The 57,671-nt window shown below is 41.5% G+C and carries 65 protein-coding genes and 2 pseudogenes (1 of these 67 running past the window's edge); 37 read left to right on the forward strand and 30 right to left on the reverse strand.

The features are described from left to right. From Q3223_RS16915 to Q3223_RS17020, 22 genes are all read right to left on the reverse strand, one after another. Nucleotides 1-684: phage tail protein (locus Q3223_RS16915; protein WP_407812237.1), on the reverse strand; the 684-nt coding region annotated here is incomplete at its 3' end. Beyond that, the gene (locus Q3223_RS16920) at nt 685-1,302 is read right to left on the reverse strand and encodes a putative phage tail protein (protein ID WP_407812238.1); all 618 of its coding nucleotides are present in this window, start codon (nt 1,300-1,302) and stop codon (nt 685-687) included. It abuts the gene before it with no gap. 1 nt (nt 1,303) lies between these two features. Then, complete coding sequence (locus tag Q3223_RS16925) at nt 1,304-2,356, reverse strand: baseplate J/gp47 family protein (protein ID WP_284182707.1); 1,053 nt, start codon at nt 2,354-2,356, stop codon at nt 1,304-1,306. After that, nucleotides 2,349-2,783, reverse strand: coding sequence for a DUF2634 domain-containing protein (locus Q3223_RS16930; RefSeq protein ID WP_407812239.1), 435 nt, complete (start codon nt 2,781-2,783; stop codon nt 2,349-2,351). Before Q3223_RS16930 ends, Q3223_RS16925 begins: the two co-directional genes overlap by 8 nt. Then, the gene (locus Q3223_RS16935; RefSeq protein WP_284182709.1) at nt 2,776-3,108 is read right to left on the reverse strand and encodes a DUF2577 family protein; all 333 of its coding nucleotides are present in this window, start codon (nt 3,106-3,108) and stop codon (nt 2,776-2,778) included. The genes Q3223_RS16930 and Q3223_RS16935 overlap by 8 nt, the downstream gene beginning before the upstream one ends. 14 nt (nt 3,109-3,122) lie before the next feature. Then, nucleotides 3,123-4,652, reverse strand: coding sequence for an NlpC/P60 family protein (locus tag Q3223_RS16940; RefSeq protein WP_407812240.1), 1,530 nt, complete (start codon nt 4,650-4,652; stop codon nt 3,123-3,125). 239 nt (nt 4,653-4,891) lie between these two features. Beyond that, the gene (locus tag Q3223_RS16945) at nt 4,892-5,524 is read right to left on the reverse strand and encodes a LysM peptidoglycan-binding domain-containing protein (RefSeq protein ID WP_284182711.1); all 633 of its coding nucleotides are present in this window, start codon (nt 5,522-5,524) and stop codon (nt 4,892-4,894) included. Nucleotides 5,525-5,534: 10 nt separating this feature from the next. Further along, nucleotides 5,535-8,924 (reverse strand): phage tail tape measure protein, encoded by a 3,390-nt coding sequence (locus Q3223_RS16950; RefSeq protein ID WP_407812241.1) that lies wholly within the window; start codon nt 8,922-8,924, stop codon nt 5,535-5,537. A gap of 3 nt (nt 8,925-8,927) precedes the next feature. Further along, the gene (locus Q3223_RS16955; RefSeq protein ID WP_284182714.1) at nt 8,928-9,077 is read right to left on the reverse strand and encodes a hypothetical protein; all 150 of its coding nucleotides are present in this window, start codon (nt 9,075-9,077) and stop codon (nt 8,928-8,930) included. A 26-nt stretch (nt 9,078-9,103) separates the two neighbouring features. Next, on the reverse strand, nt 9,104-9,520 hold the full coding sequence (locus tag Q3223_RS16960) for a phage tail assembly chaperone (protein ID WP_021382789.1): 417 nt from the start codon (nt 9,518-9,520) through the stop codon (nt 9,104-9,106). Between the two features lie 15 nt (nt 9,521-9,535). After that, entirely contained in the window at nt 9,536-9,976 is a 441-nt protein-coding gene (locus tag Q3223_RS16965) for a phage tail tube protein (protein ID WP_021382790.1), read from the reverse strand. A gap of 15 nt (nt 9,977-9,991) precedes the next feature. Continuing rightward, nucleotides 9,992-11,047 carry a phage tail sheath subtilisin-like domain-containing protein gene (locus Q3223_RS16970; RefSeq protein WP_284182715.1) on the reverse strand — a complete coding sequence of 352 codons (1,056 nt, stop codon included), beginning with the start codon at nt 11,045-11,047 and terminating at the stop codon, nt 9,992-9,994. After that, nucleotides 11,048-11,497: a DUF6838 family protein gene (locus Q3223_RS16975; protein WP_284182716.1), complete on the reverse strand. Its 450-nt coding sequence runs from the start codon at nt 11,495-11,497 to the stop codon at nt 11,048-11,050. 8 nt (nt 11,498-11,505) lie between these two features. Beyond that, entirely contained in the window at nt 11,506-11,862 is a 357-nt protein-coding gene (locus Q3223_RS16980) for an HK97 gp10 family phage protein (RefSeq protein ID WP_223195824.1), read from the reverse strand. Continuing rightward, on the reverse strand, nt 11,862-12,209 hold the full coding sequence (locus Q3223_RS16985; RefSeq protein WP_021382798.1) for a hypothetical protein: 348 nt from the start codon (nt 12,207-12,209) through the stop codon (nt 11,862-11,864). The genes Q3223_RS16980 and Q3223_RS16985 overlap by 1 nt, the downstream gene beginning before the upstream one ends. A gap of 11 nt (nt 12,210-12,220) precedes the next feature. Further along, entirely contained in the window at nt 12,221-12,592 is a 372-nt protein-coding gene (locus Q3223_RS16990; protein ID WP_407812242.1) for a phage head-tail connector protein, read from the reverse strand. Beyond that, nucleotides 12,585-12,866, reverse strand: a complete 282-nt coding sequence (locus Q3223_RS16995) for a Rho termination factor N-terminal domain-containing protein (protein WP_169470313.1) — start codon at nt 12,864-12,866, stop codon at nt 12,585-12,587. The genes Q3223_RS16990 and Q3223_RS16995 overlap by 8 nt, the downstream gene beginning before the upstream one ends. An 11-nt stretch (nt 12,867-12,877) precedes the next feature. Continuing rightward, nucleotides 12,878-13,801, reverse strand: a complete 924-nt coding sequence (locus Q3223_RS17000; protein ID WP_407812243.1) for a hypothetical protein — start codon at nt 13,799-13,801, stop codon at nt 12,878-12,880. Nucleotides 13,802-13,821: 20 nt separating this feature from the next. Continuing rightward, a complete protein-coding gene (locus Q3223_RS17005; RefSeq protein ID WP_021382802.1) occupies nt 13,822-14,424 on the reverse strand; it encodes a DUF4355 domain-containing protein in 603 nt (200 codons plus the stop codon). Between the two features lie 58 nt (nt 14,425-14,482). After that, the gene (locus Q3223_RS17010) at nt 14,483-15,238 is read right to left on the reverse strand and encodes a minor capsid protein (RefSeq protein ID WP_407812244.1); all 756 of its coding nucleotides are present in this window, start codon (nt 15,236-15,238) and stop codon (nt 14,483-14,485) included. Continuing rightward, a complete protein-coding gene (locus tag Q3223_RS17015) occupies nt 15,216-16,493 on the reverse strand; it encodes a phage portal protein (protein ID WP_407812245.1) in 1,278 nt (425 codons plus the stop codon). Before Q3223_RS17015 ends, Q3223_RS17010 begins: the two co-directional genes overlap by 23 nt. 22 nt (nt 16,494-16,515) lie before the next feature. After that, nucleotides 16,516-16,935, reverse strand: coding sequence for a hypothetical protein (locus Q3223_RS17020; protein ID WP_407812246.1), 420 nt, complete (start codon nt 16,933-16,935; stop codon nt 16,516-16,518). Nucleotides 16,936-17,255: 320 nt separating this feature from the next. On the opposite strand from Q3223_RS17020, the gene Q3223_RS17025 reads away from it, so the two are divergent. The 9 genes and pseudogenes from Q3223_RS17025 (at nt 17,256) to Q3223_RS17065 (ending at nt 23,097) form a co-directional block, all read left to right on the forward strand. Next, complete coding sequence (locus Q3223_RS17025) at nt 17,256-18,215, forward strand: DUF6017 domain-containing protein (RefSeq protein WP_302115441.1); 960 nt, start codon at nt 17,256-17,258, stop codon at nt 18,213-18,215. 24 nt (nt 18,216-18,239) lie between these two features. Next, nucleotides 18,240-18,458, forward strand: a complete 219-nt coding sequence (locus Q3223_RS17030) for a DUF5348 domain-containing protein (RefSeq protein WP_004611927.1) — start codon at nt 18,240-18,242, stop codon at nt 18,456-18,458. Nucleotides 18,459-18,551: 93 nt separating this feature from the next. Then, nucleotides 18,552-19,034 carry a PcfB family protein gene (locus tag Q3223_RS17035; RefSeq protein ID WP_044477106.1) on the forward strand — a complete coding sequence of 161 codons (483 nt, stop codon included), beginning with the start codon at nt 18,552-18,554 and terminating at the stop codon, nt 19,032-19,034. Continuing rightward, nucleotides 19,031-20,821 carry a VirD4-like conjugal transfer protein, CD1115 family gene (locus Q3223_RS17040; protein ID WP_302115445.1) on the forward strand — a complete coding sequence of 597 codons (1,791 nt, stop codon included), beginning with the start codon at nt 19,031-19,033 and terminating at the stop codon, nt 20,819-20,821. The genes Q3223_RS17035 and Q3223_RS17040 overlap by 4 nt, the downstream gene beginning before the upstream one ends. Then, nucleotides 20,814-20,984, forward strand: a complete 171-nt coding sequence (locus tag Q3223_RS17045; protein ID WP_005932507.1) for a hypothetical protein — start codon at nt 20,814-20,816, stop codon at nt 20,982-20,984. Before Q3223_RS17040 ends, Q3223_RS17045 begins: the two co-directional genes overlap by 8 nt. Before the next feature lie 195 nt (nt 20,985-21,179). Further along, nucleotides 21,180-21,332, forward strand: a pseudogene (locus tag Q3223_RS17050) (Maff2 family mobile element protein); the annotation flags it as partial. 163 nt (nt 21,333-21,495) lie between these two features. Further along, the gene (locus Q3223_RS17055; protein WP_002593556.1) at nt 21,496-21,768 is read left to right on the forward strand and encodes a helix-turn-helix transcriptional regulator; all 273 of its coding nucleotides are present in this window, start codon (nt 21,496-21,498) and stop codon (nt 21,766-21,768) included. Then, complete coding sequence (locus Q3223_RS17060) at nt 21,728-22,105, forward strand: TnpV protein (RefSeq protein ID WP_005927690.1); 378 nt, start codon at nt 21,728-21,730, stop codon at nt 22,103-22,105. Before Q3223_RS17055 ends, Q3223_RS17060 begins: the two co-directional genes overlap by 41 nt. Nucleotides 22,106-22,134: 29 nt before the next feature. After that, nucleotides 22,135-23,097 (forward strand): DUF3658 domain-containing protein, encoded by a 963-nt coding sequence (locus Q3223_RS17065; protein WP_005927687.1) that lies wholly within the window; start codon nt 22,135-22,137, stop codon nt 23,095-23,097. Nucleotides 23,098-23,158: 61 nt separating this feature from the next. Here the strand turns inward: Q3223_RS17065 and Q3223_RS17070 are convergent, their stop codons facing one another. Next, a complete protein-coding gene (locus tag Q3223_RS17070) occupies nt 23,159-23,965 on the reverse strand; it encodes a helix-turn-helix domain-containing protein (RefSeq protein ID WP_005924756.1) in 807 nt (268 codons plus the stop codon). 483 nt (nt 23,966-24,448) lie between these two features. Here Q3223_RS17070 and Q3223_RS17075 point away from each other — a divergent pair, with 483 nt between their 5' ends. The 22 genes and pseudogenes from Q3223_RS17075 to Q3223_RS17180 all read left to right on the forward strand — a co-directional run bounded on the left by Q3223_RS17075 (nt 24,449) and on the right by Q3223_RS17180 (nt 47,203). Further along, nucleotides 24,449-24,637: a hypothetical protein gene (locus tag Q3223_RS17075; protein ID WP_117536679.1), complete on the forward strand. Its 189-nt coding sequence runs from the start codon at nt 24,449-24,451 to the stop codon at nt 24,635-24,637. Then, the gene (locus tag Q3223_RS17080; RefSeq protein WP_173815595.1) at nt 24,634-24,975 is read left to right on the forward strand and encodes a DeoR family transcriptional regulator; all 342 of its coding nucleotides are present in this window, start codon (nt 24,634-24,636) and stop codon (nt 24,973-24,975) included. Before Q3223_RS17075 ends, Q3223_RS17080 begins: the two co-directional genes overlap by 4 nt. Beyond that, complete coding sequence (locus Q3223_RS17085) at nt 24,968-25,264, forward strand: DUF3847 domain-containing protein (RefSeq protein ID WP_117628259.1); 297 nt, start codon at nt 24,968-24,970, stop codon at nt 25,262-25,264. Before Q3223_RS17080 ends, Q3223_RS17085 begins: the two co-directional genes overlap by 8 nt. A gap of 345 nt (nt 25,265-25,609) precedes the next feature. Further along, nucleotides 25,610-26,458 carry a MerR family transcriptional regulator gene (locus Q3223_RS17090; protein ID WP_025544158.1) on the forward strand — a complete coding sequence of 283 codons (849 nt, stop codon included), beginning with the start codon at nt 25,610-25,612 and terminating at the stop codon, nt 26,456-26,458. Between the two features lie 109 nt (nt 26,459-26,567). Next, nucleotides 26,568-28,142: a MobQ family relaxase gene (gene mobQ, locus Q3223_RS17095; protein ID WP_025544159.1), complete on the forward strand. Its 1,575-nt coding sequence runs from the start codon at nt 26,568-26,570 to the stop codon at nt 28,140-28,142. 66 nt (nt 28,143-28,208) lie between these two features. Beyond that, entirely contained in the window at nt 28,209-28,853 is a 645-nt protein-coding gene (locus tag Q3223_RS17100) for a CHC2 zinc finger domain-containing protein (RefSeq protein ID WP_025544160.1), read from the forward strand. Continuing rightward, nucleotides 28,822-30,159 (forward strand): virulence-associated E family protein, encoded by a 1,338-nt coding sequence (locus tag Q3223_RS17105; protein WP_008394605.1) that lies wholly within the window; start codon nt 28,822-28,824, stop codon nt 30,157-30,159. Before Q3223_RS17100 ends, Q3223_RS17105 begins: the two co-directional genes overlap by 32 nt. A 242-nt stretch (nt 30,160-30,401) precedes the next feature. After that, entirely contained in the window at nt 30,402-30,599 is a 198-nt protein-coding gene (locus Q3223_RS17110) for a hypothetical protein (RefSeq protein ID WP_002595176.1), read from the forward strand. Then, nucleotides 30,600-32,270: a recombinase family protein gene (locus Q3223_RS17115; RefSeq protein ID WP_008394601.1), complete on the forward strand. Its 1,671-nt coding sequence runs from the start codon at nt 30,600-30,602 to the stop codon at nt 32,268-32,270. It begins immediately after the preceding gene. Nucleotides 32,271-32,360: 90 nt separating this feature from the next. Next, nucleotides 32,361-32,444, forward strand: a pseudogene (locus Q3223_RS17120) (Maff2 family mobile element protein); the annotation flags it as partial. A gap of 18 nt (nt 32,445-32,462) precedes the next feature. Then, on the forward strand, nt 32,463-33,332 hold the full coding sequence (locus Q3223_RS17125; protein ID WP_044477105.1) for a VirB6/TrbL-like conjugal transfer protein, CD1112 family: 870 nt from the start codon (nt 32,463-32,465) through the stop codon (nt 33,330-33,332). 21 nt (nt 33,333-33,353) lie between these two features. Continuing rightward, nucleotides 33,354-33,758 (forward strand): PrgI family protein, encoded by a 405-nt coding sequence (locus Q3223_RS17130; RefSeq protein ID WP_044477104.1) that lies wholly within the window; start codon nt 33,354-33,356, stop codon nt 33,756-33,758. Beyond that, complete coding sequence (locus tag Q3223_RS17135; RefSeq protein WP_347087237.1) at nt 33,706-36,135, forward strand: VirB4-like conjugal transfer ATPase, CD1110 family; 2,430 nt, start codon at nt 33,706-33,708, stop codon at nt 36,133-36,135. The genes Q3223_RS17130 and Q3223_RS17135 overlap by 53 nt, the downstream gene beginning before the upstream one ends. Continuing rightward, entirely contained in the window at nt 36,132-37,091 is a 960-nt protein-coding gene (locus Q3223_RS17140) for a site-specific DNA-methyltransferase (protein ID WP_347087239.1), read from the forward strand. The genes Q3223_RS17135 and Q3223_RS17140 overlap by 4 nt, the downstream gene beginning before the upstream one ends. Then, nucleotides 37,079-39,058: a CD1108 family mobile element protein gene (locus Q3223_RS17145; protein WP_407812287.1), complete on the forward strand. Its 1,980-nt coding sequence runs from the start codon at nt 37,079-37,081 to the stop codon at nt 39,056-39,058. The genes Q3223_RS17140 and Q3223_RS17145 overlap by 13 nt, the downstream gene beginning before the upstream one ends. A gap of 31 nt (nt 39,059-39,089) precedes the next feature. Continuing rightward, the gene (locus Q3223_RS17150) at nt 39,090-39,347 is read left to right on the forward strand and encodes a DUF4315 family protein (RefSeq protein ID WP_009906239.1); all 258 of its coding nucleotides are present in this window, start codon (nt 39,090-39,092) and stop codon (nt 39,345-39,347) included. After that, on the forward strand, nt 39,337-40,065 hold the full coding sequence (locus Q3223_RS17155; RefSeq protein WP_347087244.1) for a DUF4366 domain-containing protein: 729 nt from the start codon (nt 39,337-39,339) through the stop codon (nt 40,063-40,065). Before Q3223_RS17150 ends, Q3223_RS17155 begins: the two co-directional genes overlap by 11 nt. Then, nucleotides 40,062-40,250: a hypothetical protein gene (locus Q3223_RS17160; protein WP_347087246.1), complete on the forward strand. Its 189-nt coding sequence runs from the start codon at nt 40,062-40,064 to the stop codon at nt 40,248-40,250. The genes Q3223_RS17155 and Q3223_RS17160 overlap by 4 nt, the downstream gene beginning before the upstream one ends. A gap of 15 nt (nt 40,251-40,265) precedes the next feature. Then, a complete protein-coding gene (locus Q3223_RS17165) occupies nt 40,266-42,365 on the forward strand; it encodes a DNA topoisomerase 3 (RefSeq protein WP_347087248.1) in 2,100 nt (699 codons plus the stop codon). 241 nt (nt 42,366-42,606) lie between these two features. Beyond that, complete coding sequence (locus Q3223_RS17170; RefSeq protein WP_347087250.1) at nt 42,607-46,632, forward strand: antirestriction protein ArdA; 4,026 nt, start codon at nt 42,607-42,609, stop codon at nt 46,630-46,632. A gap of 2 nt (nt 46,633-46,634) precedes the next feature. Continuing rightward, a complete protein-coding gene (locus Q3223_RS17175; protein WP_032509728.1) occupies nt 46,635-46,841 on the forward strand; it encodes a transposon-transfer assisting family protein in 207 nt (68 codons plus the stop codon). Then, entirely contained in the window at nt 46,838-47,203 is a 366-nt protein-coding gene (locus tag Q3223_RS17180) for a cysteine-rich VLP domain-containing protein (RefSeq protein ID WP_074091765.1), read from the forward strand. The genes Q3223_RS17175 and Q3223_RS17180 overlap by 4 nt, the downstream gene beginning before the upstream one ends. Nucleotides 47,204-47,377: 174 nt before the next feature. On the opposite strand, the gene Q3223_RS17185 is transcribed toward Q3223_RS17180, so the two are convergent. The 4 genes from Q3223_RS17185 to Q3223_RS17200 form a co-directional block, all read right to left on the reverse strand. Then, a complete protein-coding gene (locus tag Q3223_RS17185; protein WP_227248672.1) occupies nt 47,378-47,635 on the reverse strand; it encodes a hypothetical protein in 258 nt (85 codons plus the stop codon). 2 nt (nt 47,636-47,637) lie between these two features. After that, nucleotides 47,638-48,984: a relaxase/mobilization nuclease domain-containing protein gene (locus Q3223_RS17190; RefSeq protein ID WP_347087253.1), complete on the reverse strand. Its 1,347-nt coding sequence runs from the start codon at nt 48,982-48,984 to the stop codon at nt 47,638-47,640. Continuing rightward, complete coding sequence (locus Q3223_RS17195; protein WP_347087255.1) at nt 48,945-49,274, reverse strand: plasmid mobilization protein; 330 nt, start codon at nt 49,272-49,274, stop codon at nt 48,945-48,947. The genes Q3223_RS17190 and Q3223_RS17195 overlap by 40 nt, the downstream gene beginning before the upstream one ends. A gap of 252 nt (nt 49,275-49,526) precedes the next feature. Then, nucleotides 49,527-49,880 (reverse strand): helix-turn-helix transcriptional regulator, encoded by a 354-nt coding sequence (locus tag Q3223_RS17200; RefSeq protein ID WP_273377397.1) that lies wholly within the window; start codon nt 49,878-49,880, stop codon nt 49,527-49,529. A 381-nt stretch (nt 49,881-50,261) separates the two neighbouring features. Here Q3223_RS17200 and Q3223_RS17205 point away from each other — a divergent pair, with 381 nt between their 5' ends. The 6 genes from Q3223_RS17205 to Q3223_RS17230 all read left to right on the forward strand — a co-directional run bounded on the left by Q3223_RS17205 (nt 50,262) and on the right by Q3223_RS17230 (nt 54,568). After that, nucleotides 50,262-50,447, forward strand: a complete 186-nt coding sequence (locus Q3223_RS17205) for a cysteine-rich KTR domain-containing protein (RefSeq protein WP_004607970.1) — start codon at nt 50,262-50,264, stop codon at nt 50,445-50,447. Then, on the forward strand, nt 50,448-51,437 hold the full coding sequence (rlmN, locus tag Q3223_RS17210; protein WP_004607971.1) for a 23S rRNA (adenine(2503)-C(2))-methyltransferase RlmN: 990 nt from the start codon (nt 50,448-50,450) through the stop codon (nt 51,435-51,437). Nucleotides 51,438-51,973: 536 nt separating this feature from the next. Then, complete coding sequence (locus Q3223_RS17215; protein WP_009255547.1) at nt 51,974-52,405, forward strand: RNA polymerase sigma factor; 432 nt, start codon at nt 51,974-51,976, stop codon at nt 52,403-52,405. Further along, complete coding sequence (locus Q3223_RS17220) at nt 52,386-52,646, forward strand: helix-turn-helix domain-containing protein (RefSeq protein ID WP_002590583.1); 261 nt, start codon at nt 52,386-52,388, stop codon at nt 52,644-52,646. Before Q3223_RS17215 ends, Q3223_RS17220 begins: the two co-directional genes overlap by 20 nt. A 445-nt stretch (nt 52,647-53,091) precedes the next feature. Further along, nucleotides 53,092-53,295 carry an excisionase gene (locus tag Q3223_RS17225; protein WP_009905235.1) on the forward strand — a complete coding sequence of 68 codons (204 nt, stop codon included), beginning with the start codon at nt 53,092-53,094 and terminating at the stop codon, nt 53,293-53,295. A 79-nt stretch (nt 53,296-53,374) separates the two neighbouring features. After that, the gene (locus Q3223_RS17230) at nt 53,375-54,568 is read left to right on the forward strand and encodes a site-specific integrase (RefSeq protein ID WP_227248663.1); all 1,194 of its coding nucleotides are present in this window, start codon (nt 53,375-53,377) and stop codon (nt 54,566-54,568) included. A gap of 177 nt (nt 54,569-54,745) precedes the next feature. On the opposite strand, the gene Q3223_RS17235 is transcribed toward Q3223_RS17230, so the two are convergent. From Q3223_RS17235 to Q3223_RS17245, 3 genes are all read right to left on the reverse strand, one after another. Next, entirely contained in the window at nt 54,746-56,146 is a 1,401-nt protein-coding gene (locus Q3223_RS17235) for a hypothetical protein (RefSeq protein WP_407812248.1), read from the reverse strand. A gap of 302 nt (nt 56,147-56,448) precedes the next feature. Continuing rightward, nucleotides 56,449-57,006: a recombinase family protein gene (locus tag Q3223_RS17240; RefSeq protein WP_407812250.1), complete on the reverse strand. Its 558-nt coding sequence runs from the start codon at nt 57,004-57,006 to the stop codon at nt 56,449-56,451. Nucleotides 57,007-57,225: 219 nt separating this feature from the next. Beyond that, nucleotides 57,226-57,671 carry the 3' portion of a helix-turn-helix domain-containing protein gene (locus tag Q3223_RS17245; RefSeq protein WP_407812252.1) on the reverse strand. Its footprint extends 7 nt past the window's final position, so 446 of the gene's 453 nt are visible here — the last part of the coding sequence; its start codon lies off the right edge, out of view; its stop codon occupies nt 57,226-57,228.

The raw sequence follows: 57,671 nt of genomic DNA on the forward strand, positions 1-57,671 counted from the left end.
GCTTTCAAATAAATTATCTGTATCTTTTATACTTGTTTTCTCTGCTGTTGTTTCTATACTATCTACACTAGTTTTTACCTCATTTAATGCACTAACTATATTTGTTTTATCTGTTGTTTCAAGTAGTGTTGTATCTCCTATTTTATTGTTTAACTCTGTCTTAGTAGTTTCTATGTTGCTTGTTAACTCTGTTTTAGTTGTATCAATTTTAGTGTCTAACTCTTGTATGTCTTTTAAAGTCGCTAAAATAACGGTTGGGTCTACTTTTAAATTTACACTTGAAGTATTAGATACTACTAAAATAATTTTTATAACTAAATCTTTTACACTTCCCGAATCAGCAGTTGGTTTATATGTTTCAGGATATTTAGATACTGCAATTAATTGATTTAACGAGTCAAATATACCTACTTCCCTTATCATAAATCCACCAACGCTACCTGGTATTACAGTTTCTATTACTATCCAGTTTGGATTTTCTTCATCTACTTTTACATTGTTTACAGAACCTTCCCAAACTATTTTTTTAAGTGTTGTCTGTTCTTCTGTTGGATTATATTCTGCTCCTGCTCCATCACCAAGTTGTAATTTAACTAAATCTACTTTATTACCAAGTGCGGTAGCATTTGCAATAGATGCCTTACCTATCTTTGTTAAAAGGGTATAATATTTTTGTTCTGCCAATTATATCACCTCCTGTTTTGGGTATAAAGTTACTTTTTCCATACTCCTATCATTACCTGTAGCTATAGTTAATTCTCCAAAGCTTTCAAAGTTTGTTGGTGCATATGGGTATATTGTAACTGTTTCTCCTGTATTCATTGTAGAACCTGCAAACATGTCATTTTTATTGAATAAAATCATCTCAAATTTATGTTCAAGATGACATGGTTTTATCTCTTCTATTTTCTTATCTAACTCTAATATGGTATTATAACTACAATTATTTGTTATAAAACTAAGTGTAAAACTAAATAGATTGCTAAATACTTCTACATCAACATTGGTTTTTGTGTAAGCCTCTGAGATTGCCTTTATAACTTCTATTGTAGTTGTACCCTTACCTCTTAATTTAGCTTTTATATTACTTCTTCTAGTATCAAAATCCAACTTAGAATTTGTTTTTATTTTTAACAGATTTTCCCAATCATCAAGTCCCCAAGTTGCTGTATCTATAAAAAACTGATCTAATAAATCATTCTTTTCATCAAGTAATGTTAGAAGTTCATTTTCAAGCGCATCTTGAATTTGTATGTCAATTTCATTGTTTGCAAAATTTGGCAAGTAATCAATTAACTTCAATTTAACTCACCTCGATATTAAATGTAACATTTGAAACAGCAGGAACTTTTTCTTCATCAACTATTATGTTTTTAATATCTTCATTGATAAGTAGATTTTTTATATCATGCACTCCTTCTATACTTGCTAATAAACTCATTACTTTTATATAAACAATCTCTCTTGAATTTTCAATTAAATAAGAATTTATAATATCTAAAAACATAACCTTTATAGATTCAATATCATATCCACTTTCAAGTGCTAGAGTAGCACTAATGCTAACATCAAAAATGCTAGGGGTAACAATTGTAACGGTAGGTCCGATTGGTTTTTCTTCTTCTATATATTCAGTACATCTTTGTAAAATTTCATTATCCACAGATTGATTATTTTGACCATAAAGTAAAATCTTGATTGTACCTGGACCATTCCATCTAGGAATTACTTTAGCATTATAAACTCCTTCAACTTCTAAAGCCCAAGCCTCATAATGAGCTTTATTGCCACTTGTGGCTTGATTTTTCTGTATTCTATAGAACCTTTCTTTTAACTCTTCATCTGTTTCTATTTCTGTTCCACCCTTTAGGTCCAGTTCGTTATAAATTTTAGTTACTCCATTTATTTCTTCTATAAGTTTAAATTCTGTGTTAGATGATAAGTTATACTTAATACCAACCTCTAAAGCCTGTATAGGGCTTACATTTAACTTACTATCTTCATCTATTGTAATGTCTTTAATAACTACAAATAGTAAATCACTATGAGATACTATTGTTCCGTTTGGTATTTGAGTTCCGACTTTGCCTTCAAATGTTACCTCACCTATTGCCTCTGTGCCTAACTTTCTATATACGCCAAATTCATTGACTCTTCTATCGAGAAAATCGTCAAAATTATCTTGAATAAAAACTCTCTTATGTATATAAGAAAGTTCTATATATAACTGTGCGAGTTCTGAATTTATTGGAGAAACTATATTATAAAGAGAAGATCCCTGACCTTTGTAAAGAGGGAGGTCTATGTTATTTAATGTTCTATTATTTAAGGTGCTAAATGTTTGACTATTATACAAAAGCAATCTCCTCCTCTCCATAAATTGTTTTTACATTTAAACTTATAGATAAATTATCATCTTTAAATTCTGTATTTGTTACATTAACTTCTAATATATATGGATTAGTTAATAAGGCTTCTTGTATATACCTTTTTGCTTCGCTTTCGGAAAGACCTTTAGTATACTTTTGTCCAATTAAATTTTTTATATCTGTTCCATAATCCCACTCATATATTAAATGAACATACTTATCTGTCCTTATTGTTTTATAAATCCATACCTTGATTGCTTCATTTCTTTCAACTACTTTAAAGTCTCCATTTTCAATTATCTTTTCATCTTTTTCAAAATCCCAAGCAAATTCTTTAAAAATAGGTAATTCCTCATTGGATGGAGAAGTATAATCCTCTGGAACACCCATGAAAGGGAATATAGTATTATTCATCTAGACTCACCAATTTACTTACAACAGCAAATTTTTCACCTATTTTAAACATTATTACCATATCTCCAGTTTCAAGATTATTAGTAAAAGGGTTTTTTATATTATGTTTGTGTTCTTGATTTATTTCTGTTTCAAATGTTTCTATCTGGCTATTAAGTATCCAGCTATCTATTAAAAGATTTTCTTTTTCCAATAAAAGATTATTTATCTCTATTTTTAAATCTGGTAATTTATCTTTAACTTTACCAATAAAAAAAGAAGGTTCATTATGAAATTTACCTTCTTCTCTCATTATTTTAATAAATTCATTGATTGGATTTGCCATTATATCACCTCTTTTTATAAAACTCTTCGAGCTGTAGAAAAGTTTTTAGTGTAATAACTACTGCTTGTTTTGCTTATTTTAACTACATCACCTGTTTGTAGGGCATGTAGAAATTCTCCATTACCTATATATAAACCAACATGACTAACTGGATTATGGAAAAATACTAAGTCTCCTGCTTGCAAATTACTTTGCTCTACTTTTTTACCAACTTTAGATTGTTGACTAGATGTTCTTGGTAAATTAATATTAACTTTTTTAAAGCAATATACCATAAGTCCAGAACAGTCAAAGTTACTTGGTCCATTGCCACCCCATTTGTATGGTTTTCCTAGATGTTTTTTTGCCTCTGCTATTACTGCTTTTGCTCTTTCTGTCATGTTCCCAGCATAACCACCTATTACTATTTTTCCTTTTCTTCTTCCAAAAGCCATCATATCTTCCACATTTCCAAATAAAATGTCTATATGATATGTTCCATCCTTTTCTATAATTATTGCAGAGCCAACATCATTTACTTTGTATGTTCCATCTCGATTTGAAACTCCTGTAACTAACTGTATTTCATCACCATATTTTAATAATGGATATTTATCTAAGAAATCTTTTGTATAGTAGGACTGTTTGAAAGCACCAACCATAGGGGCGGCACATGTTTTTTTAGAAGGGTCTAATTTTTTCTTTCTACAATCTGTATCTCCACCTTCAGATTTTCTAGGACAATAAGCAGTAAATTCAGCAGGAAACTCTGTACCTCCAGTATAATCTGAACTGCTATCTTCTTTTTGTTCATCTTGACCAGCAGATTTTTCATCCATAATATTTTGAAAGTTAAGTTCAAGTTCAATCTGATAATCTCCATTTTGCCAAATATGTTTATCTGTATCTATATAAAAAAGTCCTATTAATTTTGTATATGAATCTTTTACTTTTACACCTCTACCAGTTATACAGCTTATATCACCATATCCTTTTAAAGAGCAAGTTCTTTCTATATCTTTAAACTCACTATCTATATCTACAGTGTCATTTTCTTGTTGTTGTATTACCTTTTGCATAATTACTCCAACATTTTTGAATATAGAATCATTTATTTTTTCATTAATCTTGTTACCATACTGATCAACAACCAGTACTTTATTTTTAACATTCTCCATGCTTTCTGAAAAGGTTGTATTAATAAGATTAAAACCTTCTTCAAAGGTTATGTTTAAAGTAACTACACCCTTTTCAATAACATTAAACTTATCAAGATTAGACTCTATCATATACTTTTTTTTAGTTGTTTTACTTGCTTCTGTATAAACACTCATTATAGTGTCATATCCATTTACACCAATAAACATCTTAGTGTATTTAACATTAGTCTTAGGTAAATTACCTAGTGGGAGTTTATTATCTGCAAAAACTTGTTTAGCAATATCTTCAACTAATTTATCTTTAAAATTATATGAAACCTCACTTTGTAAAAGTAAAAAACCCATATCTTTTGCAGTAAAATCAATACTGTTATTACTTGAATCAAGAGATCTGTCTATTATCATACCTCTAAATATCTCTTTATCATCTACATAGAAACAAATTGTACTTGCTACTGGAATATCTATTTGCCTAAAGTTAATATCAGATGCTGATTGAATTATAGAAAATTCAAGTGTTCTTGATGGTGATCTATAATCTCCAGACCAGGTACATTTGTCTACTAAATCAGTTATATTATATATATTTCCGTTTTTTATATGAACTTGTATTTTGATTTTATTAATTATAAATCACCATCCTTTTATGGAATTATTAAAATCCATCCATTTTGTATTATGTTTGGGCTTTTAATTGTATCCTTATTGGCTTCGTAAATTTTCTGCCAAAGGTCACCATTTCCATAATATTTCTTAGCTATCTTAAAAAGAGTATCTCCTTCAATGACCTTGTGAGTTTTTTGTTTAGTCTCAAATCCTTTTGTAATGGGTAGGTCAATACTAGAAGATAAATCGCCATCCTTAGCATTGACCTTAGATATTTTTATTCTTCTATATTCTTTTAAACTTAAGGTAAAATAAACATCTCTTGAACAATCTTGTTCTTTGTAATTAAAATCTGCTATGATACATTCAAAGTTTATATTAGTTTCTGTAATTATAAATCTCAATATAAATCCCTCTTTCATCCAACCTTGTATCAAATTTACACAATCATAAGGTTTTGGGAATCCATTATAATTACAGAAACTGTATTCTTGGTTAGGAAAAAATGATGCTATTTCTATACTCTTAAGTCCTAGCCCTCCAAATACTGCAACATCTCCTATGTTTAATATGTTAGATGTATTTATTGTTGCATTTCCATTTATTTCAAAAGAAGGTGGTAGAATAGGGAATCTAAATGCATTATCTGCTTGTCTTAACCATATTTCCATTAGATACCTCCTAAAGAACTCCTCCAGCATTTGCAAGAGATATTTTTTTGTTTAGTTTTTTTACAATTTTATCTATGTCTGCTTCTTCTCTTACAATTATTGTATCTGCTAACTTATCAAGAAATAAACTTCCATTTGAGCTATTTCTCTTATATTGATTGGCCTCTTGTTTAGTTAAAAGTTTTTCTCCTTCATGTGCTCTAATTAGATAATCATTTCTAGGAATTCTATTTATACCAAATGCTCCTCTTGTGTTAGTTCCAGCAGCATCTGCTCCTTTTCCAACTTGTAGACTAGGACCTTTTTTAAATATTTCTATAGTTCCTTTAATTGGATGTTTAAAGAAATCTTTAAGCTTATTCCAAGTTTCCTTTACTCCTTTAACTTTATCTTTAAAAAATGAATCAGCAAGATCTATTACAGGTTCCAGTATTCCGCTAACTAAATCGACTAAACCATTCCATATAGATTTAACTATACCTACTCCGCCATCAAATATTTGTTTAAGACCATCCATTGTCTGGTCAGCATTTCCTGTTATAAGTCCCATTACAACATTTATAATTCCAGATATAAAAGATATGATTCCGTTTATAATTCCAGAAACAGTTGTTATTATTGCTGTTAATGTATTTAAAAACCATATAAATGTTAAAATTATTCCACCAACAACACCAGCTATTGCTATTCCTATAGCTGGTAATAATTGTTGCCCTATTTGTGATAGGAAAGGCAAAAATCCTTGAAACCAAGCTTTAACAGGTGCAAGTGCTTGACCTAAGTTTTGAAATGCTAATTTTATGCCATCAGTAGACTTTTTCATATTGTCCATTGGTTGGCTTACCTGGTCTACTGTATCTCCAACTTGTTTAGCTGGAGTAAAAAAATCAGTAATCGCTTGTTTAACCTTATCAAAACATTCTTTTAAATTATCTAAGTGTGGCTTTAAAGGTTCAAATGCTTTTACTAGATTATCTATATTTGTCTTGATATTTCCTACTAATATATCCTTTAACTCATTAAATTTATCTTTTATTGAAGTTATTGATTCTTTGAATTTATTCTTAAAACTTACTCCAGAATCCTCTAGAACCTTTAGTGCAGGTTTAACATCATTTAATATCTTATTTTGCAGTTCTGTAAATTTAGTTTTTCCAGATTCAACTCCTTGACTTATAGAATCTGTCATAGGTTTAATAAAAGTTTTAAAATCACTAAATGAACCTTTTAAATTTTCCATTGTTTGTTTTAATCCACCTGTATTTGGTGTAGATTTTCCAGCCGCATCTGCTGCTTTACTTCCAGGTATATTCACATTTGTTTTAGTAGATATCTTTGCGGTTGCTTCAATTGGATTTTCTAAGAAGGTTCTTAAATCTCTCCATTTATCTGTAAGCCATTTCGCTTTATCCTTAAATAAACTATCTACAATATCAGCTACTGCTTCTATTGGAGCAGTTATAAAATCTATGAGACCTTTCCAAATTGATTTTATAATTTTAGCTCCTCCATCAAATATTTGCTTAACTCCATCCATCATTTTTTTACTATCACCTGTGACAATACCTATAATTAAATCAAAAATACCACTTAAAATAGATGCTAGACCATTTAATACATTAGTTATAGTATCTACAACAGCTCTAAATGCCGTTGCCAAAGTAGATAAAATTAAAACTAATTTTGCTATATGAAATCCTATTACGCCAATTAAGACAGGTCCTAACACCTTCATTATCACACTACCTAAATTTAATATAGATGCAAATAATGGCCCAAGTGAAGATAATAATTCTTTAAATTTTTCACCTAATTGTTTAAGTGCAGGCATACAAAAACTTACTATAGGTTTTGCAAATTCTACAAATGATTTTACTAATGAATTAACTTTATTTCTAAAGACTTCAGACTTAGCATAAGCAACAGTAAATGCTACTGACAATGCAATTATAGCTGTTATAGTCCATCCTATAGGACCCATTATAGCCAAAAATACTGCACTTAATGGCTTCATCCCGATTACAAAAGCCCTGAAAGCAACTTTTGCTTTTAGTATTATTGGAACAAAGAAACTAAATACTCCTATAGCCTTTGAAACAATTAAAGATACTGCTCCTATAGTTAATAAAAGTACACCAAATGCTCCAACTGAAAGCATTACATTGGTTATAACTCTTTTTATTGGTTCACTTAAGTTATTGAACCAAACCGTCATTTTAGTTAAATTATCAACAACAGATGCTATTGCTGGCTTTAGTTGATAGTAAATAGTAATTCCGGTTTCTTCGAGGGCTGATTTTAAGGTCGCAAGTCCACCTTTAGTATTGTCCTTCATTACATCAGACATTGTTTTTAATGCACCTTTTGAGTTATCTATCTTTTTCTTTAAGCTATCATACTCATTTCCAACTCCATCAAGTAACTTTTGTAACGTTTTTAATTGAGTTTTTCCACCTATAGCGGCCAAGTAATAATTTTTCTGTTTATCAGTCATATCTTTTGTTTTATTTGCAACTTCTTTAAGTACATTTGACATACCTTTAAATTTACCCTGATTATCAAATGCACTTACTCCAAGTTTTTTCATTGCTTTACCTGCTTGGCCTGCACCTGTTGTAAGGTTTATCATGATTGAGTTTAAAGCATGGCCTGCATCTGTACCTTTAACTCCTCTATTTGCAAGTATTCCCATAATGGCAGTTGCTTCAGATAATGGAACTTTTAAGTTACTAAATGTACCACCTGCAACATTAAATGCTTCCATTAACTGTTGTATGTTTGTATTTGATTTAGTAGATGCATTTGCAACTTTATCTAAGTACTCACTTAATCCAGCACCAGCTAGTACTTTTCCACTTTTACTGACCTTATCAACTTCTAAACACATAGAACTCATACTATCAGTTACTAAATCAGATGCTAAACCAAGGTCCATAGATGCTGCTTCTGATAAGTTAAGCACTGGCATTAAGGCATGCATTGATTTTTGAACATCCCATCCAGCAAGTCCCATATATTGAAGTGCATTAGCAGAGTCAGCAGCAGTTTTAGTTGTAGCTTTTCCAGCATCTCTAGCAGCCTTAGACATAGCTTCAAAGTCTCCTGGCTTTAAGGAATTTCCAAATGTGGCCTTAACTTGAGACATAGCACTTTCAAATTCTGTTCCAACTTTTGTTGCAGCAGCAAATGCCCCACCAACTCCAGCAGTTATAAGTCCTCCTGCTTTTAATGCACTTGTGCCAACGCTTTTTAAATTGTTCTGGACATTATTTAATGCTCTTGATGCTTGAGAGGATGAATCATGCAAAGCTCTAGTATTAGCTGCTACTCTTCTTAAAGTTGAACTTGCTTCATCTCTCATTTTTATTACTGCTTGTAAAACTTTTGTACTAGAACTCATAGATTAAAATGACCTCCTGGCACCAGATTTTATTTCTTCTCTTTTTTCATCCAACTCTTGATCTATAAAAACACTAACAATTTCTTTTTCACCTTTTAGCATACGATAAGAAACGGATGGCATTATACCTTTATACTTAAATAATAAGTACATTAAGTTAACTTCTCCATCCGTTTTAATTAGTTTTTTATTTCTTTATTTTTTTCCTTCTGTCTTTTTTTATCTCCCTCAGCATCTATGCCATTTACTTTATTAACTTCCTCATATAGATTATCAATTTCTCCAGCTAAGAGTAATTTTTTTATAAGATCCTTAGGGGTTGCCAAGCCCATATTTTCTACAACTTCCATATTTCTAAAAATAGGACATGCCTCAAGTATTGTGTTAACTTTAAGTTCATAGACATTAACATTTTCTAAATTACCACTATCTACGTCCAATGAATTCATTCTTATCTCATCAAAACGTTCTGGATCAATAGCATTACATTCAATCTCTAAGGTATCATCTAATTTTTTGCAATATAGTTCATATATACTAGATGGCAGTTTTAATTTACCTGCATCCATATTTAATAATTTTTCAACTGTGTTCATATAATAAAAATCCTCCTATTTTTCTGTAATTTTATCTAAGTATTTAAAGCCTTCAAAAGTAAATGGAACTTCTATTTCTCCTGGTTTTCCTGCTTCCCAGTCTGCTAAAGTTAAATCATCAAGCATGCAACCATAAAGTGCAACTCTTTCAGCTCCATAGGAATCTGGATCTTGTAACTTACTTATTACAGTAAATTTGAATGCTTTTCCTTCGTTTAGCATACTTTCAACATATTCTCCAAATAAAGAGCTCACTTTAAATAAGGTTATAGAGCCCTTTCCAGATGCTCCAATAAGTTTTTGTCCAACCATTAACTGCCCACAAACTTTAATTTCTTCTTTTTCTAATTCAACTTTTGCTTCTAACCCTTTTACAGATGTTAATTGTCTCCCATCTAGCCAACATTCTCCAAATGTACCAGATATTATTCTACTTGGGTCTATTTTAGCTTTCAAATTTTAACCTCCAAACTACATAGAGATGTCTAAATACACATCTTCCATAGCATCTATTAATTTAATTTTTGCTTTTAAAAATACAATTGTATCAGTGTTACATTCTTTTATTTGTTGTTCCTCCATATTAGATACATCAATATGATTTTCTTTTAACCATGCTCTCTGAGCATCTAAATTAATTTCTATTGTTGAACCTGGGTCAATTAAACCATCTTTTTCTAATTCTTGAAGATATAATTGTATTGCAACAATAAGTAAACACTTATTATCATAAGTGTTTGGTGTTTTTCCTATATAATTTTTTACAATTATTTTTTTAATATCGTTATGAATTTGATCTAGTGTATCAACCAACTTAATCTTTTTGAATATATCACCTTTTGAATCAGTAATTGTTGTAAAAGATGTAACTCCTCTAGCGATCACTATAGCTCCACTTTCTTTTATTAAAATTAGCTCTCCATTATTTATCCTTGTATTTGCTTCAGTTCTTGTTAACTTAGGTATATTAGTAACTTCTGGTATTTCTGCATATGTTACAGATTGAGTTGATGGAGTTCCTGCAATAAAACCTGCTATTCTTGGCAGAAATTCATTTGAAGTATATTTCTTACCATCAATTTCAATATCAGTTGTTGTAAAGTTTATTATACCTTCATAATCTGCTACATTATTTGCAGTTATAGCCTTAACCTTTATTTTATTATCTTCTCTCATCTTATTAATCCATGCTTTGATTTTAGGTAATTCTTGCTCTGTCTCCTCTGGCATACAAAGGTAATTAAATTCACAAGTTTCAAGAAAGTCTAGAGCATCATCTATTGATTCATCTACATCTAATGCGTAGACTAATATCTTATTTGGAGGATATATATTTCCTCTCATTGCCATCTTTATATAGTTTAAATTGTCAGCAGAATAGCCATTTGGAATATCTTCTATTTCCTGTATTTCAATCAATCCTGTATTCTTTGTATCTTTTAAAATAAGTGCTACAATACCACCAGAACGTTTAACAAAAGTTTTTCCAGCTTGAATAAAGGATATATTAATTTCTGGTAAACCCATTTAATCACTTCCTATCTTTAAATCTACACTTTCCATAGTTTCATATGTTTCTTTACTAAAGTAAATCTCTTCAAAATAAGATACAGTAATTAGGAAAGTTAATTTATAACCTACAGAATCTTTTACAATTGATGGAGATATATTTTCTATAGTTAAACTTCTATCTTTAACTCTAATGTTTCTGTTAAATATTTTTTCTAATCTACTTTGTATATCATATAAATTTAATTTATTTTTTCTAGCCTTTTGATAATATTCAACATCTATGAATATCTTTTTAGTATCTAAAACTTTATTTGCAATATTATTAGAAACAGGTAAAAGTTGCACAAAAAAACAAGCCTCCTCAAAGCCTTGTATATTATCCTCATTAATAAAAATATCTGTATCTCTAAACTCATTTTCTATTCTTTCATTAACTGCTATTATAATATCTCTGTTTGTAAGCAACTAATCACCTACCAATCAAATAAATTTGCTTTTGCGCTTGTCATATTTTCTTTTGTTTTTTCAATTCCCTTTTCAACCATGAATACACCAGGAACAACTCCACCATTTTTAGTTGCATGGCCATCATTTACGAGTGTGGCATATTCAACCTTATCTTCAACAATATAAGTATCATATTCAGGCTGATTTTCTTCCCATCCATTTTTTAACTTTTCAGTCTTTACAGGAGTTTCATCTCTTATATTTTCTGCTAGTTCTTGCCCAGTTTCTTTTGTAAACTTCTTGATTTTTCTATTGAAATTTGATGCATTTAACTTTAAATCTAAGGCTAATGCTTCAAAAACTCCTAAATTATCTATTCCCATTATATTCTCTCCGCTTCTGTAATAGGTATTTCCATATGGCTTGGATATATATTTGCCTTAGAAACCTTAAATATAGCTTCTTCTCCATGACTATAGGTTGCATTTATAGTGTCGCCTGTTTTTATATCCACTTCTGGTCTGCAAAATAACTTTCTATTTATGACTATAGCTCCAATATCACCATTTACAATAGCTTCTTCTTTTCTTGAAATTGCACATGGGATATCTTCAGCTATAATAATATTACTAAAATCATTAGAACATGTTTCTTGATTCCAACCTTTTGACTTTCTGATAATAGTCATTTTATCAAGATAGGTCATTTCTAATATATCTGCTTCTGTCACTTAATCACCCCTTAGTACATATTAACAAGACAAAATGGACTTAGAAATTTTTTATCAGCATCAGTTAAAAAAGATGATGAACTCATACTATTTTCAGCAGTTTGCAATGTTAAAGTATTATATTCTATTTTTGTATCACCTCTAGTTATAGCTTTTAAGTTTTTTTCTAGATTATCAAGTCCACTGTTTTTCTTAAGTTCCTCAAATCTTGAAGATAATATTGATATTACTTTTTCTTCCACAAACCCTTCTAGTGCTATACTTAATTCCTGTCTAGAACAATATTCTAAAACCATTTCACTTATTTTATTTATATAAAGGATTATTAATTTATCATATCTATCATTTTCTATTCCTAAAATTAACTTAATACTATCAAGCATTGTACTCATCTAGTAATTGGATTAATTCTTCTTTAGTTTTAGTTGAATATCCCTTTATATTTTTACCTTTAGCAATTTCCATAAGTTCTGGTTTAGATAGATTAAACAAATCATTAGAGATTGATTTAACTTTTTCGATTTTTTCCTCTTTTTTATCAATATTCTCTTTAGTCACTTCTTCTAAATATATTTTAAATCCCTTTGATACTAAATTATTACTTTCATATTCATTATTAGCAAGTCTAATAACGTTATCTTTTTTTAATACAAACATTTATTTCACCTCTACTCTTGAGTAGCCTTTGCTTGTTTTACACATGCTCTACAAAGTTTTATTGGTTCATCTAATAGCCATAAATCATGATACTTTCTATAATCTATTTTATAGGCATCAGCTGATTGATTTTGATCTGGAGTGAATATTCTTGGTTTATCTGTCTTAGATATTGCAATTGGAGCAGATGATGGAGTTATTAACCAGTTTATATCTAGTGCTTTTGGTCCTTCCTTAAAACCTCCTGCTGTCTGACCAGATGTTTTCCCATCCATGAATATATATTCTGTTTTCATTCTTTTTGATGGAACTTTTATTATAGGTACATTATCTATAGATTTTACAATTCTTTTTATGTCTCCATCTCCAAATTCAATATCATCAAGTTGAGTAGATTGTTCTAATATATTTGCAACTATACTAGACATACTGATAATAAGAGGAATATCTCCTACTAGATCTTGAATTGATGCAATCTGATCTTTAATTTCACTTAATACATTTGCAGTAGATGCTTCATAAGAGTATTTTACACGTTCATCAACCTTAGAAACTTCTGAAAATATCTTTGAGTATCTGTATGCATCTATTTCTGGTATAACATGTTGCTTTTGAAATAATCCCATTACAGAAGAGGCATTTACAACAAAGTTTGTTTCATTTACATCCATTGAATCAAGCATAAACTCTCTACTTCTATCCATTTCCATTCTTCTAGTTTCATACTCAAGTGTTATTGCTCCTGGAGCATATCCTTTAGATCTATCATAATCTCCTAAACCATCCATAGATACCTTAGGAATCTTTACTTCTCTACCTCCATCATATATAACTTGACCAGAGTTTCTTTCCATCCATCCAGTAGTTGAACCTACCACTATTTGTGAATCTAATTCTTGTTGAAAAAGCGTTACATATTGTAATACATTAGCCATTTATAAAATCCTCCTCTTTTTTAGAAACTATTTAAACCTTGTTTTATCTGCTTTCTAACCTCTGATAGTTCATTATCGCCTTCTTTTCCAGGTGGTGTATATGAACCATCTTTAATCCTTTCATCTACTCTAGATTGAATATATTTTTTCATTGAGTTTTCAAAGATATCTATATTTGCATTTGTTTTTTCATCATCATCAGATAGTAGATATTCAATTAAGTTTGTAGGTATTTTCTTTTCAACTAAAATATCCTTATATTTAGAAATCATTTCTGTATGTCTTTTTTCTTTTTCTAATCTATCCAATTTTTCATTTAGTTCCCTTATAGCCTTTTGTTCCTCTGTTTCATTTGTAGAAGTCCTTTTTAGAACTTCAGCGTTTATAAGTGTTTGCATATCTTTTTTCTTAAAGTTTTCAAGTGCTTCACTATGATATTTATTTTTTTCGCTATCCATAAAAGATTTAAAATTAGTATCATTTAAAATCAAAGCCTTAAAATCATCTAATGTAAGTTCTTTTTTATCTTTTAATTTAAATAAATCTACATTTTCCAATAATGAATCTATTTCTGATTCCTCTTCTATATTTTGCAGTAGTTCTATCATTTCTTTTTTCTTCATAATTTTCTCCTTTTTATAAATTTAAACATAACAAATACACATATCAAATCAATATGTGCTAAAGAATAGGTATATATTCACATCTACAATAACAATGCTGTGGTAATGAAGGTCTTGATTCATTTACATAAAAGGTTAGGCCATTATACATACTACAATCATTACATGTTCTAGAATCTAAATCAGCACAGTACATTACTTTTATAATACCTTGGGTTTTAAAGAAGTACTCATTCACTTCATTTTGGCATCTAGATACTTCAGATTCTACTAACCTTCTTGTTTGACTTGCTCCAATTGAATATTTATCTCTTATTATTTTCTCTATTTTATTTACAGAAGTTTTTCCATTTAGAAAACTCTTTATTTCTTTTTTTAATGACTCTTCTATACCTTTTTTATTCTTCCAAAGCCTGTCACTCCAATGTTTTCCATCAACCTTATTATTCACTATCTTATTTATAACTTTATTGTTCATATCTTCTATCTTCAGTATTACTCCCAATAAAATTATCAAATTTGAATATTTATTCTTAGATGAATCAGATAAAATAGTTTCTATATCCTTGACTTCTTCATCATAGTTGTTAGAATACTCATTTATAATTTTATTAAGTTTTGACCTTAGATTTTTCTTATCTTTATTATTAATATTTAAATATTCATTGATAATATCATGTATTAGCAATATCTTTGCTATTTCTAGTAGAAGTTTATCTCTGTTTTCTCTTTGATACTTATAAAATGGTTTTGTCCTATTTTCAGCAGATTTATATATATCTTCAGTCAATTTAGTTATAATCTTTTGATTCATCTAATAAAATCTCTCCCTCTGAAACTATTTCCTGTTCTTTTTTAGCCTTTTCCATTTCTGCATGAGGATTATCAATAAAACTTAGTTGAGATAATCCGGTTTCAGTAGATAATTTATCTCCAAGTTGACTTAATATATTTGCTACAACTAAATCATCACGTGGTATCTTAGGGGTAAATTTAGCCTTAATATCTTTATAATCATAGTCAAAACCATATTTTTTATTAAGCCAAATGTACAATAATTTGTACCTATTAAATAAAGTATCTGCAATACTATCATTATTTTGGCTACAAATCCATTCTGTACTGATTAATCTTGCTATAACTGCTAGACTTGATGTATTACTTTGCATTTTTTCATTGTGATTTATATGAGATGTAATTTCATACATATTTTCTTTTATTGAAGATAGTGTATTTTGAACAAATGTATCATTCATGTCTTTAATAAGCCACTCTATTTTTCCATCTCCATTAACTTGAAGTATTCCAAGTTCTTTCATCCTTGGCAAATCTTCTTCTTTAATATTACATCCAGAGAAGGTTAAATAAGCATTTCTAAAATCACTAATTTCATTACTTATATCACTTAAATTAGTTTCATAAGCATCTTGTAACCCTTTTATATCATTAAATATTGTATTTTTTCCTAGTTCTTCACTTCTTTTGCAAATTGATATTGGCACATTGCCATCAAATATATTATTTACTGTAGGCTTTTTTACTTCTTTAAAATTTGAATCAAAATGATATATGTATTCTTTATCATATACATCTATATAAATATCATCTTTAAAATCTTTTTTGAATTCTCTTAAAAAGTAAATAAGTTCTCCGTCTTCATTCTCATAATGGCATCCATCTGATGGTTTTATTATTCTTACTTTCATTTCATTGTTTTTTACATAGTAAAGTTCATAGCATAATCCAAATAGTAGTGTGTATCTTAATAATTCTGAATCATGCTTTTTACTCCAATGGCAAGTATAGTATTCTAAGTCATTTATAATCTTCTCATCACCTAATCTACTTGTATAGGTAATTTTGTTTGCTAATGAATAAGCAACTTCTTCATTAATAAACTTTTTTAAGAAATTAGTGTTTATCTTATTATTAGACCTCTTGGTAACCATTTTATAGTTACTAATAGCATCTGTTTCACCTTTATAATACTTATACATAGTGTTGTATTCTTGCTTTTTTAAACTCCAGTCATCATATATCTCTCTTAATAAATTTAAATCTATTTTCACTTAATGCATCACCTCCATACAATCAAAGACCTAAATTTCTTCTATCTAATAGTGTAATACTTTCATTTACTTTAATATTAAAAATCCTATTTATAAATTCTGCTGATATATCTGGTGCATCATCATGTAGAGAGTACTTTTGTCCTGTAAAATCAAGGATTTGCTGTATAAATTCCTTATCTTCTTCTGCAAAAATCATTTGACCTTTATTTAAAACAGGTATTAAAGTAGAGATTTTATCATCTTTATTTTTCTTTTGGTGCTCATTAATGATTTCTATATCTCTGTAGTAAAGAATATCATCATTTTTTATTTTAAGTTCTAATTGATTAGCATCTGCACCATTAAATGTATTTTTTTCTATATAAATTAGTTGATTGTCTTGAAAAATGCTTGATTTACAGGCATATTCGCAGGGTTGCAGATTGATTTTACTACTCATTTACTACTTTTAACGAATTGAGCCTTGATATGCAAAAAACACCTGCGGGCTGCCGGATAGACCGCTGCACCACCTTACGCGGCACGTCGAAAAGAAAAAATAAAATAAGCACCACCTATAAGGCGGCGTTTCTCACTCCTACACAGGAGAACAGGAACGCTGCTTTTTTTATGCCCTCATGTTACGCAGTAAGGGCAAACAAAGCCTTGATTTATGCGGCTCTTAGCGCGCGGAAATGAGAAGGACAAGGGTTGATGCCGTTTCCCTCAAAACCGCGTTTCTACTGCGTAACAAATCCAACGAAAAGGAGTGACGAAGCTATGGCAGTTTTCCGCGTGGAAAAGAACAAAGGTTATACGGTTATGAGCAACCACCATTTACGCAACAAGGAACTTTCCCTAAAGGCAAAGGGCTTGTTGTCGCAAATGCTCTCACTTCCCGAAGATTGGGACTACACCCTTGCAGGACTGTCCCTTATCAACCGGGAAAAAATTGACGCTATCCGGGAAGCGGTACGGGAACTGGAAAATGCCGGATATATACAGCGTTCAAGGGAACGTGATGAGAAAGGACGCTTACGCGGTACAACGTATGTTATCTATGAGCAGCCGCCTAAGTTGGATTTACCTACATTGGAAAAACCAACATTGGATAATCCAACATTGGAAAAACCTACGTTGGAAAATCCAACGCAATTAAATAAAGAACTATTAAAAACTAACTTACCAAAAAAAGAAAAATTAAATACAGATATATCAAGTACCCATTCCATTCCTTTCCGTTCCCTAAATCCCTCTCCCTTAGAAGACGCGGCACAGCCGCCGGAACGGAAGCGAAAGGAAACGGAACCGAGCGCATTTGATATTTATGAGGAAATTATCAAGGACAATATCGAGTATGACATACTCATGCAGGATAACCGCCTTGATAAAGACCTCATCAATGAGATTGTGACCCTCATACTTGAAACGGTCTGCACTAAACGAAAAACTATCCGTATCGCCGGGGACGATTATCCGGCAGGGCTTGTCAAGGCAAGGTTTATGAAACTTGACAGCAGCCACATTGAATTTGTCCTTGCCTGCATGAGCGAGAACACCACCAAAATCCGCAACATCAAACAATACCTGCGGGCGGTGCTTTTCAATGCCCCGTCCACTATGAACAGCTACTATACGTCCCTTGTAGCGCACGACATGGCAAGCGGCGCACTGTCACCGAAGAAGCCGCAGTTTGGCGACCCGGACTATTATTCTTGCAACGAGGGCGAAAGCCTGTAAACCAACCCAAAGGAGGATTTGATTATGACGCAGAAAACAGGAGCTTTGATTTTTGATGAAACCGCTGACCGCTACGACATTCGCTTTGACGTAAACGACTATTACGGGGGCTTGCATTGCGGCGACTGCATGGAGGTTTTTGTACGCGGCAAATGGAAGCCAACCCGCATGGAGTACGGGGACAACTGGTATCTTGTGGGTATTCGGGCGGCAGACCTTTCCGGGCTGCGGGTACGGATTTAACAGGGCGGCGTGAAAGCGGACGCTCTTTTTTCATGCCCGCCCCGCTTCCCGACGGCGGGCATACCACCATAGAAAGCGAAAGGAGGACACCCATTGCAGGAGGAAACCAACGAAAAGACCATAGCCCTTTACATCAAGACCGGGAAACTGACCGCGCAGCAGCTCCAAAAGGCTATGAAAGCCCTGCTTGCACAGATGAAAAAGCAGCATGACAAACAGAAAATCCCGCATGGAAAGCAGACACTAAAGCAGCTTATGAAGCAGAACGCGGGCGTTTCCAACATTGAAATCACAAAGGACAATATCAAAGCCTTTGAGAGTACGGCGAAAAAATACGGGATTGATTTTGCCCTAAAGAAAGACAGCACCGAAACCCCGCCCCGCTATCTTGTGTTTTTCAAGGGACGGGACGCAGACGCACTGACCGCAGCTTTCAAGGAGTTTTCCGCAAAGAAGCTGACACAGGAACAAAAGCCCTCTATCCGCAAGCTGATTGTTTCCCTCAAAGAAAAGGCGGCGGCTCTGAACGCACAGCGGGACAAAGTAAAAAACAAAGACAGGGGGATTGTAAGATGAACGCTATCAACTGGAAAAAGCTGTTACTTCCCAACATTCCCTATCTGCTCTTTGTGTATCTCTTTGATAAAGTCGGACAGGCGGTACGCCTTGCGCCGGGGGCTGACCTATCCGGCAAGGTGCTGTCGCTTGGGGAGGGCTTTTCTATGGCTTTTGCAACCCCACTTCCGAGCCTTGCCCCTATGGATTTACTGATAGGGATTTTCGGCGCGGTGCTTATCCGGCTGATTGTCTATGTAAAAGGCAAGAACGCGAAGAAATACCGCAAAGGTGTGGAATACGGCTCTGCCCGCTGGGGCAACGCCGAAGATATAAAGCCCTACACCGACCCGGTATTTCAGAATAACGTGCTGCTGACACAGACGGAACGGCTTACCATGAACAGCCGCCCGAAGCAGCCGAAGTATGCAAGGAATAAAAATATCCTTGTTATCGGGGGAAGCGGCAGCGGCAAGACGAGATTTTTTGTGAAGCCCAACTTAATGCAAATGCACTCAAGCTACGTTGTAACCGACCCGAAAGGTACGGTTTTAGTCGAGTGTGGGAAGCTCTTACAGCGCGGCGGGTATCGGATAAAGGTGCTGAACACGATAAACTTCAAAAAAAGTATGAAATACAATCCCTTTGCCTATATCCGCAGCGAAAAAGACATTTTGAAACTGGTAAATACCCTGATTGCCAACACCAAAGGGGACGGGGAAAAAGCCGGGGAGGATTTTTGGGTAAAATCGGAACGGCTCTTTTACTGCGCCCTTATCGGCTACATTTGGTACGAAGCCCCGGAGGAAGAAAAGAACTTCACGACGCTGCTTGAAATGATAAATGCCAGTGAAGCACGCGAGGACGACCCGGAATTTCAGTCCCCTGTTGACCTCATGTTTGAACGGTTGGAGGAAAAAGACCCGGAACACTTTGCCGTCCGGCAGTACAAGAAATTCCTGTTATCTGCGGGAAAGACACGAAGCTCTATCCTCATTTCCTGCGGTGCGCGGCTTGCCCCCTTTGACATTAAAGAGCTGCGCGACCTTATGGAAACCGACGAAATGGAGCTTGACACCATAGGCGACCGCAAGACCGCCCTGTTTGTTATCATCAGCGACACTGACGATACCTTTAACTTTGTGGTTTCAATCCTTTATACGCAGCTTTTCAATCTTCTTTGCGACAAGGCAGATGATGAATACGGCGGGCGGCTGCCCGTCCATGTGCGCTGTCTGTTAGACGAGTTTGCAAATATCGGGCAGATACCGAAGTTTGAAAAGCTCATAGCCACCATACGAAGCCGGGAAATTTCCGCTTCAATCATTTTGCAGAGCCAGTCGCAGCTAAAAGCGATATACAAAGACAATGCCGATACCATTGTCGGCAACTGCGACACCACTCTTTTCTTAGGTGGTAAGGAGAAAACCACCTTAAAAGAAATGTCGGAAATCTTGGGGAAAGAAACCATTGACAGCTTCAATACTTCCGAGAACCGGGGGCGGGAGGTATCGCATGGGCTGAACTATCAGAAGTTAGGCAAGCAGCTTATGACGGAAGATGAAATAGCGGTTATGGACGGCGGGAAATGTATTTTACAGCTTAGAGGAGTGCGCCCGTTCTTCTCTGATAAGTACGACATTACAAAGCACCCCAACTACAAATACCTGTCTGATTATGACAAGAAAAATACCTTTGATATGGAAAAGCATTTAAGGCGCAGACCCGCCCTTGTAAAGCCGGACGAACCCTTTGACTACTACGAAATCAGCGAAGCAGATTTGCAGGAGGAAACCGACCATGAATAGACGTATCCGAAAGAAAAAGGATAAGAAAATCACAGAAGCCATAAACGGACTTATCTCCATTGCCGAGTGGCAGGAAAGACAGCGGCAGGCTGCTATCCAGCAGTTTGTGAAACGGTGTGAAGCCCTGTATGAGCAGCAACGAAAGGAGGAATTGACGCAGTAACAAAATTTATGAGTGGATGCAGAATACGCGCCCCTACTGGAAAATCCATAACGCCCACACTTAAAAACTGAATACCGCCGCGCGGCAGAATTTTACGCAGCGTGGGGACTTACGACCGCGGCAGTTTGAAAACTGACCGCCGTTTTTTATGCCCTTTTTAGGGGGCAAGCCGCATTTGCGGCAGAAAGGAGCTTTATGGAATTTTTTAACTCTGCTATCGACGTATTACAGACCCTTGTTATCGCACTGGGCGCAGGCTTAGGCATTTGGGGCGTTATCAATCTCTTAGAGGGATATGGAAACGACAATCCGGGTGCAAAATCACAGGGCATTAAGCAGTTCATGGCTAATTAGTTGGAACAAAAAACGAAAGGAAGAGCACAATCCAGACGGTATCAGCGGCAGGCTACAAGAATAAATTGTGATTTCACAAGATTGGTGCTATAATAAGAGAAAAGTTCCTGCCGGGGCAGCCGCCCCGGTGGTATGGATAGAAAGGCAGGAAAACAATATGCACATCAGCTATAAACCACTCTGGCACACACTGTTAGAGCGTGATATGAGAAAAGAGGATTTAAGGCTTGCCGCTGGTATGACAACAAATATGATTGCCAACATGAGCAAAGAGGGAAAGCACATCAGCATGGATACATTAGCCCGTATCTGCGAAACGCTGAATTGTGAGATTACCGATGTGATTGAGTTAGTACCAGACGAGCCTGCTTCCACAGGAGGTAAGGAACATGAGCGAATTGAAACCAAGAATAACGGAAAACGGAATTGATTATATCCTTGTCGGAGATTATTACATCCCGGACTTGAAACTGCCGGAGGAACACCGCCCTATCGGAAAGTACGGACGGATGCACCGGGAATATTTAAGGGAAGTCCACCCAGCCAGATTGAATACATTGATACTGACCGGGGAATTGTGGACATATCTTGCAGACCTGAACGAACAGGCACAGGAACGGTTAGACACCATCATGGAGCAGATGAAAACTGCCGAGGGCGTAACCGAGGAATTGAAGCGTACCCACCAAATGGAATGGGTGCAGCGTTGCAATAACATTCATAACCGGGCAGAAGAAATTGTTTTGCATGAGATGATTTATTCATAACGGGAGCAATTAAATCGGAGGTATATAAGATGATTGAAATTGTATTTGGTGAAAGTGCCTGTGGAAGTTTGAAAATTGCCCAAACTTACGGCAAGGGAAAGTATAGAGGAAGTGCTGTTTCAATATTTATGAGGCATGAAGACGGGAGTGTTCCATCTTCAGATGAAATGAAAAAAGCACAGCTTCAAGCACAGGAACAAGAACGCATTGCTTGGGAGAATGCTATTCCATTGGGAGGCAAGAGCTGTGATGTTTATTGTTTTGATATGGCTCTTAGTGTGGGAGATATTTCTGATAATGGAATTGGCGAACAGCGGAAAAATGTTTTCAAGAAAATGCTGTCTGTCTGCTTTGTAGAGGATTTAGATTATCAGGTTGAAGAAAAAATACAGAAAATTAAAACTACATTGACCTCAGTGATTGAACGATATGTAGCTGGGGAAGAAATTCGCATTTGGTATAGCTATAATCCAGATGAGCTTTGTGGTATGTATTGGCTTATGAAACAACTTCAACCCTTAAACTGCCAGACAACAATTTATTTGGTTAAGTTACCTACATGGGAATATGGAAAAGAAAATACTATGACATCCAAAATAGCATGGGGCGAGGTCTCTCCTGGCGAATGGGGAAACTATATAACTCTACAAGAGAAAGCTAATCCTGTATTTCTTTCAGCTTGTGCTATGAAATGGAATCAACTTCAAAATGAAAATGCACCTTTGCGTGCAATGTTAAATGGTAAATTGCAAAGCGTTTCAGAAGATATATATGATAGTTTCATTCTTCGTGAAATTGCGGAACAGCCAGAGCAATTCAAAATGGCTATTGTCATAGGTAATGTTTTAGGAAAATATCAACTTGGAATTAGTGATGTATGGATTTCCAATCGCATTGATAAAATGCTTGAAGATGGTGTGTTGGAAATTATACAGGACGCACCAAAGGGAGAAACAAATTATCGCCGAATATTAAGAAAACGAATGAAGTAATAACCACAGCACAAACCGCTGCTACATGGAATCCAACAAACCATGCAACAGCGGTTTTCCTTTACCGTTTTTTCCTCTGGTTGATAGGCGTTCCCGTTTTCTTTGATTTTTGGAGAATCCGAATAAGCCAGCGAAATTCTTCATCTGACAGATTTTTATAGTTGATACCGAGCTGCTTGCAGTAAAGCACTGCCAGTTTTTCCAAACGGCTGCCCTTGAAATTTTCGACCGCTTCCAGATTTTCTTTCAGTTCATTGGCAACAGTGGTCTGGGGCGCACTCTCACTATCCTTTTTATGGGTTTCCCGAATATCCCGGATAATCAGGTTTAGGTCATCCAGAACCATGTGGCTGAAATATTCATCATCACTGATATGGGCGGCTTGCAGCACTTTCAAATGTGGGTCATCTTCGCCAGGGCGATACCGTTCTATGATTTCATGCCGGACAGTATCGACAAGGGTGTTGAGGTTTTGAATCTGCATGGTGGCAATCCCATCCACATAAATCTCAATGTCCGCAAGAAACTTGATAAAGTCCTTATGGGTGGCAAGTTCGCAGAGCAGACGGTTGTTGATCCGTCCGCTTTTCAGAAGTGCAACCATTTCATCGTTCAAATGCAGCTCCGTCAGTGGCGTGTTGATCTGCTCCCTGTTCTCTGTCCGGCACAGCAGATAATCGACGGAAACCCCATAGAAGTCTGCCAGCGTGATAAGGTTGCCATGATTGATTTCCTTAAAATCTTCTTTTTCATAACTGCCAAGGGCTGATTTAGAAATACCCGTTAGCTTTGATAGTTCTTCCAGATTTAAGCCTTTGTCCTTGCGGAGTTCCCAAAGGCGTTCCTGTATGCTTGTTGCTCCTTTCATGGGCACACGCTCCTTTCCAACGGTTTCATTGCTGCCGCTTATCTGGATTATATCACACTTTCCGTAATCGTGGAAATTTCTGATTTTTACCCTTAATTCCTACTTTGTGGACATACGGCACAGGGCACAAAAATGTTCTATGATACAGGTAGTTCATCGATGGATTATTCCAATCGAATGACCAGCCTGTGTGGGATATGCTTCCCCGGCGATGTAGCGCCATGAATTTTGGCAGGGATATGGAGGAACCCTGACCGAAACGAGCGTACCAAAGGGAGCGATACGCCGCTGTGAGATTCAGGGGAGGAACGACACCGGGGAGAACTGGCGAACTGACACCGAAATGATACCGAAACACGACAATCTGATAGGGGGATAGTCTACCCTATCGCTGATACTTCGGGAGATTTTAAGCGGCTCTATGGCTGTAATTTTGCCGAAAATCGCCCCGAGACCATACACTAAAACGGGAGGAAACACAATATGCCGAGAATGAGCAAAAAGAGGAAGCATGAGCTTTCCTTTTACCTCAATGACCGGGGGCGTGTCACTTACAACGAATTATGCCGGAAATGCCAGCATGGGTGCAAGCAGAGCTTCCGGGCGGTTGTGATTGACTGCCCCTGTTATTTATCCAAACGAGCAAAGAAAAAGGAGGAACACACCGAATGAATTTTGAATTTATGACGATAGACACACCATTACCGCCCTGTATGCCATTTCCCAGAGCGTTGACAGGATTTCCAGTCAGCAGCACCGCAAAGGTCATGTACTGCCGGATGCTGGACGCTATGCTATCCAAAGGGAAGGAGGACGAGAACGGAATCCTGTTTGTCTGCTTCCCCATCACAGCCATTGCCGCAGTCCTGTCCCGCAGCCCCATGACGGTCAAGCGTTCTCTGAATGAACTGGAAACCGCCGGACTTATCATGCGGGTGCGTCAGGGCATTGGAAAACCAAACAGGATTTATGTGCTGATACCGGGAAAGGAGGACGCTGCCCTTGCCTGATACCTCAAAACTGGAAAAGCTCAACCGGGAGTTGGAAAAAAGCGAAAAGAAACTGCGGAAAGCCATCAATGATGAAAAGGCATTGCAGCACCAGTTGAAGCAGCTTACCCGAAAGGAACGGACGCATCGGCTCTGTACTCGTGGCGGTATGCTGGAAAGTTTTCTGCAAGAGCCGGAACGCCTGACAGATGATGATGTCATGCTGCTGTTGAAACTCATTTTTCACAGGCAGGACACGCAGGAACTATTGAAAAAACTGCTGGAACGGGAGAAGCTGGAAACCCCTTAGTTTACTAAGGGCGCAATTATACACCACCCAAAGGTTGGTGCATTGCGTTCTCCGAAGGCTCCTCGCCGGAGGGCTGTGATTTTCCGCAGCCACGGACTGCTCCAAATCAAACAGGGGACGCTACACTTCCCCTGCGCTGGCTTTCGCCAGCTACCCTTTTGTGGACTTGCCATCTGGGGACACCTTGCGTTGCAAGCTGTTCCCAGCCGACAAGTTTTACAGAATCAGTTTTCTGTCTTTTGAGAAGAAATGAAAAATGTTATACTAAAAAATGAAAATGCCTATTGACTCTCACGGAACGTCATAGATTAAAGTTACCTTATCAGGAACAGGAGGTCAGCAGCTATGAGGACAGTAAAAGAAATATCAGATTTAACAGGTATCAGCGTTCGCACGCTTCACTATTATGATGAAATCGGGTTGTTAAAGCCAACAGAAAAAAGTGATGCGGGATACCGGCTTTATGACGATAAGGCACTGGAAACATTACAACAGATTTTATTTTTCCGTGAGTTTGATATCTCCTTGAAAGAAATCAAAGCTGTTTTGGACAATCCGGCTCTTGAAAGAAATCAGATTCTACAAGTACAGCGAAAAATGTTGGTAACAAAGAAAGAACGAATGGAACGTCTGATTGCCAGCATTGATGACATTCTGAAAGGAGAGAACAAAATGGATTTTACAATTTTTACCAAAACAGAAGTAGAAGAAATGTTCCAAACCATGCTTGAGCATATGCCGGAGAATATGAGAAACATTGCAATTAAAGAATTTGGTAGCATTGAACAATGGAAAAAGCATTATATGGAAGTCGTATCTTCGGAAGAAATGCAGAAAGGCTATGCAAAGGTAGTTGAATGGTATGGTGGAAAGGACAAGTTTCTGTCTGTTGCCCGAACTCCCGTCAGCAAAGAAGTTGCAGAAAGCTATAACAAACGGATAGAAGCGATTTTGCAAAAACTGATTGCAAAACAGAATTGTGACATAGATTCTTTTGAAGTAAAAGAGCTTGTTGGAGAATATGGCTTTGTTATGAAACAGCTTGCCCAGATAAAAGAAGAAAAAGGCTTTATGATGGCACAGACGCAGTATTACCGCAATGAACAAATCAAACCAATGATAGACGAAAAATACGGTGAAGGGGCTTCTGATTTCTTTGCACAGGCAATAGAAAACTATTATAAAGTTAAGTAATCTTGAATTTTAACTAAATACCCGCCGCCCCCAGCGGCACACCAAGCAGGAAATCTGAAAAAGGTCTCCTGCTTTTTTTATACCTAAAATCGGAAAGGAGGAACACTAAATGCCCTGTCCACACAATCAAATCTCCATCGTCCAGCGTAGCAACCGCCAGTCTGCTGTTGCCGCCGCTGCTTACCAAAGCGGCGAAAAGCTGTTCTGTGAATACGACCAGCAAGTGAAGCACTACCCAGAAAAGCGTGGTATCGTCCATAATGAAATCCTGCTCCCGGCAAATGCCCCGCCAGAGTATGCAGACCGCAATACCTTATGGAACGCCGCCGAAGCTGTTGAGAAGCAATGGAACTCCCAGCTTGCAAGGCGGTGGGTGCTTTCCATTCCCAGAGAGATACCGCCCGACCAGTACGCCGCCCTTGTCCGGGATTTCTGCAATCAGCAGTTTGTTTCCAAAGGAATGTGCGTGGATTTTGCCATCCATGACAAAGGGGACGGAAACCCTCACGCTCATGTCATGCTGACTATGCGGGCAATGGATGAACATGGGAAATGGCTTCCCAAGAGCCGCAAGGTTTATGACCTTGACGAGAACGGGGAACGGATAAAACTTCCGTCCGGCAGATGGAAAAGTCACAAGGAAGATACGGTTGACTGGAACGACCGCAAGTATTGTGAAATCTGGCGGCATGAATGGGAGATCATCCAGAACCGCTATCTGGAAGCCAACAACCGCCCGGAGCGGGTGGATCTCCGTTCTTATGAAAGACAGGGGCTTGATATTATCCCTACCGTCCATGAGGGTGCTGCTGTCCGGCAGATGGAAAAGCGAGGGATTCAGACCAACATCGGAAATCTGAACCGGGAAATCAAAGCCGCCAACAGCCTGATGAAGTCTATCCGGCAGCTTATTAAAAATCTCAAAGGCTGGATTATCGAGCTTAGTGAAAAACGAAAAGAACTGCTTGCGGAAAAAGCTGCGGAGGAAGCGGTATTTCTTCCCAATCTGTTGATGAAGTACATGGAGGTACGAAAGGCAGAACGGAGCGACTGGACACGGGCGGGACAAAACCGTGGAACTTCCAAAGACTTAAAGGCAGTCAGCGAAGCCCTGTCCTATCTTCAGAGAAAGGGACTTTCCACCGTGGAGGATTTGGAAAACTTTATAGAAACGTCCGGGAAATCTGCCGCCGACTACCGAAAGCAGATGAAGCCAAAGGAAACCCGCAGCAACGTGATTGACGCTATCCTTGCCGCCCGGACGGACTGTAAGGAATGTAAGCCCGTTTATGAGAAATACCAGAAGATATTTTTCAAGAAAACTAAGGAAAAATTCAAGCTGGAACACCCGGAGGTTGCCCGGTTTGAGAAAGCCAGTGCCTACCTTGCCAAGCACCCGGATGATAAGGACAGCACGAAAAAGGAGCTTTTGCAGGAACAGGCGAAGCTTGTGGGCGAAATCGCAGACTTGAAAGTACCGTTGACCGAGGTGCAGGAAGATTTGAAGAAGCTGCGGGACATCCGCTACTGGGTACGGAAAGCCACACCCGGCACAGAGGAAAGCAAAGAGCCGCCCAAGAAGCAGCCCCTCAAAGAAGTCTTGCAGGATAAGGCTGACGAGAAGAAAGCACAGAAAAACGCCCCGGCGCAGACGAAACACAAACAACAGGATATGGAACTTTAACAGGCACTTGCCATTTTCAGATTGAGAATGATAAGTGCCTTTTCTTTTTTACAAGGAGGAATTGATTTGAATGTATTTGAAGCTGTGAAGCAGTCCGTTACGACAAGACAGGCTGCGGAGCATTACGGAATCCGGGTAAACAGAAACGGGATGGCTTGCTGCCCGTTCCACAACGATAAGACCCCCAGCATGAAGCTGGACAAGCGTTTCCACTGCTTCGGATGTGGTGCAGATGGGGATGTGATTGATTTTGTAGCTGCCCTGTACGGGCTGGGGAAAAAGGAAGCCGCCGCACAGTTGGCGAGTGACTTCGGGCTTGCCTATGAGGACTGGAAGCCACCGGGCAGGGCAAGGAAGCCCAAGCCCCGGCAGAAATCCCCGGAAGAACAGTTCCGGGAAGCAAAGGCACATTGCTTCCGTGTCCTTGCCGATTATCTACACCTCTTACGGGTATGGAAAACCGACTATGCCCCGCACTCCCCGGAGGAAGCGTTTCATCCCCGGTTCGTGGAAGCCTTGCAGAAGCAAGCCCATGTGGAATATCTGCTGGATGTGCTGCTGTTCGGGGAGACAGAGGAAAAAGCGGTTTTGATTATGGACTACGGAAAGGATGTGATACAGCTTGAACAGCGAATGGCAGAGCTTGCAGCCGCAGACGCAGCAAGAACTAAAAAACACCATGAACGCCATGCAGCCGCCCCAGAGCGTTGAGGAAGTAAAGGCAACTCTGGAAACCACCGAGAAAGGCGGCGTCCGCCAGAGCATACGGAACTGCCTGACCGTATTCCAGCGTGACCCTGTGCTTGCCGGGGCAATCGCCTACAACATCCTGACCGACCGCAAGGACATCATAAAGCCCATCGGTTTTCACAGAGAAAGCACAGCCCTGACCGATACGGACATGAAGTATCTGCTTCTCTATCTGGAGGAAACCTACGGGCTTACCAGTGAGAAAAAGATTGAAACCGCCATCGGGATTGTGGCGAATGAGAATAAGTACCACCCCATCCGGGATTTTCTGAACAGCCTTGCATGGGACGGGACTGAGCGCATCCGCTTCTGTCTGCGGCACTTTCTGGGAGCTGATGTGGACGATTACACCTATGAAGCCTTGAAGCTGTTCATGCTGGGGGCGATTACAAGGGCATTTAAGCCCGGAAGCAAGTTTGAAATCATGCTGTGTCTGGTAGGCGGTCAGGGGGCTGGCAAATCCACCTTCTTCCGGCTGCTGGCAGTCCGGGACGAGTGGTTTTCCGATGATTTGCGGAAGCTGGACGATGATAACGTGTACCGCAAGCTGCAAGGTCACTGGATAATTGAAATGTCGGAAATGATGGCAACCGCCAATGCCAAGAGCATTGAGGAAATCAAGTCCTTTCTAAGCCGCCAGAAAGAGGTTTACAAAATTCCCTATGAAACTCACCCGGCAGACCGCCCCCGTCAATGCGTGTTCGGCGGCACTTCCAACGCCCTTGACTTTCTCCCCCTTGACCGTTCCGGCAACCGCCGATTTATCCCGGTCATGGTGTACCCGGAGCAAGCCGAGGTTCACATTTTGGAGGACGAAGCCGCTTCCAGAGCCTATATCAGCCAGATGTGGGCGGAAGCAATGGAGATTTACCGAAGCGGCATGTTCAAGCTGTCATTCAGCCCAGCCATGCAGCGGTATCTCAAAGAACACCAGCGGGATTTTATGCCGGAGGACACCAAAGCCGGGATGATACAGGCTTACCTTGATAAGTACACCGGGGAAACGGTCTGCTCCAAGCAGCTCTACAAGGAAGCCTTAAACCACACCTTTGATGAGCCGAAGCAATGGGAAATCCGGGAAATCAACGAGATAATGAACCAGTGCATTACCGGGTGGAACTACTTTTCCAATCCGAGGATGTTTGCGGAATACGGCAGACAAAAGGGCTGGGAGCGTGAAATCCCGGCAACGGACACCGACAACCCGCCCGAAAAATCTATGGACGGTTTTGTGGAGGTCACAGAGCAGATGGAGCTTCCATTCTGAAAATGACAGCCCGTTGCCGACTTCGTTGCTATCCCGTTGCCGAGCCGGTTGCCGGGGAAAATCCCTTATTTCCGGGCTTTTTCCCTCTCTGACAACCAAAACAACAGAAAAATAAAAGAAAAGTATAAATAGTAATCAACGCCAGATTGAGATTGTTTGCAAGGTCTTTTGAAGCCCGTTGCCGGACTTCGTTGCCGACCGTTCTCTGTCTGGCTATTTTCATGTATGGAGGATAACTGCCTATGGCGAAAAATAAGACCAAGATTGAAGTGACAACCGTATTTGACGGGGAACTGGACGCCACCGATGTGTTCGTCAGCCTGATTTCCCAGAAATACGGCAAAACAAATACAAAAGAATATCTTGCTAAAAAGAAAGATTTGAAGTATAATGAAGATGAGGTTCAACAGAGCCAGATACCGTCTGGATTGTGTGGGTAAATGGCTATGATGAACGAAATGGAATACAGAACAATCGGTTCAGCACTTGCCGGGGGCTATCGTGCGGCGGTCTATTGCAGGCTGTCAAAGGACGATGACCTGCAAGGCGAAAGTGCCAGTATCGCAAACCAGCGTGATATGCTGGAAAAATACTGCGAAAAGCAGGGATGGGAGGTTGTGGCAGTCTATCAGGACGATGGCTTCACAGGTCTTAATATGGAGCGTCCTGATTTACAGAGAATGTTGAGAGCCATTGAGCGCAGGCAAATCAACCTTGTCATCACGAAAGACCTCAGCCGACTGGGGCGTAACTATTTGCAAACAGGGCATTTGATTGAGGACTTTTTCCCAAGAAACGGTGTCCGCTATATCGCCATGAATGACGGTATCGACACCCTGCGGGATAACAACGACATCGCCCCGTTCAAGAATATCCTGAACGAGATGTACAGCAAGGATATTTCCAAGAAAGTCCATTCCTCTTATCTTCTGAAAGCGCAGAAAGGACAGTTTACCGGGTGTCTTGCCCCGTTTGGGTATCGGAAAGACCCGGAGGACAAAAACCATCTGCTCATTGACGAGGAAACCGCCCCGATTGTGCGGCTGATTTTCGGATATGCCCTAAACGGTCATGGTCCGAACTATATCCGCAGACGGCTGGAGGAAGAAAAAATCCCCTGCCCCACATGGTGGAACCGGGAACGGGGGCTTCGCAATACCCGCACCAAATGGGAAAAGAAAGACCCGGAAAACGGGCGGTATATGTGGGACTTTTCCGTTATCAAAGACCTTTTGATGAATCCCGTTTACACTGGGGCGATTGCTTCCCAGAAAAAGGACTACCGTTTCAAAATCGGCACGATTGGGGAAAAGAAGCCGGAGGACTGGATTGTAGTGGAAGGACAGCATGAACCGCTGATTGACCGCATGAGCTTTGACATTGTGCAGAACAAGCTGAAATCCCGCCAGCGTCCGGGGCAGACCAATGAAATCAGCCTGTTTGCCGGACTGATAAAATGCGGCGAGTGTGGGAAGTCTCTGACGGTACGCTACACAAACGCAAAACATCCCCAGCAGATTTACTCCTGCAAGACCTACAATGCCTTTGGAAAGAACCACTGCACCCAGCACCGGATTGATTATGACACCCTTTACAGTCATGTGCTGCGGAAAATCCGGGAATGTGCCAGAGCTGCCCTGATGGACGGGAAAGCGGTTGCTGACCGCCTGACCAATACCTGTGAAGCCGAGCAGCGGGAACAGCGGGAAGCAATGGAACGCTCCCTTACAAGGGACGAGGAACGGATTGAGGTTCTGGACAAAATGGTAATGCGGCTTTATGAAGATATGATTGCAGGGCGTATCAGTGAGCAGAACTTCAACACCATGCTGGAAAAGACACAGACCGAGCAGACGGAACTTAAAACAAAAGTGTCCGAGGGCAGAAAGCGGCTGTCCGATGAAGTCCAGCTTGCCAATGACGCAAAACAATGGGTGGAAGCCATTCAGGAATACGCCAACATTACAGAACTGGACGCAGCCACCCTCAACCGCTTAATCAAAGAAATCGTCGTGCATGAGCGCATTGACGAAGATAAAACAAGACACATTTCTATCGAAATTCATTTTAATCTCAAACCCATCCCGGAGGTGGAACAGGTCACTGCCTGACCTGTCCCGCCGGGACGGTTCTCTTAAAAACACCATATAGATTTTTTGTACGCCGCCGCCCGCCATCGAGCAGAGTTTTACACCTAATTGGGGATAAAACAGCTTATGGCGGGCGGCGGTGTTGCCCTTATCGGCACTATCCTTGTACCTCTGCTTTCCGGTCTGTTCGGATAAGTTTACGGAGGGTAGCCTATGGAGAGCATACTTGACGCGATTAACGAATGGATAAAGGAAATCCTTATCGGCGCGATAAACGGTAATCTGTCAACTATGTTCGGGGACGTAAACGAAAAAGTAGGCACCATTGCAGCGGAGGTAGGCAAGACCCCGCAGGGGTGGAACGCAAACATTTTCAGCATGATACAAAATCTGTCGGAAAATGTGATTGTACCCATTGCGGGGCTTGTCATTACCTATGTCCTCTGTTATGAGCTTATCAGCATGGTAACGGAAAAAAACAATATGCACGATGTTGACACGTTTATGTTTTTCAAATGGTTTTTCAAAGCCTTTGTTGCCGTTTTCTTGGTAACGCATACCTTTGATATAACAATGGCGGTGTTTGATATGGCACAGCATATCGTTTCCGGCGCGGCGGGGGTTATCGGCGGCGATACGAATATCGACGTAACCGAAGCCCTTGCCGCCATGCAGGAGGGACTAAAAGATATGGAAATCCCCGAACTACTGTTACTTGTCATGGAAACGAGCCTTGTAAGCCTTTGTATGAAAATCATGTCCGTACTGATAACCGTTATCCTCTACGGCAGAATGATTGAGATATACGCCTACTGTTCCGTTTCCCCTATCCCTTTTGCTACCATGACAAACCGGGAATGGGGACAGATTGGGAACAACTACCTAAAGGGGCTGTTTGCACTGGGCTTTCAAGGCTTCCTCATTATGATATGCGTCGGCATTTATGCGGTTTTAGTAGGCGAAATGGTCTTAGCGGACAATCTGCACAGCGCGATTTTTTCCCTTGCAGCCTATACCGTTATCCTCTGTTTCTCCCTGTTCAAATCCGGCGCACTGGCAAAATCCATATTCAACGCCCACTAAGGGCAGAAAGGAGGTTTTTTCTTGGCGTATGTACCTGTACCCAAAGACCTTTCCAAAGTCAAAACAAAAGTCGCTTTCAATCTGACAAAGCGGCAAATCCTTTGTTTTTCAGTGGCACTTCTTATAGGACTGCCGCTTTTCTTTTTGCTCAAAGACAGCGCAGGGACGAGCCTTGCGGCAATGGTAATGATTGTCGTCATGCTTCCCTGCTTCTTGGTTGCCATGTATGAAAAGCATGGGCAGCCCCTTGAAGTGGTAATAAAGAACATCATTCAGACAAAATTTACCCGCCCCAAAGTGCGACCGTATCAGACAGAAAACCTATATGCACTCTTGGAGAAACAGCGGGCATTAGAAAAGGAGGTATCAGCGATTGTCAAAAGGACAGACAAAAAAGACGCGGGAAGCCGCAGGAAACAGGCGTAAGCTGACCCGCGCGGAAAAGAAACAGATAGCGGCGGTTATCCGGCAGGCAAAGGGGGACGGCAAAGCCCACACCGCACAGCAGACCATTCCCTACCTTGCCATGTACCCGGACGGTATCTGCAAAGTGGCGCAGCGGAAATATTCAAAGAGCATTGCTTTTGAGGACATTAACTATCAGCTTGCACAGGCAGACGATAAGACCGCCATTTTTGAAAACTGGTGCGATTTTCTCAACTACTTTGACGCGAGCGTGAACGTGCAGCTTTCTTTTATCAATCAAGGCTCACAGCAGGAACAGGCAGCGCGGGCAATCCATATCCCGCCGCAAAATGACGCTTTTAACTCTATCCGCACCGAGTATTCGGATATGCTGAAAAATCAGCTTAGTAAAGGCAACAACGGGCTTGTGAAGCACAAATACATTACCTTTACTGTTGAAGCCGATAACAAAGCGGCTGCAAAGTCAAGGCTTTCCCGTATCGAAACCGACGTGCTTAACAATTTCAAGGTGCTTGGCGTAACTGCCCGCCCCTTATCCGGCTATGAACGCTTAAAGGTGCTGCATGGGGTATTCCACCCGGAGGGCGAGCCGTTCTCCTTTTCCTTTGACTGGCTTACCCCGTCGGGGCTATCTACAAAGGATTTTATCGCCCCGTCCTCTTTCCGTTTTGGCGAGGGACGTTATTTTGCTATGGGGAAAAAGACGGGTGCGGTATCGTTCCTTGAAATCCTTGCCCCTGAGCTGAACGACCGTATCTTAGCAGATATGCTTGATTTGGAAACGGGCGTTATTGTAAATCTTCACATTAAAAGTATCGACCAGTCGGAAGCAATCAAGACCATTAAGCGAAAAATCACTGACCTTGACAAGATGAAGATTGAGGAACAGAAAAAAGCGGTTAGAAGCGGTTACGATATGGATATAATCCCGTCCGACCTTGCCACTTTTGGAAACGAAGCAAAGAATTTGTTGCAGGATTTACAGAGCCGCAACGAGCGAATGTTTCTTCTCACATTCCTTGTGGTAAACATGGCAGACACGAAGCGGAAACTGGAAAATGACATTTTTGCGGCGGCGGGCATTGCACAGAAATACAACTGCGCCTTGACCCGTCTTGACTATCAGCAGGAAGCGGGGCTGATGTCCTCTATCCCTTTGGGGGAGAACCTTATCCCGATACAACGGGGACTTACCACATCAAGCACCGCTATTTTTATCCCGTTCATCACGCAGGAGCTATTTCAGACCGGGGCTGCCCTGTATTACGGGCTGAACGCTTTAAGCAACAACATGATACTCTGCGACCGCAAGCAGCTTAAAAATCCCAACGGTTTAATCTTGGGAACACCGGGCAGCGGAAAATCCTTTGCGGCAAAGCGGGAAATCACAAATGCTTTTCTTATTACCGACGACGATATTTTTATCTGCGACCCGGAAGCGGAATATTTTGCCCTTGTAAAGCGGCTTGGCGGGCAAGTGATACGGTTATCCCCGACAGGGAAAGGCATGGACGGTACGCCCCAGTATGTGAACCCTATGGATATGAACCTCAATTACAGCGAGGACGACAGCCCCCTTGCACTGAAAAGTGATTTTATCCTTTCCCTCTGCGAGCTTGTGATTGGCGGCAAGGAGGGCTTGCAGCCTGTTGATAAGACCGTCATTGACCGCGCCGTAAGGAATGTGTACCGGGACTATCTTGCTGACCCTGTACCGGAGAAAATGCCTATCTTGGGCGACCTTTACGACGAACTGTTAAAGCAGCCGGAGCCGGAAACTGCCCGCATTGCGGCAGCATTGGAGCTGTATGTTTCCGGCAGCCTTAATGTATTCAACCACAGAACGAATGTGGAGCTTTCTAACCGCCTTGTCTGCTTTGATATTAAGCAGCTTGGAAAACAGCTCAAAAAGTTAGGTATGCTCATTGTGCAAGACCAGATATGGAACCGCGTTACCATCAACCGGGCAGAAAAGAAATCCACCCGCTACTATATGGACGAGTTTCACTTGCTCTTAAAAGAGGAACAGACGGCAGCTTACAGCGTGGAGATTTGGAAGCGTTTCCGTAAATGGGGCGGTATCCCCACAGCCATTACGCAGAACGTCAAAGACCTCTTGGCAAGCCGCGAGGTGGAAAATATCTTTGAAAACAGCGATTTTGTTCTCATGCTCAATCAAGCGCAGGGCGACCGTACTATCCTTGCAAAGCAGCTTAATATTTCCCCGCAGCAGATGAAGTATGTTACCCACACCGAAGCGGGCGAGGGGCTTATCTTCTATGGGAATGTGGTGCTGCCTTTTGTAGACCGTTTCCCGAAAGATACCGAGCTTTACCGCATTATGACGACGAAGCCGGAGGAAGTGAGCAGCCTATGAAAACAGACGTGATTATCAACCGGGACGCGCTTTGTGCTTTGCAGGAATTACCCAGTGAAAGCGTCCATTGCTGCGTTACAAGCCCGCCCTACTTTGCGCTGCGGGACTATGGGCTTGACGCACAAATCGGACAGGAGGACACGCCGGAACAGTATATTGACAGGCTGACCGCTGTTTTTAGCGAGCTTTACCGGGTGCTTAGAAAGGACGGTACGCTATGGCTGAATATTGCAGACACCTATTGCGGCACAGGAAATAAAGGCGGCTATGCTGACCCGAAAAACCCAAAGGGGCGCACCGGGCAGCGGATTGCAAGGAACAGCCGCGTTACCGGCTGCAAGCAAAAGGACTTAATCGGTATTCCCTGGCTCTTAGCGTTTTCCTTGCGGGAACAGGGGTGGTATCTGCGGAGCGATATTATATGGCAGAAACAAAACCCTATGCCGGAAAGCTGCAAAGACCGCCCGACCCGCTGCTATGAACATATCTTTTTGCTTTCAAAGGAAAAGAAATATTACTATGACGCTGCCGCCATTGCGGAACCCTTAGCACCTACTACCGCAGAACGGTACCGCAGGGCGCGCAGCACCAACAGCAAATACATACAGGAAATCCCCGGACAAGGAAAGGTGCAGGGACTAAACCGACCGCGGGACGGTGGCTACTATGACGACGCGCTCATGCCGACCACGCGGAACAAGCGGGACGTGTGGCTGATTAACACTGTCCCATATAAAGGGGCGCATTTTGCAGCTTTTCCCCCGAAATTAGCGGAAACCTGTATCTTGGCAGGCTGCCCCAAAGGCGGGATTGTCATAGACCCGTTTTTTGGAAGCGGCACGACCGGGCTTGCAGCAAAAAGCCTTGACCGCCATTATATCGGGATTGAATTAAATGCAGAGTATTGCGCCCTTGCGAGGGCGCGGATTGGAGGTGCAGGACTATCAAGCAGTTAAAACCACGCGATAAAATCACACAGAAAATGACCCGCGACGGCGTGGTGGAAGTCAACGAAACACAGCAGACTGCCGAGCGTATCAGCAGCCGGGAAGCAGACAGCGACTTTTCACAGCCGGACAGTGCCGCAGCGGAGCGCGTCATAGAACATCTTGACGCAGCACATACCCGAAAGGCAAACAAAAAGGCAGTCAAGAAAGAGCAGGAAGCTACTGCTTTGCGTACTTCCACTTCCCGCTTGCAGTTTACCGACGAGGAACGGGCAACGCCGGAACTGGAACGCTATATTGAAAAATCAAACAAAGCCGCTGACCGACTGGACGCGGCAAAGGCAGCTATCCCGAAGCAAAAGAAACTGGTTAGGGAACGCACCTTTGAGGAAGCCACAGGAAAAGCAAAGACCCACTTACGCTTTGAAGAACAGGAAAAACCGATACCCGGTAGCAAAAAGGGAAACCCGCTGTCCCGACCCGCACAGGAAGCGGGGATTTTCGTCCATAACAAGATACATTCCGTTGAAAAGGACAATTCCGGCGTTGAGGGGGCGCATAAATCGGAGGAACTTGCCGAGCGCAGCGCGAAATACGGGGCGAGGAAGTTAAAACAGGGCTACCGCAGCCATAAGCTGAAACCTTACCGGAAAGCGGCAAAGGCAGAAAAGGCAGCATTTAAGGCAAACGTCAACTTCCAGTATCGCAAGACCCTGCACGACAACCCGCAGCTTACTTCTAACCCTCTTTCCCGTTTCATGCAGAAACAGCAGATAAAACGCCAGTATGCAAAGGCGGCAAAGAAAGGCGGGGCAAAAGCCGCAGCGGAAGCCACAAGAAAGACGGCGAAAAAAACCGCCGAGGAAACAAGGAAAGCCGCCGCATTTGCGGCAAGACACCCGGCGGGCATTTTGATTGCAGTTGCCGCGTTGCTTCTCTTTATTATGATTTCCGCAGGGCTGTCCTCTTGCGGGGCTATGTTTTCCGGCTTGACTAACGGGGTGCTTGGCACTTCCTACACGTCCGAGGACAGCGACCTTGTGGCAGTTGAAAACAACTATGGCGCATTGGAAAACGGGCTGCAAAGTGAGATTGACAATATTGAAAGCACCCACCCCGGCTATGATGAATACCGCTATGACCTTGACAGTATCGGGCATAACCCCCACGAATTAGCGTCTTACTTGACCGCCCTCTTACAGAGCTACACCCCGCAGAGCGCACAAGCCGAGCTTGAACGTATCTTTTCCATGCAGTACACCTTGACGCTGACCGAGGAAGTGGAGATACGCTACCGCACCGAAACAAGCACCGACCCGGAAACCGGGGAAACCACAACCGAGGAAGTCCCTTATGAATATCACATCTTAAACGTCAAACTGGAAAACAAGCCGATTTCCGAGCTTGCGGAGGAACTTCTTACGCCACAGCAGCTTGAAATGTTCCATGTCTACTTGGAAACAAGCGGCAACAAACCGCTGATTTTCGGCGGCGGTTCTCCCGACGGAAGCCCGTCCGAGGATTTAAGCGGCGTGGAGTTTATAAACGGTACGCGCCCCGGAAATCAAGAGCTTATGGAGCTTGCAAAGCAGCAAGTCGGAAATGTGGGCGGCTACCCTTACTGGTCTTGGTACGGCTTTAACAGCCGCGTGGAATGGTGCGCCTGTTTTGTATCATGGTGCTACAATCAAGCCGGAAAAAGCGAACCCCGCTTTGCGGGCTGCGAATGGCAGGGTATCCCTTGGTTTCAGTCAAGGGGACAATGGGGCGCACGCGGCTATGAGAATATCGCACCGGGCGACGCTATCTTTTTCGATTGGGATTTAGACGGCGTTGCCGACCATGTGGGGCTTGTGCTTGGCAGGGACGGCAGCCGCGTCTATACCGTTGAGGGCAATTCCGGCGACGCCTGCAAGATAAAGAGCTATGACCTAAACTATCAATGTATCAAAGGCTACGGGCTGATGAACTGGTAAAGCAGCCCCGAAAAGAAAGGAGAATTTATTTATGGCAATGAACAAAATCGACCGTATCAATAAGGAAATCGCAAAGACCCGCGAGAAAATCACAGAGTATCAGAACAAGTTAAAAGGACTGGAAGCGCAGAAAACCGAAGCGGAAAACCTTGAAATCGTGCAGCTTGTACGAGCTATGCGTCTGACCCCGCAGGAACTGAACGCTATGCTGTCCGGCGGCGGTATTCCCGGCATGACTGCTGCACCCGCAGAAGAAAACGAACAGGAGGAAAATGCAGATGAAGAATAAACTGAAAAAGACCATGACTGCCCTTTGTGCCGCCCTTATCTTTATGGGCGGTTTTTCTGTCCCTGCCTATGCACAGGGTGCAGCCACAGAGCCGCCCGCAGAGGACGCGACCAACGACAGCAACGTAGTTGTGGAGGAAAAAGAGGAAACGCCGCCCCTTACCCCAAAGGGAAACGCAACACTGGTTGATGATTACGGCGGCAATAAGCAGCTTATCACTGTTACCACCAAAGGCGGCAACTATTTCTATATCCTCATTGACCGGGCAGCCGAGGGGGAACAGACCGTACATTTCCTAAATCAAGTGGACGAAGCCGACCTTATGGCACTGACCGAAAACGGCGAAGCTGCCAAAAAGCCGGAAATCTGTAACTGTACGGAGAAATGCGAAGCCGGAAAGGTAAACACGTCCTGCCCGGTATGTGTTACCAGTATGACAGGCTGCACAGGAAAAGAACCCACCCCAACACCAACGGAGCAGCCGGAAGAACCGAAAGAAAAAGGCGGCAATCCCGGTGTGGTGCTTGCCTTAGTCCTCTTTGCCCTGCTTGGTGGCGGCGCAGCGTTCTACTACTTTAAGTTTATGAAGCCGAAGCAGAATGTAAAGGGCGATACCGACCTTGAAGATTTTGAATTTGAGGACTACGATGAGGACGAGCCGGAAGCAGATACCGGGGAAACTTCCGAAGATGAAGAAACGGAGGAAGAAACCCTATGACCCTGTTTACCGACAATCCCTTTGAAAAGATGATGATACAGAAACCGGACAGGCGGCGTGATAATGCGCCGCCTGTTCCTTATCCCCCGGCTTGCGCTTCCTGCCCGTATAAGGGGCAGTCCCCTTGTGTGGGGTACTGTCTGAAACAGGTACAGAAGAAAAAAGAAGCCGAGCCGGAACGCTGAAAGGAGGATTTTTTATTGACTTCACATATCTTAGTTATCGCAGAAAAGCCCAGTGTGGCGCAGACAATCGCTGCCGTACTTGGGGCAAAGGAAAAGAAAGACGGATTTCTCACAGGAAGCGGCTATATCGTTTCTTGGTGTGTGGGACATTTGGTAGGACTTGCGGAAGCTGCCGCCTACGGAGAACAATATAAAAAGTGGAGCTATGACAGCTTACCGATTTTGCCGCAGGAATGGAAGTACACCGTTTCGGCTGACAAGGAAAAGCAATTCAAGACCTTAAAGGAGCTTATGCACCGGGCAGACGTTTCCGAAGTCGTCAATGCCTGCGACGCAGGGCGTGAGGGAGAACTCATTTTCCGCTTTGTTTATGAAATGGCGGGCTGCAAGAAACCTATGCGCCGCCTTTGGATTTCTTCTATGGAGGACAGCGCAATCAAAGAGGGCTTTTCCCGTCTGAAGAACGGCGAAGAATACGACGCGCTCTTTGCTTCCGCATTATGCAGGGCAAAGGCTGACTGGCTTATCGGTATCAACGCCACCCGTCTTTTCTCTGTCCTTTACAACCACACCTTGAACGTGGGACGCGTACAGACCCCGACCTTAAAAATGCTTGTTGACCGGGACGTAGCGATTGCCACATTTAAGAAAGAAAAATACTACCATGTGCGCCTTACCTTATCCGGCGCGGAAGCTGCAAGTGAAAGAAGTTCAGATAAGGCAGAAGCCGACGCATTAAAAACGACTTGCGAAGCGTCAAAAGCAGTCTGTACTTCCCTTGCAAAAGAGAAAAAGACCGCAGCCCCGCCGAAGCTCTTTGACCTTACTTCTTTACAGAGGGAAGCAAACCGCCTGTTCGGTTATACCGCAAAGCAGACCCTTGACCTTGCACAAGCCCTGTATGAAAAAAGACTTCTTACTTATCCGAGAACAGACAGCAGCTATCTTACTGACGACATGGGCGACACAGCGGCGGGCATTATCAAGCTGCTTTGTGGGAAATTTTCTTTTATGGCGGGAAAAGACTTCACGCCGGAGCTTGGAAAGGTGCTGAACAGTAAAAAGGTATCAGACCACCATGCCATTATCCCGACTATGGAGCTTGCAAAGTCCGACCTTTCCGCGCTGCCGGAAAGCGAAAGGAATATCCTTACCCTTGCCGGGGCGCGTCTGCTCATGGCGACCGCTGCACCGCATACCTTTGAAGCGGTTACAGCAGTTTTTGAATGTGCCGGACAGTCCTTTACCGCAAGGGGCAAGACCATTCTTTATGAGGGTTGGAAAGAGATTGACCGAAAATACAGGGCAGCCTTAAAGAACAAGCCCGAAACGGACGACGCAGACAGCGACACAGAAAAGACCCTGCCGCCATTTACCGAGGGACAGACCTTTGAAAATCCGGCGGCAACGGTAACGGAACATACCACAACACCGCCAAAACCTCACAACGAAGCGTCGCTGCTCTCTGCTATGGAGCGCGCCGGAAGCGAGGACACCGACCCGGACGCAGAACGCAAAGGGCTTGGAACTCCCGCCACCCGCGCCGCCGTCATTGAAAAACTGGTAAAGGGCGGCTTTGTGGAGCGAAAAGGCAAGCAGCTACTTCCCACAAAGGACGGTATCAACCTTGTGTGCGTCCTGCCGGACACCTTGACAAGCCCGCAGCTTACCGCAGAATGGGAAAACAATCTGACGCAGATTGCCAAAGGCAAGGCAGACCCCGCCGCATTTATGGAGGGTATCGAGGATATGGCGCGGGAACTGGTAAAGACCTATCCGTTTCTTTCTGATGATAAAGCGCAGATGTTCAAGACGGAACGGGAAGCGTTGGGAAGCTGCCCGCGCTGCGGTTCTCCTGTCTATGAGGGAAAGAAAAACTACTATTGCAGCAACAAAGAATGTATCTTTACCATGTGGAAAAATGACCGTTTCTTTGAAGAACGAAAAGTAACCTTTACCCACAAAATTGCCGCTGCACTCTTAAAATCCGGCAAGGTAAATGTGAAAAAGCTCTATTCCCCAAAGACGGGCAAAACCTACGACGGAACTATCGTATTGGCTGATACGGGCGGGAAATACGTCAACTACCGGGTGGAGCTTCCGAAGAAAAAATAACTGAATAGCAAGCATAGGAAAAGAGTACCCTTTTCCGTAAAATCCCTGCTTTCTCTACCGAGAACGGCGGGGATTTTTGCTTGTTGGGAAGTTTCCCAAACCCTCTGTTTTATGGAGGGTTTTACCCTCTGAAATCTTGAAAAAATATCTAAAATCTTTGGCAAAAATGCGGGCGCGGGGTACTGAATGATGAAACAGGAACATGCAGCGTCCGCGCTGCCGTTTGGAAAGGAGGTTACACATGGCAAGTTTACGGGACACCGTAAAGGACTATCAAGAAGAATTAAGGGACGGTATCGCTTGGGTGGCGTTTTGGAAAACGGGACGTTCTTGGAACGCCGAATATTTCCACCTTGAAATGGGCGATATTCTCTACCCGGAGGACAGAAGCCGCATGGAAGAAATCAAGCAGGCTGACCCTGCCGCCGTTGTGGTAAACGGCTATTACTCCGGCTATCTTGGCGAGGATATGAGCCTTGACGAGCTGACCGCCGGGGTGCGCCACCACTATGAAAACGGATATAGCAATATCGGGGAATTTATCGAAGCCCACGACGACAGGCTGCCGCCGGAGCTTATCGAAAAAGCAAGAGCCGCCGCCCACGCTGCGGGGCTTCCTTTCTCTGAAAAAGCCTACCGGGACGGCGAAGAACCCGACCCCTATCTATTTGACGGGAGCATGAGCATGGAGGACTACGAACTTATGCACCGTATGATTGAAAACGAAAGGAGCGAACGCATGGCAGAAACGATTTTAAGCGGGTATCTTTCTAATCTTGGAAAGTACACCGAGGGCAGACCTGCGGGCGAATGGGTATCATTCCCCACGACTGCCGAGCATTTGAAAGAAGTCTTTGACCGTATCGGGATAGACGGCAAAAACTACGGGGAGCTGCATATCACAGAATACCAGTCCTCTATTGCAGGACTGGCAGGAAAATTGACCGAGCTTGAAAGCCTTGACGAGCTGAACTATTTAAGCGAACTTTTGAAAATGCAGTTTGACGACGACCGGGAAAAATTTGTTGCAGCTATGGAATACGGCGACCATACCGACAACTTGCAGGACATCATCAACCTTGCACAAAACCTTGATTGTTACTGGCTTTATCCGTCCGTACAGAGTGAGGAAGATTACGGGCATTATCTGATTGAAGAACTGGACGAGTTGGAGCTGCCCGAAGAAGCAAAAAAATATTTCATGTATGAGGAATACGGGCGGGACGCTGCTATCAATGACGAGGGCAGATTTACCGAGCAGGGCTATATCTACAATAACCGCAACACCTTTACAGAATGGTACGACGGGCGCGACGTGCCGGAGGAATACCGGGTAACGCCGCAACCGCCAGTACAGGAAAAGGAACAGGCAGACCTTGACGCTTCCGCAGCGATACCGCCCGCCACAGAGCAGCCCCCGGTTCTCCCGATTATCCTATCTTCTGAAAAGCCCGCCGACAAAATGAAAGAGATTACAGACCGACTGGAACAGGGTATTTTAGGACTGTATGAGAGCGACCGTTACGCCGATTATCTGCGTACCATGTCAAAATTCCATGATTACAGCCTTAACAATACAATCCTTATCGCCATGCAGGGCGGCAATCTTGTGAAAGGCTATAAACAATGGGAAAAGGAATTTGACCGCCATGTAAAGCCGGGAGAAAAAGCTATCAAGATACTTGCGCCGTCCCCGTTTACTGTTAAGAAACAGGTGGAAAAAATCGACCCGGACACCCAAAAGCCTGTTTTCGATAAGGACGGGAAGCCTGTTACCGAGGAAAAGGAAATCAAGATACCCGCTTTTCGTGTGGTATCTGTCTTTGATATTTCACAGACCGAGGGAAAGGAGCTTCCTGCCCTTACCCATGAGCTGACGGGCAACGTGGAACAATACCAGGATTTTTTCGCTGCCCTTGAAAAGACTTCCCCCTTTGCTATGGGATTTGAAGCACTAAGCGGCGGCGTAAAAGGACGCTGCAATTATGAGGAAAAGCGTATCATCATCAACGAGGGCATGGACAAATTGCAGAATATCAAGACCGCAATCCATGAAATCGTCCACGCCACGCTGCATGATACTGCCCTTGCCATGCCGGAACGCCCCGACCGCCGCACCCGCGAGGTACAGGCGGAAAGCGTCGCCTATGCTGTCTGCCAACATTACGGGCTTGATACGTCGGACTATTCTTTTGGGTATATCGCCGGGTGGAGCAGCGGAAAAGAACTTGCAGAACTGAAAGGCTCTCTTGAAACAATCCGCAGTACCGCCGCAAGTCTGATTGATACCATAGACGGGCATTTTGCAGAAATCCAAAAGGCACAGGATAAGGAACAGACCACCGAACAGGCGCAGCCCGCACAGGAAGCCGCCAAACAGCCCGAAGCAGAAGCAGCCGCGCCGGAGCTTTCCGAAGAAACAGCCCCGGTACAGGAAAAAGAAGCACAGCCGGAACAGGCTGCACCCGCCGCCCCTTATTACACTATCAATGAAGCTGCCGCCAAACGCGCAAAGGATATGAACAGCTTTTCCGATTATAAGCAAGGCAGCGCGACGGCTGAATACAGACACTATGTAGATGAAGCCGTACAGCTTGCAGAAAGGCAGAAACAGCGGGTAGACCCGATGTACCATGAGAAAATCGACAGCCTGCTTGACACCTACGCCCGGAAACTGGCGGCGAACATGAACAAAGGCTATGAGATTGACGCGCGTGTTCCCTCTATCCTGATTGCGGGCGGCTCTAACTTCCCCACAAGGAAGAAAGAAAAGCAGAACGCAGCCCGCGACAGCAATTACCGGGAATGGCAGGACATACAAGGGCTTCTTGATAAAATCCGCAGTACCGGCATGGGCGGTATCAGCGCAGACGACCCGCAGGCAGTACAGAAGTTAGAAAAGAAACTGGAAAGCCTTGAAAAATCACAGGAAACCATGAAAGCCGTAAACGCCTATTACCGCAAGCATAAGACCCTTGACGGCTGCCCGCATTTACCGCCGGAGGAACTGGAAAAACTGAAAGCAGACATGGCGAGCAGTTGGCATTTGGAGGACAAGCCCTTTGCGACTTGGGCGTTATCCAACAACAGCGCAGAAATCCGGCGTGTGAAAGACCGTATCAAATCCCTTTCACAGCAAAAAGAAATCGGTTTTGTCGGTTGGGAATTTGACGGCGGCAAGGTGGAAGCAAACACCGAAGCGAACCGCCTGCAAATCTTCTTTGAAGATAAGCCGGACGAAGCCGCGCGGGAAGCCTTAAAAAGTAATGGCTTCCGTTGGTCGCCAAAAGCAGGGGCATGGCAGCGGCAGCTTACCAGTAACGCCTATTATGCGGCTGATTATGTCAAGGCGATTGCACCTCTTACCGAGGAAAAGCCTACCGAGTTACAACGGGCGCATATCCGGGCGCAAAAGGTAGCTGCACAGGAGCAACCCGTACAGGAGCAGCCGGAACAGGAAGCCCCACAGGACAAAGACACCTTTTCCATTTATCAGATAAAAGGCGGGGACGAAACAAGAGATTTGCGCTTTGAACCTTATGACCGTCTGACTGCCACAGGACACCGGGTAGACCCGAAAAACTATACACTTGTCTATTCCGCAGAGCTTACGCCGGGGACTTCCCTTGAAGATATTTACACCCGCTTTAATATCGACCACCCGAAAGATTTTAAGGGACACAGCCTTTCCGTTTCCGACGTGGTGGTACTTCATCAGAACGGGCAGGACACCGCCCACTATGTAGACAGCTTTGGTTATAAGGACGTGCCGGAATTTTTCAAGGAACAGGAAAAAGCCCTCATTCCCGACGACTTGGAAACGGGCGAAACAATCAAAACACCGAGGGGGACTTTCTATGTAACCGCCATGAGCCGCGAGCAAATGGAAGCTGCCGGATATGGATTGCACCACCAGTCCGACGACGGAAAATATCTGATTATGGGGAACGGTACAAGGGCTTTTGCTGTTCCCGTTCAGCCGGAAAACTATCTGAAATCTGCCGAGCAGACCACCGAGCAAAACTACAACATGATTGACGGGCAGATAAACAACACCCCGACCGTCGCAGAACTGGAAGCAAAGGTAAAGGCAGGAGAAACCATTTCCCTTGTTGACCTTGCGGAAGCTGTCAAGGCTGACAAGGAACGCGGCAAGGCAGCAAAAACGGAAAAGAAGCCCTCTATCCGGGCGCAGCTTAGAGCAGACAAAGAAAAGACCGCACAGAAAAAAGCGGCAAAATCAAAAAATCACGAATTGGAGGTATGAGCATGATTAGACTGACCGTTGAAGAAACAAACCTGTTGAGCATTTACAATGAGGGCGGCAAGCGCGGGCTTATGGAGAACATCAACGCTGCGCTGCCGTTCATGGACGAGGATATGCGGGAACTTGCGAAACGTACCCTTGCGAAAATCGCCCCTCTGACAGAAAATGAGTATGCGGAGCTTGCCATTTTCGCCGCTGATGAAGTATGACCGGGGTTAAGCGGCTTACGCCGCCCCAAAGCCGGAAAGTCAACAGCCTTGTAAAAAAGGAGTGCTGCAACTGCGATAACGGACACTGTATTTTACTGGACGACGGGGAGGAATGTGTCTGCCCGCAGCTTATTTCCTATTCGCTTCTTTGCAAATGGTTTCAGATTGCCGTACTTCCTCTTGATAAGCTGCTGTATGCAGAGCTTTTCAAGACCGAGGATAAAAAGCGTTGTACCGAGTGCGGCGCGTTCTTTGCGTCCACCTCTAACAGCGTCAAATACTGCCCGGACTGCCGGAAGCGTATTACCCGCAGACAGGCAGCGGAGCGCATGAGGAAACGGCGCGCCCTTGTTACGCAGTAGGGGCAAAATAAGCCTTGATTTACAGGGCATAACAGACACGAAACTTACATAGACGATACAGAATACCTTTTCCCTTAAAATCGGGGTTCTACTGCGTAACAATTTAATCTTTGCGCCTATGAAAAAATCGGGAACGGTGGCTATTTGATAGCTTCCGTTCCCGGTTTTCTTTTTTTACTCATTCAGTTCTTCTATATCTTTTATTCGATTTCCTAACAGGATATAAAACTCTCCGTTTTCTGCCCTTATAACAAGAGTATCATTTTCATCGGGATAAGTCCCATATTCCACACGTTCTATATTTCCAGTAAGTATATTGCCATTATCAAAAGTGATTTGGATTTTGCTGTCTGCGTCAATATAGGTTTCCACGCCATAACTGCCATGTTCTAATGTTATTCTGTAACATGGTGTAATCTCAACAATTTTCATAATTATTCCCGTTCCTTTCCTTTCTCCCGTTCCTGTTCTTTGCCCTGCCGCAAAATGCTGTCTAGGTTCTGTTTGATAATGTTGTATTCCTTGACCTGTTTTTTCAGCTTGCCATAATCAGCGTAAAGAGCTTCTTTCTGCGCTTGAAGCTTCCCGTATTCTTCCTGCATGGCGGCGAGATTGGGGAGCTTGGTAATGCCCGACGCTTTCAGTGCCTTTGCCGCCGCTTCATGGAGTATCAGACTGCTTTCCTGCTTTGCCCGGTATGCGTCCTTATCCTTTGCCCTGCGGTATGCTTCATAGACTGGTTTTGTCTTTTGATAGGTGGCAACGTGCTTCATCAGCACTGCCATGTCTGCAAGACGTTTCTCCACACTCTTTAATATGTCTGCTGTCTTTTCATTTTCCGCGCTTATTTCCTCAATCCGGCTGACTAAATCCGCGTACTGCTCAATCTTGTGTTCCGTCAAGAAATTCATGGTTTTTGCAGCCAGTTTCAGATTATGGATTTTCGCCCACTGTTCATAGCCCCGGTTCTCTTGTGCCTTGATACTGTTTTCGATGTCAATAAGCAGCGATACGCCGCGCTGCTCTTTGGGAGCTTTCGCCGCCTTTGTGCGCTTGCCTGCAATCCGTTCTTTGATTGCGTCCTCTGTATAATCTGCACCGAGAGTTTTTAAGCGGGTAAACCGTTCCTGTCCGGGGGCGCGGCAGGAGATATATTTTCCCGGCTTTATCTCATAGCCCGCCGCCTGTAACCGCTGCAATAATTCTTCAAAACTTGCCACTTGGGGGATAAGCGTATCAACCGCGATTTTCAGCTTGCCTTTCCAACTTGTACCGACCTTTTCCGCTTGATATTCCGCATAACTTTTTCCCTTGCTGTCTTTGCCCGGAACGACGACGGACAGCCCGTTTTCCCGGCACAGCTTATCGCTCATGTTCCGTATGCCGTAGTAGCTGCGCTTATTGGAATTGTACTTATGGTAGTCAACAAAATTGACCGCACAAAAAATGATATGGTTATGGATATGCCCTTTGTCTATGTGGGTAGTTAAGACGTATTCGTGCTGTCCCTTTGTTACCGCGTCGGCAAGCTGCTTTCCGATTGCGTGGGCTTTCTCATAGTCTACTTCTCCCGGCTCAAAGGACTGTATCAAATGGTGGGCGAGATTGTTCCCTTTCTCTATGGCTTGTGCAAGCGTAAATCCGAACTCAATGTCTGCCGTTTCATAGCTGCACCCAAAGGAGGACACAAGCATTTTTCCGTCTGTTTTATCCGGGTTTTGGATATAGTCAAGGGCTTTGCTCAACGTGCTTTTAATAGGTTTAATCTTTGTAACCGCCATATTTCCGCAAGCACCCCCTTTATTTCCTCTATGTCCTCTTGGTAGACGCTGCCTGTCGTATTGACACGCTTTGCAATCTGATTGATGTTGACACCGATTTTCTGTATCTCCGCTGTCATGGCTTTTATGTCGCTATGGTCTGTCTGAATGATATACCCGTCAATGGCAATCTTGCGAAGATACGCCGCCATGTTCCGGGTGGGGACGAGCTTCATTTTCTGTTCAATCAATGCCCGTTCTTCCTCTGTTACATAGAATTTGATTTGTACTTTTCTTTTACGTCCGTTCATGCAATCGCTCCTTTCCATTCCGAGGGTTTGGGACACTTCCCAACAAGCAATTTTCAACCGACGCGCCGCAGCGCGGGAGGGGAAAATACGGAAAAGGGTACTCTTTTCCTATGCTTGCTACGAATGTTTTTATCCCTTATGCCTTACTACGGAGCTATGCCCGGTTTTGCCAAACTTCCGCAAAAGAAAAACGCTGCAATCTGCAAAGATTACAACGCTCTCTAAACCTTATTCAATTCTGACGGACACTTCTTATCTGCCCTCTGTTTCGACTTCCGCTATCTCCTTTGCCGTTGCGCTCACAATCCGTATGCCGTTATCGCTCATACCGTCAAGAAGCGCGTCAAGCTGCCGCCGCTGCGTGTTCTTCTCTGGCGGCGTTTCCAAAAGAAACTGGTCTACGGATATATTGTAGCGGAGCATAAGCTCAAAGAAAATCTGTAAACTTGGGTGCTGCCCCTTGTTCTCAATGTTCGCAAGGTAGCGCGGCGAGATAAACATTTCGTCGCTCACTTTCTTGCGGCTCTCCTTGCGCCCTGTCCGCGCCGCCTTTATTGCTGCTCCAAAAGCCTTGAAATCGTATTTCGGTACTGGTCTTTTTGCCATAGTTATTCACCCTGTTACATTTTACTGTTCCCCTTTCTTCTTGGATATGTCTACACAATTCAATCAGTTAGCCAAAATAATTCATATGTATATGTTGACAATTAGCCGCTTTTTTTGTATAGTATTATTAAAAGGGGGAAATGTTTATGTTACATAGCATGCGTATTCGATAAGCATTGAAATCAAAAAAGATTTTTCCCATTTTCAATATGGGCTTTTTTGTCATGCTTATTTTGCGTATGCTATACAACAAAACTAACGATGTATAGACATAGTATAAAAACTATGCCTTAATTTTGTTGTAGTGTTATATGTATAAATGCAGGTCAATGCTCATGTTGAGAATTGACCTGTATTTTTTTGCACAAAAGGAGAAATATTATGCTTGAAAAATATTGGATAAAATGTCCAATTTGTAACGGAAAGACGAGGGTTCAAGTATTTTATAATACGGTATTAAGAAATTTTCCTCTTTTCTGCCCTAAATGTAAATTAACACATATCATTGATGTTGAAAAATTAGAAATCATAATCAAAAACTCTGAAAAACAAAAGGAAGGATATTAAATGAAACACTTACCTAAAAGTACACTTACGGAAATATTGAATGACCCATACGGATTTACTTACAAAGAAATGTCGGAAGTAATTGGAGAGGATAAAGCAAGAGCCTTATATGCGGAATTGTATAAACAGCCATTTCACAAAAAAAATCTATCAATATCAACAAAAAAAGTCTATAAAAGTAGCGATACTGAAAAGTATGTTTATGAATTGAAAGACAACAGGTATATCGAAACGGTTTTTATTAAACGGCGAGATGGTGGGACTGTTTGCGTAAGTACGCAAGTTGGTTGTTCTGTTGGCTGTATTTTTTGTGAGTCCGGACGCAATGGTTTCGTTCGTAATCTAACACCATCTGAAATTGTGCAACAGGTCATATTGATACGTCAAAAAGTAAATCGTATCGTTTTTATGGGAATGGGAGAACCTTTATTCAATTACGACAACTTGATTGCAGCAATCCATATTCTTCGAGATAGAAATGGACTTAACTTTCCAACCGACGGCATTACCGTATCAACAGTTGGTCCAGTTAATCAATTAAAAAAATTGCGCGAAGAACATCTAAAAATTCAGTTGACAATATCTTTACATGCAGCAACACAGGCTGCGAGAAACTGCATCATTCCTCATATGCACATGTACGCTATTGAAGATGTTGTTAAGCAAGCATTGTCCTATTCACAAAGGCATAATCGAAAAGTGGTATTTGCGTATTTGCTTTTACCAGGTATAAATGACCGTTCCTCAGATATAAGGCAACTTGCAAAATGGTTTAAGGGCAAAAATGTTATGATTAACGTGCTGCAATACAACCCGACGAGTAATTCAAAAATTAGAGCACCACAAAAACAAGAAATGGTTGCGTTCAAACATCAATTAGAGCAAACAGGACTTGAAGTTACCATGAGAGTTTCTCATGGTAGAGAGATTAAAGCAGCTTGTGGACAGTTAGCTAATACATATAATAAAGCCAAAAAACAACAAAAATAATTTAATTAAAAGAGCCAGACGCACAGACGCAGAGCCGATAATATGCAGTTTGAAATACTGCTGTTATCGGCTCTTTTTTGATTTAATTTGTGCCCCCAATAACCATATTGGAGCAAAATCAGAACTGTTGCTTGTCGTTCTTTGATTTCCGCAGCAGCTTTGAAAAACCAAAGCCGCCGTTTCTTTTTATCTTCTAATGAAATGACGCGGTATCACTGTTAAAAGCGGCGGCTAAAAGGAGGTAGCCGCCATGAAGCACATACCATATCGACAAAATCCGACGGTCATTGACACATCAAAAAAAGCCCGACCACCGCCGGGGAAAACTACGTCTATCAATATGAACTGTCTAATCATCTGAATACCGCTTACAATACCTATACGTCTGTCCGGGCTTTTCGGACAGGCGTATTTTGCTGCTCAAAAAATTTTTTGAAAAAAATCCGAAAATCTTCGGCGTTTTTTTCAAAAGGCAGTATTGCCCCGCGAAAAGGGGGAAGCACCACCAACTTTCCAACGAGAAAGGGGGTGAGAATGTGGAACCTAATCGCAGGGAGTTTATAAAACAGTGCGCTTTCCAGAAGTTTTGTAATACGGTACTGCACAATGAAGCGTGTGACGCTCACAAAGAGCTGCACAGGCATAAGGCAAGGGAGATTACCTTTTCCGACTTGACCTTAGAAGAAGCGCGGCAGCTTCATACCTTTGATGAATATTTCAAAGGGGAAATCGCCTTTGAAAGAGCCGGGAAGAAAATCACGCCGAAGCTGCTTCTTGAAGCAATCCGTACTTTGCCGGAAGAAAAGCGCAAAGCCGTACTCCTGTACTATTTCGAGGGAATGAACGACACCGAGATTGCGGAGCTGTTCGATACGTCGAGAAGCACGATACAGTACAGGCGGACAAGCTCTTTTGAGCTGCTAAAAAAATATCTGGAGGAAAATGCTGATGAATGGGACGAATGGTAACGAACCCGGCTACCCGGAAAAAGCCCTTGTTCCCTATCCTGTCATTTTGGCAGCGACAAAGGGCGACCCGGACGCTATGAAGATTGTCTTGCAGCATTTCAGCGGCTACATAGCCCGCCTCTCCATGCGGAAGCTGTACGACGAGCGCGGGAACGTCTATTTTGGCGTAGACCACGACATTCGGGAACGGCTGCAAGCAAAACTGATGATGGCTGTCCTCACCTTTAAGGCAGAGGAATAAACCGCAGCGGCGGGACGCTTTCTCTCTCCCCCTTTTCCGTTCCGCTGCTGACGCGGCAGCAAAGCCATTCTGAACCTTGACAAAGAAAGCGGCGCAAGATAACGGCGGCGCAGCATAGGGCAAATCGGATACGTTCCTTTTGCGCCGAGCCATACGGTGGGTGCGCCATGACGCTATCCGGGTGAGGTTATCCCCGCCCGGACAGCCGAGCGACCAACACCGCGCCGGAAAGCAAGTGTAGCGGCTTGCGGGCGACGACACGCAAAATATACAATGATACTTCCTTACAGCCACAGTCCGAGCGTTAAGAGCGTCGCAGGCAATGGGTAGGGCTGCATGAGAACCATGCCGGGGTGAAATTCCCATGAGGTTATGCTAATAACCGTCCGATTAAAGCCTATGTTACAGATTAACTTTTGACCCATTTAGAAAGGGGGACGACAAATTGAACAATAACGACGTGCCGATTTGGGAAAAATACACGCTTACCATAGAAGAAGCAGCAAAATATTTCCGTATCGGAGAAAGCAAGCTGCGGAAACTGGCAGAAGAAAATCCCGTCCCGGACTGGGTAATGATGAACGGAAACCGTATTCAGATTAAGCGGAAGCAGTTTGAAAAAATGATTGATACGGTGGACGCAATCTGATAGTGAAATCGAGCCTTGAATGTGGTACAATGTAGTCAAGCATATCAAGGCTCTTTCCATTATGGAAAGGAGCATAACGATGTCGGAAAAAAGACGGGATAATAAAAATCGTATTCTCCGCACCGGAGAGAGCCAGAGAAAAGACGGGAGATATGCCTACAAATATATAGATACCTTTGGAAAACCGCAGTTTGTGTATTCTTGGAAGTTAGTACCTACGGACAAAACCCCGGCAGGAAAACGCGACGATATAGCGTTGAGGGAAAAAGAGAAAGAAATCCAAAAAGACCTTGACGACGGTATCGACCATATCGGAAAGAAAATGACGGTCTGCCAACTCTACGCAAAGCAGATACGCCACCGGGCAAATGTGCGGCATGGTACAAAGCAGGGGCGAAAACAGCTCATGCGGATTTTGCAGGAGGATAAACTTGGAGCCTGCCGGATTGAAAATGTGAAGCTCTCCGACGCAAAGGAATGGGCGTTACGCATGAAAGAAAAAGGTTACGGCTTCAAGACTATCAACAACCACAAGCGTTCCTTAAAGGCTGCCTTTTACACAGCCATACAGGACGATTGTATTCGCAAAAATCCGTTTGACTTCCAGTTGAACACAGTCCTTGAAGATGATACGGAACCAAAGGAACCTCTATCCCCTACGCAGGAAGCGGCTTTTCTGTCCTTTGTGCAGCATGATACAGTTTATCAGAAATACTACGACGAGATTATCATACTGTTAGGGACAGGGCTTCGCATTTCGGAACTCTGCGGACTGACGGAAGCTGACATTGACTTAGACAAACAGCTTATCAATGTAGACCACCAACTTTTGAAGATTGCAGATGTGGGCTACTATGTGGAAACGCCTAAGACGAAAAGCGGCAACCGGGTTATTCCTATGAGTGAAAAAGTGTTGGAAGCATTTCAACGGGTGCTGAACAAACGGAAATATGCACAGCCTGTTATTTTGGAGGGCTACACAAAGTTTCTGTTCCTTAACCGGAACGGCTTGCCAAAAGTGGCAGTCAACTATGAAAGTATGTTCCGAGGGCTTGTAAGGAAATACAACAAAACGCAAAAGGTCGCATTGCCAAAAGTAATGACACCGCACACCTTACGCCACACATTCTGCACCACGTTAGCAAATGCGGGAATGAACCCTAAAGCATTGCAATATATCATGGGACATTCCAACATCAATATGACGCTGAACTATTACGCACACACAACTTCCGAAACGTCAATAACCGAAATGAAGCGGCTGATTGCATAGTAGTAAATGGAGAATTTACTACTCCACATACTACTTTTGAACACAAAAACATACGGGGATATAAGAAGATTTGAGAGTATCTTCCACAATGAAAAATGCCGGAAAAGCCTGTAACAATAGGCTATACCGGCATATAAGAACTTTTGAAAAGATAATCAAAAATTACTTTGTGATTTCTTATGAAACATGTGTTATATCTGGATACACTTTTAATAAATAAATCATATGGTCTATATATTTATCAAAATCAGTTCTAGCATTTATTTTAGCTAGTTCTGCTAATCTCCCATATAGTAAACCATTATATGACTCACTCCCAACAAGAAAAGCACTATAGTCATGTTTAGACCCACCAGCAGATGCTGGATCACATAATAGCATTGTCTTTTTGAAGTTATGTGTTTCAATACATTCCCTAGATTCAGTTCTTACTGTTTTAAACCATTTTTCACCTATTGAATTTACATCATTTTGTACTTCCTGTTTAAAAGAGGTTGGGTTTTCATAATAACTTAAAGCCATATCTAAACAATCCCAAAAACTTGGCCACAATATAGGAAATTTCATTTCTTTTTCATTATCCCAGTAAAACTCTTTAGCATCTTCAAGATGATTTGTATTTTTAAAATCAAATAATAGTTCTTTGAATTTTAGCCATAATCCAGAGTTAAATAATTCATCTACATTATCAACTAAAACTCCTTTTTCGCATTTAAACTTCCATGTTGGCAAATTCTTTAGCCTACTATAGAAACATTCTTTGTGTTGTAAAGTACCCAGTGCTATAAAAGTTGTTCCTCTTTTTATAGTTTTACCATTTCTTATAACTGGTTTTTGTGCAGCATATTTTACGTCATCAGAAAATCTTTTAAACTTTTTTTCTCTAGCATCTTCTGTTCTAACATTTTCCTCTGACTGATAGTCATCAAGTATGATAAGATCAGGACGATTATTATTGTATTTTCTTCCTCTCATTGGTGATGAAGATGATATTGCTTCAATAAAGGTTTTATTAGTTAATTCTAATTGAGTACTATTACAAATGTATTTTCTATCATTATCATTTAAAAGTACTCCAAATGCTTTTTTGATAGACTCATTTTCAAGTAAAGCATTCTTTATATCTTTTACAAATTTTTCTGCTGTAGAACCTATATCTGAACAAATTAATGTATACATTTTATGTTTATAACAGTGTGACCATACAGTTGTTGCTAAATCTCCGAAAGCACTTTTACCTGTACCTCTTGGATAAATTCTCCCTAATTGTTGTGAACCATCTCCAATTATAGATTCTTGTATATCTTCCCATAACTCATGATGAACTTTAGCTATAGGTGCAGCAGCATTATCTTCCTTTGGTAGATAGGTATCTTGCATAAAGTACATACAGAAAAATTCTAAATTTATTTTCCCAAGTTGATAGGCAAGACCATTAACACCAAAAAGATTATTTGCATTAGACTTTATAAGTACATTTGCTTCATTTTCAGCATCTTTTATTGCTGCTCCATTTCTTATAAAAGTCTTTGCTAGATAACTAAATATAAGTTGTATATTTCTTTCTAAATTATCCACTGGTATTTACATCCTTTTATCTCTTCTATTTTCTTTTTAGGTTCAGTTAATAATATAATTAATAAAATGAACAATATAATTTTTTCTATAATAAAATCACCTTCTTCAAGATGTATCTCTGGTTTTTAAATTTTGCTAGAAAATTTCCAGAACTCATTTTCTATAAAAAATACTTTTTTTGAAATAGAAGGATACCCCCTATACTTAAAAACAGTTATTTATAATTATTTCAGACATAATTAAAGGGCATAATTCTATGAATTTGCCCCACTAAAATTAACTTAGCATATATATTGCTCTTCTTAGTTACTCTCATGGCTCTTTATTAATCTATCTAATGTTGGTCTACTTACTCCCAATTCTTTAGCCAATTGAGTCTTATTAAGTTCTCTAGTTTTATATCTATCATAATAACTACTAAAGTTCTCTATCTTAACTTCTTTACGTCCTTTGTATTTACCTTGTTCCTTAGCTATTGCGATACCTTCTCTTTGTCTTTCTAGCATGTTTTCTCTTTCAAATTCATATATTGCACCAAGCATTGTAAGCATCAACTTTCCTGCAGATGTATTAGTATCTAAGTTTTCTTTAGCACTTATTAATTTTACATGCTTTTTTTCTAGAAGTTCAACTATATCCAATAAGTCTTTAGTACTCCTAGCAAGTCTGCTAAAATCATGTACAACTATTGTGTCGCCTTCTCTTACAAAATCTAGCATAGCCTTTAACTGTGGTCTATTAATATCCTTGGCACTTATTTTTTCTTGATAAACTTTTTCTGCTCTATGATTTTTCATTGTGACTATTTGTCTATCTTCATTTTGTTCTATTGTTGAAACTCTTATATAACCTACTACCATTTGGCAATTCCCCCAATATATTTTATTTATAAATAAAGTATATCACGTTTGTAAAAATAGAATCAAGCATTTATCATGCTTTTTGTAAATTAATCCGTTTTTGAATTCTATTTTTACAAAAGTAAGTTCTTTTCAAATGTAAATTTACACTATGCTTTATTTTTACAATAAATATTTGTAAAATGGTAGTTTTTTAATTAAAATAATGCTTATTAAGAATTATTTTTTTGTTCTTATTCTTATCTTAGCTATGGCTGCTTCTATTTCTGTTTCACCAGTTTCCATACCATTACCATTCTCTTCTTGAATAACTGTATTTGTAGGATTACCATAAATACGATTTATAAGATATTGATTGGCTGCTAACATTACTCTCTTATCACTATTATCTTTGGCCAATGCCTTAATATTATTAACATAGGATTCTATATCTTTTAATATTATTGAGTTTCCCTGGCTTGCCAGCTCTTGCTTACGCCTGTCCATTTCTTTCCTAACATGTTCCCTATTCATCCAGTTATAAACAGTCTGTCTACTAATACCAATTAAGTTAGCAGCATCTGTTACAGTAAAACCTGAAATCAAGAGAGATACTAACTTTGATTCTTCTTGGGTTAATTCTTCTAATCTTCTATATCCTGTATTAACTATATCAACATCTTTTT

This window comes from Clostridioides sp. GD02367 (assembly GCF_045900275.1).
Classification (GTDB): Bacteria; Bacillota; Clostridia; order Peptostreptococcales; family Peptostreptococcaceae; genus Clostridioides; species Clostridioides difficile_A.

What these genes read in the sequence shown, in the direction of transcription:
- Q3223_RS16930 (WP_407812239.1), bottom strand. Translation starts at nt 2,783, where the DNA reads ATGAATAATACTATATTCCCTTTCATGGGTGTTCCAGAGGATTATACT.
- Q3223_RS16935 (WP_284182709.1), bottom strand. Translation starts at nt 3,108, where the DNA reads ATGGCAAATCCAATCAATGAATTTATTAAAATAATGAGAGAAGAAGGT.
- Q3223_RS16940 (WP_407812240.1), bottom strand. Translation starts at nt 4,652, where the DNA reads ATGATAATAGACAGATCTCTTGATTCAAGTAATAACAGTATTGATTTT.
- Q3223_RS16945 (WP_284182711.1), bottom strand. Translation starts at nt 5,524, where the DNA reads ATGGAAATATGGTTAAGACAAGCAGATAATGCATTTAGATTCCCTATT.
- Q3223_RS16950 (WP_407812241.1), bottom strand. Translation starts at nt 8,924, where the DNA reads ATGAGTTCTAGTACAAAAGTTTTACAAGCAGTAATAAAAATGAGAGAT.
- Q3223_RS16955 (WP_284182714.1), bottom strand. Translation starts at nt 9,077, where the DNA reads ATGTACTTATTATTTAAGTATAAAGGTATAATGCCATCCGTTTCTTAT.
- Q3223_RS16960 (WP_021382789.1), bottom strand. Translation starts at nt 9,520, where the DNA reads ATGAACACAGTTGAAAAATTATTAAATATGGATGCAGGTAAATTAAAA.
- Q3223_RS16970 (WP_284182715.1), bottom strand. Translation starts at nt 11,047, where the DNA reads ATGGGTTTACCAGAAATTAATATATCCTTTATTCAAGCTGGAAAAACT.
- Q3223_RS16980 (WP_223195824.1), bottom strand. Translation starts at nt 11,862, where the DNA reads ATGGGAATAGATAATTTAGGAGTTTTTGAAGCATTAGCCTTAGATTTA.
- Q3223_RS16990 (WP_407812242.1), bottom strand. Translation starts at nt 12,592, where the DNA reads ATGCTTGATAGTATTAAGTTAATTTTAGGAATAGAAAATGATAGATAT.
- Q3223_RS16995 (WP_169470313.1), bottom strand. Translation starts at nt 12,866, where the DNA reads ATGTTTGTATTAAAAAAAGATAACGTTATTAGACTTGCTAATAATGAA.
- Q3223_RS17000 (WP_407812243.1), bottom strand. Translation starts at nt 13,801, where the DNA reads ATGGCTAATGTATTACAATATGTAACGCTTTTTCAACAAGAATTAGAT.
- Q3223_RS17005 (WP_021382802.1), bottom strand. Translation starts at nt 14,424, where the DNA reads ATGAAGAAAAAAGAAATGATAGAACTACTGCAAAATATAGAAGAGGAA.
- Q3223_RS17010 (WP_407812244.1), bottom strand. Translation starts at nt 15,238, where the DNA reads ATGAATCAAAAGATTATAACTAAATTGACTGAAGATATATATAAATCT.
- Q3223_RS17020 (WP_407812246.1), bottom strand. Translation starts at nt 16,935, where the DNA reads ATGAGTAGTAAAATCAATCTGCAACCCTGCGAATATGCCTGTAAATCA.
- Q3223_RS17025 (WP_302115441.1), top strand. Translation starts at nt 17,256, where the DNA reads ATGGCAGTTTTCCGCGTGGAAAAGAACAAAGGTTATACGGTTATGAGC.
- Q3223_RS17030 (WP_004611927.1), top strand. Translation starts at nt 18,240, where the DNA reads ATGACGCAGAAAACAGGAGCTTTGATTTTTGATGAAACCGCTGACCGC.
- Q3223_RS17040 (WP_302115445.1), top strand. Translation starts at nt 19,031, where the DNA reads ATGAACGCTATCAACTGGAAAAAGCTGTTACTTCCCAACATTCCCTAT.
- Q3223_RS17045 (WP_005932507.1), top strand. Translation starts at nt 20,814, where the DNA reads ATGAATAGACGTATCCGAAAGAAAAAGGATAAGAAAATCACAGAAGCC.
- Q3223_RS17055 (WP_002593556.1), top strand. Translation starts at nt 21,496, where the DNA reads ATGCACATCAGCTATAAACCACTCTGGCACACACTGTTAGAGCGTGAT.
- Q3223_RS17060 (WP_005927690.1), top strand. Translation starts at nt 21,728, where the DNA reads ATGAGCGAATTGAAACCAAGAATAACGGAAAACGGAATTGATTATATC.
- Q3223_RS17065 (WP_005927687.1), top strand. Translation starts at nt 22,135, where the DNA reads ATGATTGAAATTGTATTTGGTGAAAGTGCCTGTGGAAGTTTGAAAATT.
- Q3223_RS17070 (WP_005924756.1), bottom strand. Translation starts at nt 23,965, where the DNA reads ATGAAAGGAGCAACAAGCATACAGGAACGCCTTTGGGAACTCCGCAAG.
- Q3223_RS17075 (WP_117536679.1), top strand. Translation starts at nt 24,449, where the DNA reads ATGCCGAGAATGAGCAAAAAGAGGAAGCATGAGCTTTCCTTTTACCTC.
- Q3223_RS17080 (WP_173815595.1), top strand. Translation starts at nt 24,634, where the DNA reads ATGAATTTTGAATTTATGACGATAGACACACCATTACCGCCCTGTATG.
- Q3223_RS17090 (WP_025544158.1), top strand. Translation starts at nt 25,610, where the DNA reads ATGAGGACAGTAAAAGAAATATCAGATTTAACAGGTATCAGCGTTCGC.
- mobQ (WP_025544159.1), top strand. Translation starts at nt 26,568, where the DNA reads ATGCCCTGTCCACACAATCAAATCTCCATCGTCCAGCGTAGCAACCGC.
- Q3223_RS17105 (WP_008394605.1), top strand. Translation starts at nt 28,822, where the DNA reads ATGAACGCCATGCAGCCGCCCCAGAGCGTTGAGGAAGTAAAGGCAACT.
- Q3223_RS17110 (WP_002595176.1), top strand. Translation starts at nt 30,402, where the DNA reads ATGGCGAAAAATAAGACCAAGATTGAAGTGACAACCGTATTTGACGGG.
- Q3223_RS17115 (WP_008394601.1), top strand. Translation starts at nt 30,600, where the DNA reads ATGGCTATGATGAACGAAATGGAATACAGAACAATCGGTTCAGCACTT.
- Q3223_RS17125 (WP_044477105.1), top strand. Translation starts at nt 32,463, where the DNA reads ATGGAGAGCATACTTGACGCGATTAACGAATGGATAAAGGAAATCCTT.
- Q3223_RS17140 (WP_347087239.1), top strand. Translation starts at nt 36,132, where the DNA reads ATGAAAACAGACGTGATTATCAACCGGGACGCGCTTTGTGCTTTGCAG.
- Q3223_RS17150 (WP_009906239.1), top strand. Translation starts at nt 39,090, where the DNA reads ATGGCAATGAACAAAATCGACCGTATCAATAAGGAAATCGCAAAGACC.
- Q3223_RS17155 (WP_347087244.1), top strand. Translation starts at nt 39,337, where the DNA reads ATGAAGAATAAACTGAAAAAGACCATGACTGCCCTTTGTGCCGCCCTT.
- Q3223_RS17160 (WP_347087246.1), top strand. Translation starts at nt 40,062, where the DNA reads ATGACCCTGTTTACCGACAATCCCTTTGAAAAGATGATGATACAGAAA.
- Q3223_RS17170 (WP_347087250.1), top strand. Translation starts at nt 42,607, where the DNA reads ATGGCAAGTTTACGGGACACCGTAAAGGACTATCAAGAAGAATTAAGG.
- Q3223_RS17175 (WP_032509728.1), top strand. Translation starts at nt 46,635, where the DNA reads ATGATTAGACTGACCGTTGAAGAAACAAACCTGTTGAGCATTTACAAT.
- Q3223_RS17180 (WP_074091765.1), top strand. Translation starts at nt 46,838, where the DNA reads ATGACCGGGGTTAAGCGGCTTACGCCGCCCCAAAGCCGGAAAGTCAAC.
- Q3223_RS17185 (WP_227248672.1), bottom strand. Translation starts at nt 47,635, where the DNA reads ATGAAAATTGTTGAGATTACACCATGTTACAGAATAACATTAGAACAT.
- Q3223_RS17190 (WP_347087253.1), bottom strand. Translation starts at nt 48,984, where the DNA reads ATGGCGGTTACAAAGATTAAACCTATTAAAAGCACGTTGAGCAAAGCC.
- Q3223_RS17195 (WP_347087255.1), bottom strand. Translation starts at nt 49,274, where the DNA reads ATGAACGGACGTAAAAGAAAAGTACAAATCAAATTCTATGTAACAGAG.
- Q3223_RS17200 (WP_273377397.1), bottom strand. Translation starts at nt 49,880, where the DNA reads ATGGCAAAAAGACCAGTACCGAAATACGATTTCAAGGCTTTTGGAGCA.
- Q3223_RS17205 (WP_004607970.1), top strand. Translation starts at nt 50,262, where the DNA reads ATGCTTGAAAAATATTGGATAAAATGTCCAATTTGTAACGGAAAGACG.
- rlmN (WP_004607971.1), top strand. Translation starts at nt 50,448, where the DNA reads ATGAAACACTTACCTAAAAGTACACTTACGGAAATATTGAATGACCCA.
- Q3223_RS17220 (WP_002590583.1), top strand. Translation starts at nt 52,386, where the DNA reads ATGAATGGGACGAATGGTAACGAACCCGGCTACCCGGAAAAAGCCCTT.
- Q3223_RS17230 (WP_227248663.1), top strand. Translation starts at nt 53,375, where the DNA reads ATGTCGGAAAAAAGACGGGATAATAAAAATCGTATTCTCCGCACCGGA.
- Q3223_RS17240 (WP_407812250.1), bottom strand. Translation starts at nt 57,006, where the DNA reads ATGGTAGTAGGTTATATAAGAGTTTCAACAATAGAACAAAATGAAGAT.